A 57,671-nucleotide genomic window follows, 5' to 3' on the forward strand; every position below is an offset into this window, starting at 1 on the left:
GAGGGAGAACAACCATCAGACGGACAAACTCCAGAGGGAGAACAACCATCAGACGGACAAACTCCAGAGGGAGAACAACCATCAGATGGACAAACTCCAGAGGGAGAACAACCATCAGACGGACAAACTCCAGAGGGAGAACAGCCATCAGAAGGACAAACTCCAGAAGGAGAACAACCATCAGAAGGTCAAACTCCAGAAGGAGAACAGCCTTTAGAAGAACAAATTCCAGAAGAAAAACTAGTAGTAGAAGAAATGAACTTAAAGCATAATATTGAGAAAATTCTTGATATGACTTTATCTCAGATAAATAAAATTGTATATAATTTCTGGGAAGATGAAGACTCTGTAAAAAAAGATGAACAATCAGAAATTAGACAAGTACTTACTTCAAAAGATCAAAATATACATCTATGGTATGATAAAAAAGCAAAAGTAAAAAATACATGCTTACTAAAAGAAGATGGTTCAGATAGACCTTATTATGATATAAGATTTGATAATGTTACAAAGACGCTAACTTTTGATTACATAGTAAAGGGTCTTATAGGTGCAAGTACTAAAGATAACAAATATATTATAGATGGAGAAGATGGCGAACAAACTGCTTTTTGTTATAATAATCATTTAAAATCTCCAACTAGTGATGGTAAGAGTCCATATTTACCAGCAGAAGATTTTAATGGTCAAGAAAATCAAAATGAAGATGCAGTTAAATCTATAATCTATGCAGGTTCTGAATTTGATGGATTTGGATATAAACAACAATTTAACTTGGGTGGAGAAGAGAATGACTATATAGTTCATTCAGCTACTCAAAGTGCAATATGGATTATACTTGGACAAGTGGATGAACAAGCCAAACTTAAACAATATCAAGGAAGTATAAACCTTTATGATACACTTATAGAAAGTGCAAAGACTGAAGAAGAAAAAGCTAAATATCAAAAAGGTAAAGAACAAGCAATAAATACAAAAGCTTATTTAGAAGCATTGTTAGAAGCAGGTCATAAACAACTAAAGCCAGATGATACAGGAAAACCTAGCCTAAGCAATGGTTCAACTGATATTGAATTTGATAAAAATGAGGATGGAACTTATGAAACAAAAGCTATAGCTTTAGTGGGTTATAGTGGTGTAGTTAAATTAAGATTACCAAATGGAGTAACTGCTTATGACGAAGATGGTAATATAATAGGTACAGGTGAAGTAGAAGTTTCAACACAACATAAATTTATACTTAAAAGTGTTGAAAAGCCAGATGTAAAGGCTAATATCTCTGCGGTATCTTATGATTATATTTTCCCTAAAGCTATTCAATATTATAAGTCAGTTTTTGATTTTGGAAAGAAAGACCATTCATCTTTATTACCAATGAGTAAACAAAATTTATTGAGCTATACAATAGAACAAAAGAATGGTGAAGAAGTTAACTTTAATATAGGTTTACCAACAGATGGAGGCTCAGATGTAAATCCACCAGTGCCACCAACAGATGATACTGTAAATCCACCAGTACCACCATCAGGAGGAGGAGACTCAAATGGACATAATCCATCACCACCGACAGATGACACAGTGATAAACCCACCAGTGCCACCGACAGATGATACTGTGATAAATCCGCCAGTACCACCAACAGATGATACTGTGGTAAATCCACCAGTACCACCAACAGGTGATACTGTGGTAGATACATCAGTAAAACCAACAGATGATACTGTGATAAACCCACCAGTACCACCAACAGATGATACTGTGGTAAAATCGCCAAAAACAAGTGACGAAACTCAAATAATGTCATATGTATTTATTGGTATAATTGCAATTTGTGGATTAGGGTATCAATGTAAAAGAGCAAAAAATTAATCTAGATTATTATTTATTATTAAGTTTAAAAATACATTGTCTCAAATTGATTTAAAAATCGTTTTGAGACAATTTTTTTTGCGTAAGTATAACTTATTTTAAAGTATACACTGACTGTTTTATGAATAGAAAAATGGTTTGAAGGTGAAGATAGTATTGAAAAAGTAATGTACTAAGTATATAATTCATTTCATTTTATTTGTATGAATTAAATATCAATTTTAGGGATTATACAAATTTAGATATTAATCTCTTAAGAAATTTTAATATTAATTATTCAATAAATTATTATTATAATATGCTAGAATAAATATGTATAAATAAGTTTTGATGAGGTACTACTATAAAGGGGGGACTTTATGTTTTCGATACCAGAAGTAAAAAAAGTAGAAGAAGTAATGGATACAAAATTTACAACTATAGACGAAGACACAAAAATAGAAAGTGCAATAAAAGAAATGATAAGAAGCAATACAAAAACTCTAATGGTAATAGATTCATCTAGTGAATTAAAAGGCATTATATCTATGACTGATATACACAATCTTTATGAGATGCATAAGAAATATGAAGGCCAACCAGTAAAACTTATAATGAAAAAAGATGTTATATATGTCAGTGAAGGCTTAACCTTAGATGAGTGTAGAGATATAATGATATTAAAAAATATAGGGATTCTTCCTGTGCTTAGAGATAATAAAATTATTGGTGTCTTGAAACAAGAGCATATTAGAGATTATTTATACATGCACTTAGAAGATTATGGATTGACTTTAAAATACATTATAGGTCAGATTAAAGAAGGAATTTGTGCTATAAATAATGAAGGTGTTGTAATTTTATGGAATAATTTTATGGAAGAAAGGTATGATATAAAGTCTGAAGACATAGTGGGTCGACCGATGAACGAGTTTTTGGAAAATACTATTTCAGAAAAAGTATTGAATAGTAAAGTCGGTATGAGTGATTTATATTTTACTGACAAAAAAGAAAACATGTATGCATTAGTTCATGCAAATCCTATATTTTATAAAGAAGAATTTATTGGTGTTGTATGTACTGAAGTAGATGTTACAGAAGCTAAAATATTAGCTCTTGAACTTGAGAAAGTAAATGATACATTAAAATATTTAAAAGATGAAGTAAAAAATTTATCTAAAGGTAGCTTTGACAAGATTTTAGGTAAAAGTTATAAATTGGAAAAATCGAAAGCGATTGCAAAGCAAGTAGCTAGAACCAACAGTAGTATATTCATTTGGGGCGAAAGTGGTACAGGTAAAGAAGTATTTGCTAGAGCTATTCATGATTATAGTGAGAGAAAAGGTCAATTTATACCTGTTAACTGTAGTGCTATACCAAATGAATTATTTGAAAGCGAATTTTTTGGTTATGAATCGGGTGCATTCACTGGAGCAAGTAAAAAAGGTAGAATAGGTATATTTGAACTTGCGAAGGATGGGACAGTATTTTTAGATGAAATCGCAGATTTACCTCTTAGTATGCAAGCTAAATTGCTTAGAGTATTGCAAGAAAAAGAAATAAGACGAGTTGGTGGAGATACCACAATAAAAATAAATCCTAGAATAATATCAGCTACTAATAAAGATTTAGAAAAAATGGTAAAAGCAGAAAAATTTAGAGAAGATTTATATTATAGATTAAATGTTGTGGAAATAAAAATACCACCCCTTAGAGAGAGAAAAGAAGATGTAGGATTATTAGTGCATAGTTTCTTGGAAGAAATATGCAAACAAAATAATAAGCCTGTTCTTACAATAAGTAAAGATGTAATTGATATATTTCAAAATTATAGATGGAAAGGGAATATAAGGGAATTGAAAAACACAATTGAAAATATTGTTGTCTTATCCCAAAATCCTAGAATAGAAGTAGATGATGTACCAAGCTATATGATGGATTCTAGAAATAACAATACGGAGGAAGAAGAATATCCTCTAGATTTGACGAAAGCTACTCAAAAGATTGAAGTAAAAAATATAACAAAGGCACTTAAAATGTCTAATGGAAATAAAGCTAAGGCTGCTAAAATATTAAACATACCAAGAACAACGTTATATTATAAGATAGATCAGTATAAAATAGATGTGTCTAAAATATGACACGTGACTAAATTTTGACAAAATAATAATCTTTAATTTCAAACCAAGCAAAATCAATGCTTGGAGTAGTGTGATATATGTGGCTGTGTTAAAAAAAATAAAAAAGTGTTGATTAATTGACACTTTTTTTGTTTTGAGAAAATGTTTCCAAACATAAAAAACAGGGTATTGTAAATAAATATTTATATAATATTTGGCTAAAAATAGCGATAAAGGAAGGTTGTATTATAGAAAATATCTTTTTGTTAATAAGTTGGCATAGGAATTGCTTATATATAAAGTGACTTCAAATGAGAAAAAAATAGTATTAATTATGATGATTTATGTAGGTTAAAAGGTCTTGACACTTTGGGCTGTTAGTAGGGAACAGTAAATATGTTAATTATTGAGAGTGTTGAGGCATCAATATAAATTAAAATCAAATGAAGGAGGCATTTTATTATGTCAATAACTTTAGAAACAGCTCAAGCCCATGCAAATGACCCAGCAGTATGCTGCTGTAGATTTGAAGAAGGAACAATAATAGCACCAGAAAATTTAGAAGACCCAGCAATATTTGGAGATTTAGAAGATTCAGGATTATTAGTTATTCCAGAAAATCATTTAACAGTTGGTCAAGTATTAGGAGCTAAATTAACAAAAACTTTAGATGCATTATCTCCAATGACTACAGATAATGTAGAAGGATATAAAGTAGCAGAAACAGATACTGAAGAATCTGCTAAAGAAGTAGAAGCTCCAGTAGCTCAAGTAACACCAACTCAAGGTGCGACAGTTCAAGCTACAACAGGTCAAGTAATAAAAATACACATAAAAGAAGGTAAAGATATAAACTTAGAAATACCTTTGACAATAGCTGCTCAAATGGGAGTAGTATCACAAAAATAATAGTCAAAATATAACTATTAAAGCCGGTTTTAATTTACTTGATTCCTCAGTTAAGGGGTTACCTGTTGAGGAATCGAGATTTAAAATAATAAATAAGAAAATAATGTAAGGAGGTATTTTATACTATGTCAATAACTTTAGAAACAGCTCAAGCCCATGCAAATGACCCAGCAGTATGTTGTTGTAGATTTGAAGCGGGAACAATAATAGCACCAGAAAACTTAGAAGATCCAGCAATATTTGCAGACTTAGAGGATTCTGGATTATTAACAATACCAGAAAATGGATTAACTATAGGTCAAGTACTAGGAGCTAAGTTAAAAGAAACTTTAGATGCTCTATCTCCAATGACTACAGAAAATGTAGAAGGATACAAAGCAGGAGAAGCTAAAGAAGTAGTAGAAGAAGCAGTAGTAGAAGAAGCTCCAGCAACTTTAGAAGCAGTAGTGCCAGTAAGCACAGGAGTTTTAGGTGAAACAGTTAAAATACACATAGGTGAAGGTAAAGATATAAGCTTAGAAATACCTTTATCAGTAGCTGGTCAAGCAGGAGTTGTTGCTCCAGTAGCAAACGTTGCTGCTCCAGTAGCAGGTGCAGTAGCAGAAGTAGCTCCAAAAGCTGAAGAAAAGAAATTATTAAGAAGCTTAACTAAAAAACACTTTAAAATAGACAAAGTTGAATTTGCTGATGAAACTAAAATAGAAGGAACTACTTTATACATCAGAAATGCAGCAGAAATATGTAAAGAAGCTAATGACACTCAAGAATTAGTTGTTGATGTTAAATTAGAAATAATAACTCCTGATAAGTATGAAACTTACAGTGAGGCTGTATTAGATATACAACCAATCGCTACTAAAGAAGAAGGCGAATTAGGTTCAGGTATAACAAGAGTTATAGATGGAGCTATAATGGTATTAACTGGTACAGATGAAGATGGAGTTCAAATAGGTGAATTCGGTTCTTCAGAAGGTGAATTAAACACTACTATAATGTGGGGTAGACCAGGTGCTGCTGACAAAGGTGAAATATTCATCAAAGGTCAAGTAACAATAAAAGCTGGAACTAACATGGAAAGACCAGGACCTTTAGCTGCTCACCGTGCTTTTGATTATATAACTCAAGAGATAAGAGAAGCTTTAAAGAAAGTTGACAACTCTTTAGTAGTAGACGAAGAAGTAATCGAGCAATACAGAAGAGAAGGTAAAAAGAAAGTTGTTGTTATAAAAGAAATAATGGGACAAGGTGCAATGCATGATAACTTAATATTACCAGTTGAACCAGTTGGTACATTAGGAGCTCAACCAAACGTTGACTTAGGAAACATGCCAGTTGTATTATCTCCACTTGAAGTATTAGATGGTGGTATCCATGCATTAACTTGTATAGGACCTGCATCAAAAGAAATGTCAAGACATTACTGGAGAGAGCCATTAGTAATAAGAGCTATGCAAGATGAAGAAATAGATTTAGTAGGTGTTGTATTTGTTGGTTCTCCACAAGTAAATGCTGAGAAATTCTATGTATCTAAGAGATTAGGTATGTTAGTTGAAGCTATGGAAGTTGATGGAGCTGTAGTAACTACTGAAGGTTTCGGAAACAACCATATAGATTTCGCATCTCACATAGAGCAAATAGGTATGAGAGGTATACCAGTAGTTGGTGTAACTTATTCAGCAGTTCAAGGTGCTCTAGTTGTTGGTAATAAATACATGACTCACATGGTAGACAATAACAAGTCTAAGCAAGGTATAGAAAATGAAATATTATCAAACAATACATTAGCTCCAGAAGAAGCTGTAAGAATCATGGCTATGCTTAAAAATGCTATTGCAGGTGTAGAAGTTAAAGCTCCTGAAAGAAAATGGAATCCAAATGTTAAGTTAAATAACATAGAGGCTATAGAAAAAGCTACAGGAGAAAAAATAGTATTAGAAGATAATGAGCAATCTTTACCAATGAGTAAGAAGAGAAGAGAAATATACGAAAAAGACGAAAACTAAAATTTAGATAATAACTAAGATTTAGATAACAATATAAATTTAGATCCAAGTTTAAAATAAGTATAGAGAGGTAAAATTATAATGGATAGATTAAAATATATCTCATCAGAGACTTTTTATGAGGGTGTTATAGTCGAAATCATGGGTGGTGGAGTAACTATAGACCTAAAAGGTAGACTTGGACAATTTAAAATACCTAATAGAATGCTTATAACTGACTACGAACTTAAGATAGGTCAAGAGGTTGGATTCATGCTAAGCTATCCTGAGGTATTAAGTCCAGAACCTAATCATGAGTATGTAGAAAATATTAGGAGAGAAAAAGAAAAGCAAGCAGAAATGCAAGCTAAAAAGAAGCAAGAAGAAGAAAAATAATAATTAATCGTTTGAAAATAGAAGGGAGAGGAAATATATGAGCCTTACAACAGTACAAGGACTTCAATCTGAAATATTTGTTCCAATAACACCTCCTCCAGTTTGGACTCCTGTAACTAAAGAATTAAAAGATATGACTATAGCTTTAGCTACAGCAGCTGGTGTTCACTTAAAATCTGACAAGAGATTTAATCTAGCAGGAGATACTACTTTTAGAGCTGTACCTAACACAGCTACAGTTGATGAAATGATGGTATCACATGGTGGATACGATAATGGAGATGTAAATAAAGATATAAACTGTATGTTCCCTATAGATAGATTACATGAATTAGCTGCAGAAGGATTTATAAAAGCAGTAGCTCCTATGCACTATGCATTCATGGGTGGTGGAGGAAACCAACATGTCTTCACTGAAGAAACTGGTCCTGCTATCGCTGCTAAACTTAAAGAAGAGGGAGTAGACGGTGTAGTCATGACAGCTGGCTGAGGTACTTGCCATAGAACTGCCGTGATCGTGCAGAGAGCAATAGAGGAAGCTGGAATACCTACAATAATAATCGCAGCTCTTCCTCCAGTAGTTAGACAAAACGGAACTCCTAGAGCAGTTGCTCCATTAGTTCCAATGGGTGCTAATGCTGGTGAACCACATAACATAGAAATGCAAACACATATATTAAGAGATACATTAGAGCAATTAGTTGCAATACCATCTGCTGGTAAGATAGTTCCATTACCATACGAATATAAAGCTCACGTTTAAAATGTAATTTATATTTGAAAATATAGAACCCTTCTCCTACATAATTAGGAGAGGGGTTTTAAGAACAAAGGTGGATATTATGGAAGAAAAAATAATGAGAAGACTTGTTATAAAACCGTTTCATATGAATGAAGTTAATTTCGGTTCAAAAACTTCTATAAAGAAAGATGTACTTACAATTGATTTATCAAGTATAGATGAAATAAAAGCAAGAGAAGATTTAATAACAGATATAAAAGTAGATATTATAAAACCTGGAGATTATGATAGGGAAATTAATACTATTATGGACATTATACCAATATCAACCAAAGTTTTAGGCAGATTGGGAGAGGGAATTACACATACTTTAACTGGTGTATACGTAATGCTAACTGGTGCAGACGAAGATGGAAATCAAATGCATGAATTTGGTTCTTCAGAAGGAATTTTGAGTGAACAAATGGTGTTTGGTAGATATGGGACTCCATCAGTTGAAGATTATATAATCCATGTGGATGTAACTCTTAAGGGAGGTTTACCTTTTGAAAGAACACTTCCACTTGCGGCATTTAAAGCATGTGATGATTTTATACAAGAAATAAGAACGTCTTTGAAAATGGAAGACGGAAGAAATGCTACTCAAGTTCGTGAATATTTTGACAAAATTCGACCAAATGCAAAAAAGGTTGTCATAGTAAAACAAATAGCAGGTCAAGGGGCTATGTATGACAATCAGTTATTCTCAAAGGAACCTAGTGGTTTTGAAGGAGGAACATCAATTATAGATATGGGAAATGTACCTATGATTATATCTCCTAATGAATATAGAGATGGTGCCCTTAGAGCTATGACTTAAGAGAGGTGGATATTATGGGAATAGGACCTTCAACAAAAGAAACATCTCTTCATCACTTTAGAGACCCACTTTTGGATATAGTTGAAAGTGATAAGGATGTAGATTTACTTGGAGTAATAGTAGTAGGAACTCCAGATGGAAATGAAAACAAAACTTTTGTAGGACAGAGAACAGCCGCTTGGCTGGAGGCTATGAGAGTAGATGGAGCTATAGTATCTTCAGATGGTTGGGGAAACTCACATGTTGACTATGCTAATACATTTGAAGAAATAGGAAAAAGAGATATACCTGTAGTTGGAGTGACATTTAATGGTACTCAAGCTAAATTTGTTGTAAGTAATCAATATATGAATACCATAGTTGATATGAACAAATCAAAAGAAGGTATTGAGACAGAAGTTGTTGGAGAAAACAACACAAATGAGATTGATGCTAAAAAAGCTTTAGCGTTTTTAAAATTAAAAATGAGAAAACATGGATAAAAAATTTAAGTAAGGGGATGAGTTTTGTGGGAATTTCTACATCAATGAAAAACACATCACTTCAGATTTTTAGAGACCCATTACTTGATTTAATAGACAATGATCCTGACGTAGATTTGCTAGGAGTAGTTGTAGTTGGTACATCAGAGCACAATGAATGGAAATCATTTTTATCAGCCAGGCTTGGAAGATGGATTGAAGCATTGAGACCTGATGGAGTGATTATAACCTTAGACATGGCAGGAAACCAGCATATTGATTTTACAAATGCTATATCAGAGTTTGTAAAATTAGACATACCTACAGTAGGTCTTACTATTATGGGAGCAGATGGTTTAGTAGTTACTAATCAGTATTTAGATAAAGCTACCATAATTGATTATAAAAAGACAACAGGCTACATAGAAACAGAAGTAGTTGGAGACAATCACATGGATGAAGTTGATGTAAAAAAAGCATTAGCTTTTCTAAAACTAAAAATGCGTAAAAACGCAAAATAAACCTAAGGGGGAATTTGATATGAAATTTAGCAGAAGTATACAAGCTATAGACTCTCATACAGCAGGAGAAGCAACTAGAATAGTTGTGGGTGGAATACCTAACATAAAAGGAAATTCTATGCCTGAGAAAAAAGAATATTTAGAAAAAAATCTAGATTATTTAAGAACTGCTATAATGTTAGAGCCAAGAGGACATAATGATATGTTTGGTTCTGTAATGACTCAACCTTGTTGTCCAGATGCTGACTTTGGAATAATCTTCATGGACGGTGGCGGATACCTTAATATGTGTGGCCATGGTACAATAGGAGCTATGACAGCAGCTATAGAAACAGGTGTAGTTCCAGCAGTAGAGCCTGTAACTCATGTAGTTATGGAAGCTCCAGCAGGAATAATAAGAGGAGATGTTACAGTTGTAGATGGAAAAGCTAAAGAAGTATCATTCTTAAACGTACCAGCTTTCTTATATAAAGAAGGTGTTGAAGTTGACTTACCAGGTGTTGGAACAGTTAAATTTGATATATCATTTGGTGGAAGCTTCTTTGCTATAATACATGCAAGTCAATTAGGTTTAAAAATAGAACCTCAAAATGCTGGTAAATTAACTGAACTAGCTATGAAACTTAGAGATATAATAAATGAAAAAATAGAAATACAACATCCAACTTTAGCTCATATAAAAACTGTAGATTTAGTTGAAATATATGATGAGCCAACTCATCCAGAAGCTACTTACAAAAACGTAGTTATATTTGGTCAAGGTCAAGTTGACAGATCTCCATGTGGAACTGGAACAAGTGCTAAATTAGCTACTTTACATGCTAAAGGTGAATTAAAAGTAGGAGAAAAATTCGTATATGAAAGTATATTAGGAACTTTATTCAAAGGTGAAATAGTTGAAGAAACTAAAGTTGCAGATTTCAATGCTGTAGTACCTAAGATAAGTGGTTCTGCTTATATAACTGGATTTAATCATTTTGTAATAGATGAAGAAGATCCACTTAAACATGGATTTATTCTTAAATAGAAACAAATAAATTGGGAAATTAAAATAGAATAGTAACCTCTTGTTGGTTACTATTCTATAGATTTTAGGCTATAAGATTCAGAATATATAAAAAAATAAAAAAATAGGAGGATGGATTATGGTAGCAATCTTAAAGGCATTATACGTAGTATTCGCAGCAATCTTTGCAGTTGTATTTGGTAAAGACGTAGCTAAAGCAAACAAAGAGGGGAAACTAGAAGAACAAAGTACTCCAAAAGTTGCTGTAACAGGATTTATAACAGATTTCTTTGATACATTAGGAATAGGCTCATTTGCTCCAACAATAGCAATGTCAAAAGCTTTAAAATTAAACATACCAGATAAGAAAATGCCTGGTACGTTAAACGTAGCACATACTATCCCAGTTGTTACTGAAGCATTTATATTCACATCAATCATACCAGTTGATGGTGTAACTCTAGTATCTATGGTTGTAGCAGCAGCAGTTGGTTCATACATAGGTGCAGGAATAATAGCTAAAATGGACGAAAGAAAGATACAAATGGTTATGGGTGTGACTCTAGCATTAACAGCAATATTAATGTTATTAGGTCATCCTTGGGTTAATGTATTACCAGGTGGAGGAAATGAATTAGGTCTTACTGGTGTTAAATTAGTAATAGGTGTATTAGGTAACTTTATATTAGGTGCTTTAATGACAGCTGGTATAGGTCTATATGCTCCAGGTATGGCAATGGTTTACTTCTTAGGAATGTCTGCAAAAGTTGCGTTCCCAATAGTTATGGGTTCTTGTGCATTATTAATGCCAGTTGCAAGTATGAAGTTCATAAAAGAAGATGCATATACTAAAAAAGCATCAGTTATAATAGCTATCTGTGGTTTAATAGGAGTTTTCGTAGCGGCATATATAGTAAAAACTTTACCAATGGATATATTAAAAGCATTAGTAATAATAGTTATAGCTTACACTTCTGCTACAATGATAATGGCTGCAAATAAAAATAAAAAGACTGCTTAGTATTTATTAAATATTACAGCTAACAATAAAAATTATAAACTGCTTTGGAACGTTAATATTAATGTTCTAAGGCAGTTTTTTATTTATTAGATATAATTATATAAAGCAACTAGTGTGCCAATTATGCAATATATATATAAATTTAGTATAAATGTAGCTATATTTTCTAAAGTTAGGCTGTAAACTGAAATTAAATATTTAAATTTAATGCTAGATGAAATAAAAAAGTTAATATATTGATGTATATTAGCAAAAATATTAGTATAATAAGTCGAATATAACTTATAACTGAAGAAAATTGAGTTTATAATGACTTGATAATTATCTGAATCGTTTGAATTAATTTAAAATATTGATATTGCTTATGTGTATAAATTAGTGTTGAGTTATATATGACTTAAAAAGTGGATAAGAAGCAATTTAATAATCAATTTTGGTTAAAACAAATAATATATTATATAAATAATAGGACAATTTTATAGGCTTAAATCAAAAGATTAAATGAAATTTATAAATAAATAAAAAGTTTTAAACAGCAATCAAAGATTTGTAATAAAATACATCACTCACAAATATATTTATTATATAAGCTGATACCAGAAATATAAGAATTAACAATTGTGGAGGGATAAAATATGATAGCTGTTAAAGATGAGAATAACGTAGTAAACTTAAGAGGGGAGTTAGACAATAAGCTAGAATTTAGCCATGAGATATTTGGAGAGAAATTTTATAACGTGAAAATAAAGATAAACAGATTAAGTGATTCCTTTGATACACTTCCTATGACTGTGTCAGAAAGACTTCTTCAAGATATTGATATTAATAAACAAAATTTAGTCAATGTTGTAGGTCAATTGAGATCATATAATAAAACCTTAAATAATAAAAATAGATTAGTGCTTACAGTATTTGTTAGAGAAATAAAGGCTATAGAGGAGGAAAATAAGGACCCAAACAGCATATTTCTAGATGGGTATGTATGTAAAGAACCTGTGTATAGGAAAACTCCTTTAGGAAGGGAAATAACTGATTTATTAGTGGCTATAAACAGACCTTATAATAAATCTGATTATATACCATCAATAGTTTGGGGAAGAAATGCAAAGTTTGCAAAAAACTTAAAAGTTGGTGATAGAATACAGCTTTGGGGTAGAGTTCAAAGTAGAGAGTATGAGAAAAAAATAGATGAGGATAACGTAGTGAAAAAAATGGCATATGAAGTATCTATATCAAAAATAAAAAAATTAGATGAAAATAATAATGACTAAATATTAAAAATATATTGTTTTTTCATCAAAAAAACTAATAAATTTGCTATAATAATACATTAAAAATAAATAAAGATTGTTTAAAAAAATACTAATGAAATATCTCTTGAATAGTTGCTCGCCATTTATTATAATGTAATCTGTACATAATTTATAATTGAGAAAATGAAGAGGTGAAGCATTGTGAAAAGCATATTATATCAGATAAATAAACAGCCAGTTAAAGCTAAATATACATCTGATGAATTAGAATGTTTTTTAGATACAATTGAGTATAATGTAGGGGATAAAATATTGCTTGTTGGTCATATAGGAAACCTAGGCAAGAGACTGAGAGGTCTTGGTACTTCTGTAACGATATTAGAGAATAGTAACTATGAAGATGTATGTTATTCTTTAGTATATAATGAAAATTGCAATGTAGTTAAAGGTAAGTTAGAGTTTTTGCCATTTGATGATAATCAGTTCAACAAGATAATAATAGTAGACCAATTTAATGTTATTACAGATTGTGAAAAAGCTTCATCTGAAATACAAAGAGTTTTAAAAGGTAATGGAGAGGTTATATTAGAAGATTTAAACTTAAAAAATTTAAAAGTTAAACTAAACTATCTTAAGCATAAATTTTGTGGTTCTGTAGCAAAGATTCACTATCCACATGAAGTATTTAATATATTTTCAAGATTAAATTTTGATGGTATGATTAAAGAGTCAAATAAATTAAAATATATTTATGTGGGAAAAAGAAGATAAATGAGTTAAAATATAAATATGGATATAATATAAAAGACTAGGTTAAGCCTAGTCTTTTGTTATAAGGAGATGTAGATATGGAAATAAATTATGAGTTAATAATAATTGTTATGCTCTTTGTAATCCTAATGTCAATTCAATTTACTTTAAATAAGATATATTTAATCCTTAAGGAAATAAGACAAATACTCATGTTAAGAAAAAATAAGGAATGATAACTATGATAGATTTAGAATATATAAAATCTGATATTCAGAACATAGCTGAAGCTATAGTTTCAGTGCTCAATATAGATGTAACTATAGTAAATAGAAACTTATTTAGGATTGCAGGGACAGGTATATATGTGGACAAAATAGGTGAAAAAGTAGATAAATATACAGCTTTTAAAAAGTCACTTACAGAACAAATTACAATACTAATTGATGACCCAAAGAGCAGTGATATATGTAGAGAATGTTATAAAAATAATGTCTGTGTGGAGTTTGCAGAAGTATGTTGCCCAATTATATGTGATGGAGAGTCTTATGGTGTTATAGGTCTTATAGCCTTTACAAAAGAACAAGCACAGATTATAGAAAATAACAAAAGTGGACTTATAAACTTTTTATGTAAGATGGCAGACTTGATATCCAATAAACTAAAAGCTCAAATTAAAACGTACGAGTTAGAGTTAGAAAAGAAAAAATTAGAGACTTTATTAAACAATATGGATAAAGCTGTTGTGTCCATTGATGTAGATGGTAAGATTGATAAATATAATTCAAAGTTTAAAGAGCTTTTTAATCTAAAGGACAATATAACTGGGAAAGATATATTCACTGAGCTAGATTTTATAAAGAAACCTTCTATAAATAACTTTAAGAAGGACAAATCATGTAGCTTTTTTTATAGAAGATACGGATATGATTCAAAGGGGATATATAACATAAATAAAATAGTATTAAAAAATGAACTAAAAGGATATGTTATTGACTTTATAGATAAAAGAGATGCTATAAAAAACTACAATAAGATGAACAAAGATTATAAGATAAAACTGGAAAATATAATTGGAGAGAGTATAGCTATAAGAAATTCAAAAAAAGAAGCCCTAATGGCTTCTAAATCCACTTCAACAGTACTTATTACTGGTGAAAGTGGAACAGGTAAAGAGCTATTTGCAAGAGCTATACACAACCATAGTAATAGGGTAGATAATCCTTTTATAGCTGTAAACTGTGCAGCAATACCGGATAATTTATTAGAGAGTGAATTATTTGGATATGAAGAAGGTGCTTTTACAGGGGCTAAAAAAGGTGGAAAACTTGGTATGTTTGAAATAGCCCATAAAGGAAGCATATTTTTGGATGAAATAGGAGATATGAGCTTGCATTTACAGTCAAAGTTGTTGAGGGTATTACAAGAAAAAGAGCTCAATAAGATTGGAAGTAAATCAAATGTTCTGATAGATGTAAGAATTATTGCTGCGACAAATAAAGATTTAGAAAAAATGGTTCAAAATGAAACTTTTAGAGAAGATTTATATTATAGATTAAATGTTATACCAATAAAGCTCCCAAGTTTAAGAGAAAGAAAAGATGATATACCACTTATAATAAAGCATATGATTAAGGAATACTCAAAAAAACTAGATAAAAATGTTATTGATATAGACACTAGGGTTGTTGATGCTATGATTGAATATAAGTGGCCAGGCAATATAAGAGAATTGCAGAATATTATTGAATACAGTGTAAATATGTCTTCATCTCCAATAATTACGATGAATGTAATTCCTCAAAAGATTAAAAATACATCTATAGAAGAATTAGAAGTTAGAAGTGATAAGATAATTCCACTAGATGAACTTGAGAAAATTGAGATAATAAAAGCTTTAAATAAATACAAAGATTATAAAAGAGATAAAGAATTAACAGCTAAGGCACTTGGAATATCAAGAGCTACATTATATAGAAAAATTGAAAAATACAATATAATTTCTTAGTGATATAAAGTGATATAAGAATATAATAAAAAGTGATATAAAATTTAAATATAAACAAAAAGTAGTAGTATATAAAAGGTAGTAGTATATAAAAAGTAGTGGTTGTTTAAGCCTTCAGAATCTAAAAAATAGTAATTATTAAAATAGTAATCGTCTCAAAATGATATAGAATCTCATTTTGAGATTTTTTTTTGTCTTTTTGCGAAATTGTCATCCATTTACCAAGTGAAAAAAATATAAAACCTTCATATAAATAAAAAAAATATATAATTAAAGCTAGTTATTTCAATGTATACACAATATTGAAATGAAAAAATGGACTAAAATAAAAAATATGGCATGTATTTTGCTATAAATATAGATAAGAAATTATTTAAGTACTAAAATTAAACTTAATTGGGAGGTTTATATATAATGAGAGATATAAGAAAAGAATTAGTGGAAATGTTAAAAGCAGAGGTTAAACCAGCAGTAGGATGTACTGAACCAGTAGCTTTAGCTCTAGCATGTGCAAAGGCAAAAGAATTACTAGGAGAAGAAATAGTAGAAAATCATATGTTAGTTAGCCCTAGTATCTATAAAAATGGTATGTGTGTAGGTATACCAGGAACTGAAAGATTAGGATTAAAAATAGCAGCAGCTCTAGGGATAATAGGAGGACATTCTGAAAACGGATTAAGTGTATTAGAAACTTTAACAAAGGAAGAAGTTAAAATAGCAGAAGATTATATGGATAATACTCCTTTATCAATAACACCTGCTGATACGAAAGAGAAAGTTTTTATAGAAGTTGCATTAAAAGGAGCAAATCATAATGCTAAAGTTAGAATAAGAACTAAACATGATAACTTTACATTCTTAGAAAAAGATGGAGAAGTATTATTGGATAATGAACCAAAAGTATCAGTTTCAAATGCTTCAGCAGAAAAAGTTGAGAGCTTGATGGATACTGTAACTATACAAGAATTAATAAAGAATGTAGAAGGTATTGATTTTAAAGATATAGAGTTTTTACTAGATGGAGTAAAAATGAATGAAGAAATGGCTGAATATGGATTGAAACAAAAGACTGGAATTGGTGTTGGATACGGAATTAAAAAGTCTATGGAAGAAGGTCTTTTAGGTAATGATGTTATAAACTATGCAATGATGTTAACTGCTGGAGCTTCAGATGCAAGAATGGCAGGAGTAAAAATGCCTGTTATGAGTTCAAATGGTAGTGGAAATCATGGATTAACAGCAATTCTTCCAATAGTTGCTTACAATAAAAAATTCCCACAATCTGATGAAAGACTAGCAAAAGCTTTGGCTATATCTCATTTAGTAACTGGTTATATTAAGAATTATACAGGTAGATTATCTGCTGTATGTGGATGTGGAGTTGCAGCATCTACTGGAGCAACTGCTGGTATATCTTGGCTTATGGATGGAAGCGAAAAACAAATAGAAGGTGCAATAGAAAATATGATAGCTGACTTAAGTGGAATGATATGTGATGGAGCAAAAGCTGGCTGTGCATTAAAATTATCATCTGCTGCATCTGCTGCAATACAAAGTGCTATAATAGCTAAGCAAGACTGTTTTGTACCACCATTAAATGGTATAGTTGGTTCAAGTGTTGAGCAAAGTATACAAAACTTAGGAAGAGTAAGTGATAAAGGGATGTCTATAACAGATGAGATAATATTAAATGTAATGAATGATATGAATAAAGTTGATTAATATATTACAATATTTCTTATATTGCAATATATAGTGAAGGTGATATAAATAAATTTAATTAGTACCCTCTAATAAATTATGATTATATATAAATGGGAAAAACTTGCTAGTGCAAGTTTTTTCTTTTTTGTCTAAAATATATAGTATATGATTTAGTAGGGATATATGATTTACTTAAAATAGATAATATCTTGTTAATAATTGTTGAATATGCTTAAAAACTCAATAATATTGGCTAATATTGAATAAGAGTATTGAAAAAGTGAGCAATCTCTTATAAAATTAAGAAGGATTATTACAATTGGAGGTCTTTTTATGGATATAGAAACAAAAAAATGGGAAGTATTGTATTCAGAAGAAAAAATTAATGATAAATTAAAAGAATTAGGAGCGATTATAGAGAAGGACTACAAAGATAAAAATCTTATGATTGTGTCTCTATTAAAAGGAAGTTTTATATTCTGTGCAGATTTAGTTAGAAATATAAATTTACCTCTTAGAGTTAACTTTATGACTACTTCTAGTTATGGAAACAGTGAAGAGAGTACTGGAACGGTTAAAGTTGTTTCAGATGTAAGTACTGATATAAAAGGATATGATGTATTGGTTGTAGATGATATTACTGACTCTGCATTGACTATGGATTTTGTTTTAAAGCATCTAAAAGCTAAGAATCCTGCTAGTTTAAAATGTTGTGTACTTTTAGACAAGCCAAGCAGAAGAAAGGTTGATTTAGTACCAGATTATTGTGGGTTTGAGATAGAAGACAAATTCGTAGTAGGATATGGATTTGACTTTGAAGATTACTATAGAAATGTTCCTTATATATTTAATGTAACTGATGAAGATAGATAAGCAATTTTTTAATTTTATAGATACCTCAATATAATTTTGATAAATTATATTGAGGTATCTTTTTATTTTGGGGTTTGATTTGGAGTTATCTTGTATTCGTATCAAGCTATAAGTTCAACATAGTAAAATTGTTTTGATAGTTTTATCCAAGCTTTGATTCTGTGTTTAGAAATATAAAAAAAATTTTAAAAATTTGATAGGAAATACGATTTTTAATTGTATTAGTAGTTGTAGAAGCTTTTACAAAGGAGGAATTAACTTGGAGGATAAATTGATAATTAAAAACATAATAAAGAAAAAAGAAAAGGGTGTGGAAATGCTTATAGATGAGTATGGGAATTTTATAGCATCTATAGTTAGAAGGACTCTTATGGATGCTAGAATTTATGAGGAAGAATGTGTTGATGATGTGCTTTTGTCAATCTGGAATAACATAGAAAAATTTGATAATGAAAAAAACTCTTTTAAAAACTGGATAGGTTCTATTTCTAAATACAGAGCAATTAATTATAGGAAAAAGTATATAAATAGTAATACTTATTTAAATATAGAACATGAAGAAATACCATATATAGATAAAGAGTTGGATATGAGAGAAATTGAAGAGGAAATAAATGACCTTATAAGCACATTAAATGATAAAGATGCAGAAATTTTTAGAAGGTATTATTTAGAAGATATATCACTAAAGTATATAGCTATACAAAATGAAACCACTGTTGAAAACTTACATAATAGATTATCAAGAGGAAGAAAGAAGTTGAGACTGCATTTAAATAAAAAGAAAGCTTAGAGATAATAGATAAGATAATTAAGGATTTAAATATAGAAAATATAGAATAAAAGGAGAGTTTTTATGAAAGATAAATTTGATTTATTTAATGAAACAAATATAGATATAGAAAAATACGATGATATTGTATTAAGTAATGAAGAAAAGGATGAAATGAAGAAGAGAATGAAATCTAAGATTCAATATAGTAAAAAGAATAATTTTAAGAGATATGCTTTAGTAGGAGGATTATCAGTAGTTATTTTAGGTTCAACTGCATTTACTAATGAAACTACCTTGGCATATATGCAACATCTTGGAAAGCAGATAGAATATTTCTTTAATAAGGATACTGAAGAACTTAAACCTTATAAAAATATTGTAGATGATGTTGCTACAGATAAAGGAATAGATATAAAGTTAAATGAGATTATGCTTGGTGATGGAGAATTATTTTTAAATATAAGTGTTGATGATAGCAAACTTGATAAAGATGCTTTGGGATTAAAGAAACAAGGAGGATTCTTAGGAATTGATGATATCAAAATAAAGGTTGGAGATATGAGCTTTGTTTCAATAACAGGGCCTTCTACATCAGAAAAAAATAAAGATGGTACTACTAATATGGTTATGACTTGTAAGCTTGATAATCTAGATAAAGATGGAGATGGAAAAGGGGATGTCGAAAATTTTGATTTACTAAAAAATGTGGATTTAAATAAAGACTATGATATAAATATAAGTATAAATAAAGTTGAATATGAGTTAAATAAGGATATAAAAACATCAAAAGAGATAGAGGTAGGAAATATGGGAGGAGTAGAGGGTGAACACCTAAATGGATATCTTAGTGGACAATGGGAATTTAATACAAGTATAAATGGTTCAAATATAGTTAAAGATACAAAAATTTATAATGTAGATAAAAATGTAAAATTAAAAAATAAAAATATTGATGTTGATTTAGTATTAAAAGAAGTAAGGGTTTCTCCTACCAAAATCAGAGTGATTTACGGATTTAAAACTAACAAATATAATTTCAATAAAGGTGATGATATACCAAAGATACTTGAGTTTGCACTTAAAGATGGAAGAGGAAAAGATTTAGAATTACTTAGTGGTGCAGGAGGTTATGACTTAAGTTACTCTAAAGGTAATTATATTGAATCTTCTTTAGAGTATGAAATTAAGAAAGATGTTAAAAAACTAAAAATAACTCCAATAATAGAAGATTGGAGTAAAGAAATTAATAATATAACAGAATTTAAAAAACAAGGTATAGATGTTGATATAAGTAAATAGATGTATTATCACATAATAAATTGTCTATTCATATAATTATATAGAGCAATATTAGATACTTGTCTAATATTGCTCTAATTTTAAAATAGGGAGAATTTATTATATGGATGATTACAAAGATAATTCAGGTCCAAGTTTATATCAAGATGTAGGACCAACGGGACCAATAGGTCCGACAGGTCCTAAAGGAGCAACAGGGGCAACAGGAGCCAATGGAATAACAGGTCCAACAGGAAACACAGGAGCAACAGGAGCAAACGGAATAACAGGTCCAACAGGAAATACAGGAGCAACAGGAGCAAATGGAGCAACCGGAGAAACAGGGCCTAGAGGGGCAACAGGGGCAACAGGAGCCAATGGAATAACAGGTCCAACAGGAAATACAGGAGCAACAGGAGCAAATGGAATAACAGGTCCAACAGGGAACAAAGGAGCAACCGGAGCAAATGGAGTAACAGGAGCAACTGGTCCAGCAGGAGCAACCGGAGCGACAGGGACAACAGGAATAACAGGAGCAACAGGAGCAACAGGGGCAAATGGAATAACGGGCCCAACAGGGGTAACAGGAGCAACAGGAGCAACAGGGGCAAATGGAATAACAGGACCAACAGGAAATACAGGAGCAACAGGAGCCAATGGAGTAACAGGAGCAACAGGAGCAGATGGAGCAACAGGAGTAACAGGCCCAACAGGAAATACAGGAGCAACAGGAGCAGATGGAGTAACAGGAGCAACAGGGGCAATAGGGGCAACAGGTCCAACAGGAGCAGATGGAGAGGCAGGTCCAACAGGAGCAGTAGGAGCAACAGGTCCAGATGGAGAGGTAGGCCCAACAGGAGCAGATGGAGTAACAGGCCCAACAGGAGCAGATGGAGCAGTAGGTCCAACAGGAAATACAGGAGCAACAGGAGCAGATGGAGCAGTAGGTCCAACAGGAGCAGTAGGAGCAACAGGTCCAACAGGAGCAGATGGAGAGGTAGGTCCAACAGGAAATACAGGAGCAACAGGAGCAGATGGAGCAGTAGGCCCAACAGGAGCGACAGGAGCGACAGGACAGACAGGAGCAACAGGAGCAGTGGGAGCAACAGGCCCAACAGGAGCAGATGGAGTAGCTGGAGCAACAGGGGCAACAGGGGCAACTGGAGTAGGTGGAGCAGTAGGTCCAACAGGGGCAGTAGGAGCGACAGGTCCAACAGGAGCAGCAGGTTCAATAGGTCCAACAGGAGCAACTGGAGCCAATGGAGCAACAGGTCCAACAGGGAATACAGGAGCAACTGGAGCCAATGGAGCAACAGGTCCAACAGGAAATACAGGAGCAACTGGAGTATTGGCATCGAACAATGCACAATTTATAGTTTCATCTCCAAGTTTAACAAATAACTCACTAGTTACGTTTAACTCATCATTTATAAATGGAACAAATATAACTTTACCAACAAGTAGCACTATAAACCTTGCAGTTGGAGGTATATATAATGTATCCTTTGGTATACGTGCTACACTTTCACTTGCAGGATTTATGGCAATTACTACTAATTTTAATGGCGCAGCTCAAAATAATTTTATTGCAAAAGCAGTAAATACTCTTACTTCATCAGATGTAAGTGTAGGATTGGATTTTTTAGTTGATGCTAGAGCAGCAGCTGTTACTTTAAGTTTTACATTTAATTCAGGCACAACAGGAACTTCACCATTTGGATTTGTTTCAGTCTATAGAATACAATAATTAGTTTTATAGGTGAAGAAAAAAGATAAATAAAATCTCAATCTATTAGATATTCAAATTGATAAATCTGAATATCTAAGTAGATTGAGATTCATTATGTATAAAAACTATCCTAATATATCTGACATTTTATAAAGCCCAGACTTTCTACCAACTAAAAATTTAGCTGCAACAATAGAACCATCTGCAAAGACTTCATCAGATTGAGAATGGTGACTTAATGTAAGAACTTCATTATCTCCTGCAAATATAACATCATGGTCACTGATTATATTTCCACCTCTTATAGAATGGATTCCAATTTCATTTGCTTTTCTTTTGCAATCTCTACCATATCTTCCATATTTATTTTCACTTTCAGGTAAGACCTCTTTAATTGCATTGGCTATCATAGTAGCAGTACCACTAGGAGCATCTTCTTTTCTATTATGATGCTTTTCTATGATTTCTATATCAAAACCTTCTAACATTTTTGATGCATCTTTAACTAATTTTATTAAAATATTTACACCTAGAGATGTATTTGAGGATAATAATATAGGAATATTTTTTGATGCTTTTTCTATTTTATTTAATTCATCCTCATCATATCCAGTAGTAGCTAATACTACAGGTGTATTGTTTTTTAGTGCATATGACAAGATTGGGTCTAAAGTTTCATGATGTGAGAAATCTATTATAACATCAGCTTTTTCAGTTACATCAGTCATTGTTTTATAAAGCTTCGTATCTCCATGATAAGCATTTTCATCAGCAGACCTAGCTACACCACAAACTAACTCTAATTCACTATCTTTTTTTACACATTCTGCTAACACTCTTCCCATTGTTCCATTATAACCACTAATTATAACTTTTAACATAAAATCCTCCTATGAAATTAATAAAAATTTGTTATATTTCTATAGGTTTATTTTATCACTAATATAATTTATATAAAATAATATTAGTGATAATAAACTTATAATTTACTGGATATTAAAAAAATTGTATTTAGATTTAATATGTATTAAATATAATTTCATATATCATAAAATTTACTTAAAAATCAATACTAATATATTAAAATTACTAAAGATGTGTCTTTAAAAATATATAAATCTAGAGTATTAATTTTAAACTCAACAATTTGAGCATTAAAAGTGATATTATTAAATTAGAAGTATCTTAACTTAATATAATAAGATGGGAGAGATGGCTATGTTAAAGGAAGAAAAAACTTATCAAGAAAAGGATGCTAAAGCATTTAATGGAGTAGTAGCTTTGATAATGATTATCTTATTTTTAGTAGTTTCGATAGGTGTTATGGTTTTTGGAATAATAAAACTTGACAATGGATTCACTGGAATAGGTTCATTTATGTTAGTTTTAAGTATTTTATTTATTGTGATAGATTTTATACTGTGTTTTGGACTAAAAATGATTAATCCAAAAGAGGCTATTGTTCTAGTTTTATTTGGGAACTACTATGGAACTATAAAAAAAGAAGGATACTATTGGGTAAATCCATTTTGTTCAGCAGTAAATCCAACATCATCAGGAATTAATGTATCAAAATCTTCATCTACTGAAAAAGTAGATATATCCTCTAATCCAAGAGGAAAGAAAGTATCTTTAAAAACAATGACTCTTAATAATGAAAAACAAAAAGTTAATGATTTATTAGGAAATCCTATTATAATAGGTGTTGTTGTAATTTGGAAAGTTATAGATGCAACTAAAGCTGTATTTAATGTTGATAATTATAATACTTTTTTATCAATTCAATGTGATTCAACTATTCGTAATGTTTCAAGACTTTACCCATATGATGTGTCTGAAGATGGTGATGAAAAATCTCTTCGTGGTAGTAGTCAAGAAATAGCAGATAAATTACAAAAAGAGTTACAATCTAGAGTAGATATTGCAGGAATTGAAGTATGTGAAGTAAGAATTACTCACCTTTCTTATGCACCAGAGATTGCAGCAGCTATGTTACAACGTCAACAAGCAGAAGCTATAATAGCAGCACGTAAAAAGATTGTTGAAGGGGCTGTAAGTATGGTAGAGATGGCATTAACTAATTTAAGTGAGAATAATGTTGTGACTTTAGATGAGGAACATAAAGCTGCTATGGTAAGCAATTTATTGGTTGTTCTTTGTGGTAATAAAGATGCACAACCAGTAGTAAACAGTGGTTCAATTTATTAGTATAGAAGTAAATACCAATTAAGAGCATTTAACTATTGTGTAAGTAAATCAAGAGTGTTTAACTTGTATATATGTAAATCAGTAAATTAAGGATATTATAATTAGTTTGTAAGGAAACCAATAAATTAAGAATGTTTAAATTGCATGCAAGTAAACTAGCAAATTAAGGGTATTTAATAAAGATAAATTAAAAGGCTATAAAAAGAGGAGGGTGTCTCAAAATGAACTTTTTAGTTCATGAGGCACTCTTTTTTGTATGAAATCAAATATATTTTCATCATTTCAACAATGAAAAAGAGGCTTATCTCTATTTTGAGACAGCCCCTTTTAATTAATAATATTATTTCTAATTAGTCTAAATTTCTAAGGTCTTCCATAAGTTTAGTTTTGTCAGCCGTTTTTTCGTCTTTCATTTTTATAACTTTAGCAGGAGAACCAGCAACAACAGCACCAGCTTCTACGTCAGTAGTTACAACAGCACCAGCTGCAACAACAGCACCTTTACCGATTCTAACACCTTCAAGAACAACTGCATTAGCTCCTATTAAAACATCATCTTCAACTATAACAGGAGTAGCAGAAGGTGGCTCTAAAACACCAGCAACAACAGCACCAGCACCTAAATGAACATTTTTACCAAGAGTACCTCTAGCACCAATAACAGCGTTCATATCTACCATAGAACCTTCACCAACAACAGCTCCTATATTTATAACAGCTCCCATCATTACAACAGCATTTTTTTCTATAGTAACCATGTCTCTTATTATTGCACCTGGTTCGATTCTTGCATGTTCACTTAAAGTATTTTTTAGAGGGATAGCAGAATTTCTTCTATCATATTCTACATGAGTATCTATTATATCATTACCATGTTTATCTAATACTTCCATTATATCTTCATAGTCACCTACAAATACATAAGAACCATTGTTTCCAAATACTTTAAATTTATCAGTTGATTGGAAATGTAAAGAGTTAGTATTTACATATACTTTAACAGGTGTTTTCTTTTTAACTTCTTTTATATATCTTGCTATTTCATAAGCATCGTTTAAATTTACCATTTGTTAATTCTCCTTGTATCTCATTATATTTCTTTTATTATATACTCATATATACTAATTTATCAACTTTAGTATATACTTACTATTATTTATTTTTTAATAGCATTATTATTTTAGCATAATATTGAGTAAATTTATTTATTATATCATATATCTTTTACTTGTGTATATTTTTTATTTGTGATATAGATTTTTACTATCCTAACATACTATCCATGTTATAAAATCCTGGTTTTTGTTTAACTAAGTATTTAGCAGCAGCTATAGAACCACTTGCAAAAATACCACGAGATTGAGCTTGATGACTTATTGTAAGGACTTCGTTATCTCCAGCAAATAGAGCATCATGTTCACCAACAATATTTCCACCTCTTATAGCATGGATACCAACCTCATTTGGTTGTCTTTTTGCACTACGCCCATATCTACCATAATTATTTTCAACGTTTGGTAAAACCTCTTTTATAGCGTTAGCAATCATAACAGCTGTGCCACTTGGGGCATCTACTTTTCTGTTGTGATGTTTTTCTATTATTTCTATATCGAATCCTTCTAATAATTTAGCTGCATCTTTAACCAATTTCACTAATACATTTACACCAAGAGACATATTATATGATTGGAATACAGGAATAACTTTAGCCGCTTCATGTATTCTATTAATTTCTTCATCATTATATCCAGTAGTAGCAATTACTAAAGGAGTTTTAGTTTTTAAAACATAAGATAAAATATTATCTAGATTAGAGTGATGAGAAAAATCTATAACTACATCAGCTTCTTCAACTATAGTATTCATATCTTCATAAATTTTAAGATTGCCTTCACAGCTATCCATACCTCTAGCTGCAACACAAACTAATTCTAGTTCACTATCATCTCTTATAGTATCGGCTAAAATCTTGCCCATTTTTCCATCATAACCAGTTGCTATAACTTTTAACATAATTTCCTCCTATGATTAAGGGCTAACTTTTGACCAAACTTAGTTTTTTATCATGCATTAATTTGTACTATGCATTAACTTTTAGTCCAAAGTTAACTAATTCTTTCTTTAATACCTCTAAGTTTACTGGGTCCATTTCTGCTAGAGGAAGTCTTAAATCTCCAACATTGAATCCTAATAAATTCATTGCAGTCTTAACTGGTATAGGATTTACCTCTATAAATAAAGCTGCGATTAGAGCATCCATACCAAGTTGTAATTTTCTAGAACCTTCTATATCGCCTTCAAAGAATTTAGCCACTAAATCGTGTGTTTCTTGAGGGCAAACATTAGCAAGTACTGATATAACTCCTTGACCTCCTAAAGACAATAAAGGAAGTATAGTATCATCATTACCAGAGTAGATAGCAAAGTCATCTGGAACTAAGCTAGCTATCTCTGCAACTTGTCCTAAGTCCCCACTAGCTTCTTTCACAGCAACTATATTATCTATCTTAGCAAGTTCAACTATAAGACTAGGGCTTATATTAACACAAGTTCTTCCAGGTACATTGTAAAGTATAATTGGAAGTTTAACACTATTAGCGATTGTTTCAAAATGACGTTTAAGTCCAGCTTTATTGGCTTTATTGTAATAAGGAGTTATTATTAATAGAGCATCTACTCCTAGTTTTTCAGCTTCTTGACTTAAATTAACTGAGTGCATAGTATCATTAGAACCACTTCCTGCTATAACAGGAACTCTTTTATTAACTTTTTCAACAACATACTTAATAGTAGCAAGTTGTTCTTCATCAGTCATAGTATTAGCTTCACCAGTAGTACCACAAGCCACTATAGCATCAGTACCGTTAGCGATTTGGTACTCAACTAATTCACCTAATTTGTCGAAATCAACTTTGCTATCCTTTGTAAATGGAGTAACTAGAGCAACAGCAGAACCTTTAAATATCATAAAAAATCAATCCCCTCTTTTTTAGTTTTGTGTTTTATATTACAGTTACTTCTAATGCTTATTTTTACTTATTATTAATATTTTACAAAATCATATATTTATACAAATTTGTATACTATACTAAATCATATGATATAGCCATTTCAGCTATTTGGATTGCATTAGTTGCAGCACCTTTTCTTATATTGTCAGCAACAACCCAAAGGTTTACACCATTATCAACACTAAAGTCTCTTCTAATTCTTCCAACAAACACTTCATCTCTATCATCAAATTCTACAGCAGTTGGATATTCATTTTTAGCAGGATTATCAACTACTACAACTCCTGGAGCTTCTTCAAGTGTTTTTACTAAATCTTCTAATTCAAATGGATTATTAAACTCAATGTTTATAGATTCGCTATGACCATTTTTTACTGGAACTCTTACAGTAGTTGCAGTTATTTTTAAGTCGTAGTTATCAAGTATTTTCATAGTTTCGTTTACCATTTTCATTTCTTCCTTAGTATATCCATTTTCAGTAAATGAATCTATATGAGGAAGACAGTTATAAGAAATTTGATGTGGATAGAATCCAGTAGGATTACCAGTCATTCCTTTTTCTAAATCTTCAACCCCTTTAACACCAGAACCAGATACAGCTTGGTAAGTAGAGTAAACAACTCTCTTAATTTTGTATTTGTCATCTAGAGGTTTAAGAGGAACCATAGCTTGTATAGTAGAGCAGTTTGGATTAGCTATTATACCTTTATGTTTTTTTATAGCTTCTGGATTTACCTCAGGAACAACCAAAGGAACATCTGGATTCATTCTCCATTGACTAGAGTTATCTACTACTAAGATTCCATTTGATGCAGCTATTGGAGCATATTTTTCACTAATGCTTCCTCCAGCAGAGAATAATGCTATTTGTATCCCTCTATCAGTAAATGAAGTTTCTTTTAACTCTTCTACTATATATTCTTTACCACAAAACATTACTTTAGAACCAGCAGATTTAGAAGAAGAGAATAAAAATAGATTTTCTATTGGAAAATTTCTTTCTTCTAATACTTTTAAAAATGTTCTACCTACCATTCCAGTAGCACCAACTATTGCCACATTTACTTTTTTCATATTAAATTCACCCCAATTTTTAATTATTAAAACATTATTTGATTTTAGTTATACAAGTAAGATATGTTAATATTTTTATATATCTAAATACTTTAATATTATATTAACAACTTTAATTATATACAAAAAACGTACAAAGGTATACTTTGTACGTCTAGTTTATCACTCAAAGTAAACCTTGTAGCTCACCACCTACACAAATAAGTGACAGTATTACACATCTTATGTGTAATCCCAGAAAATATTATTGCGAGAAATATTTTCTTCGGCTATAAATCCTTTTTCCAATCATTAACGCTTGCCAGCTCCTATTGGATACTCTTATTTACAGCTACCTCTACCCTAGGTTAATAGGATATTAAAATTTGATTATTCTAATAATAATACATATTTTAGAAAAAATCAACTTATTTATAGAAATATTGCTAAAATTTAAATCCAAAATTTGTCAATTCTTGTTTTAAGATATTAAGATTAGCTTCTTCCATTTCAGCTAAAGGAAGTCTTAAATCTCCAACATTAAAACCTAAAATATTCATAGCAGTTTTAACTGGAACTGGATTTACTTCTATAAATAAGGCAGCAATTAAAGCATCCATATCAAGTTGTAATTTTTTAGAGCCTTCAATGTCACCTTCAAAGAATTTAGTTACTAAATCATGAGTTTCTTTAGGACAGATGTTAGCAAGTACAGAGATAACACCACTTCCACCTAATGATAATAGAGGTAATATAGTATCATCATTACCGGAGTATATAGCGAAGTCTTTAGGCACTAATTTAGCTATTTCTGCAACTTGAGCTAAATCTCCACTAGCTTCTTTCACAGCAACTATATTATCTATTTTAGCAAGCTCAGCTACAACAGATGGCTTTATATTTACCTTAGTTCTTCCTGGTACATTATATAAAATAATTGGTAATTTAACGCTTTTTGCTATTGTTTCAAAGTGAAGTTTAAGACCTTTTTCATTAGTCTTATTATAGTAAGGAGTTATGATTAAAAGACCATCCACTCCCAATTTTTCAGCTTCTTGGCTCATATGAACAGACAACATAGTATTGTTTGAACCAGTACCTGCTATAACTGGTATTCTCTTATTGACTTTTTCAACTGTATATTTTATTACAGCAAAAATCTCAGATTCACTCATAGTAGTAGCTTCACCTGTTGTTCCACAAACAACTAATGCATCTGTGTCATTTTCAATATGGTATTCGATTAATTCACCTAACTTTTCAAAGTTGACATTGTTATCCTCCGTAAATGGAGTAACTAAAGCAACAGCAGAACCTTTAAATAACATATAATCAAATCTCCTTTTTTATTTAAATTTAATTTTTTAAGTACAATAATAATTATAGTACAAATTAATTAATTTTAATAGGCATAGTTAATATCTTAACTGTATAAAGTAAGATATTTATATTATATTAATATTAAAAAAATTTTAAATAAATGTTTTATTCTCAAAATATGCATATTAATTTAATAAAATATACCAAAATGGAAATAAAAAATAAATTTTATGCGAATTTAATAACTAATAATTAATATATTTAGGTTATAATAAATATGTGCGTAAAAATAAATAATAAGCATTAACATAGAAAATTTAGGAGGAATAATATGGATACTTTAAAGGAACTTTTTAAAATAGGAAGTGGACCTTCAAGTTCTCATACTATGGGGCCGCAAAGAGCAGCGGAAAGATTTAAAAATGAAAATCCAGATGCAGAAAGTTTTAGAGCAATATTATATGGTAGTTTAGCTGCTACAGGAAAAGGTCACTTAACAGATTATATAATTGAAAAAACTATAGCACCAAAGAAAGTTGAAATCGTTTGGGAAGAAGACATAATAAAAGATTTTCATCCAAATGGAATGAAGTTTGAAGCTTTAGATAAAGATGGAAATGTGACAGCTGAATGGACTGTATATTCTGTTGGTGGAGGAACTATAGCAGAAGAAGGTCAAAGAAACAGTAAAAGCAATAGTATATATCATCTAGACACTATGGATGAAATAGTGAAGTGGTGTAAGGAAAATAATAAAACTTTAGTTGATTTTGTATTAGAATGTGAACCATCTGATATAAAAGACTATATAAAAACTATAAAAGATGCTATGAGAAAATCTATTGATGATGGACTAAGCACAGATGAAGTAATACCAGGTAAATTATTATTAAAAAGAAGAGCAAATAATTTTTATAAAGCGTATCAAGAAGATAAAAGTTTTTCGACACTTGTATATGCATATGCACTGGCAGCTTCAGAGCAAAATGCTTCTGGTAATATAATAGTTACAGCACCAACTTGTGGTTCTGCTGGAGTAATACCAGGAATATTCTTTGCAATGCAAGATTTCTATAAATACGATGATGAAAAAATAATTGAAGCATTACTTGTGGCTGGAATAATCGGAAATATAATAAAAACTAATGCATCAATATCTGGTGCGGAAGTAGGATGTCAAGGTGAGGTTGGAGCAGCTTGTTCGATGGCAGCAGCGGCAGTAGCGTATTTAAAGGGTGGTACTATAGACCATATTGAATATGCAGCAGAAATAGCGCTTGAACATCATCTAGGGATGACTTGTGACCCTGTATATGGATATGTTCAAATTCCATGTATAGAAAGAAATGCAATGGCAGCTCAAAGAGCTTATGATGCAGCTAAGTATGCATTATTAACTGATGGCTCACATTCTGTCTCCTTGGACCAAGTCGTTGAAACAATGAAAGAAACGGGTATTGATATGATGGATAAATACAAAGAAACTGCAAAAGGTGGACTTGCTAAACACTTCTTCTCTTGCTAAAATTAAAAATTTTTTAATAATAATTCCCCTGTTTTGATTTATGAAACAGGGGAATTATTATTAATGGTGAATTATTTAATAATGCAAAATATTTTTATATTCAATTTAGCTTTTTATTTTTAAATATGAAAGTATGTTATATAATATTTTAATTATAAGAGATATAGAAATATTTTTATAATAAATTATAATTTGGAGGAGATTACATGAGAGAGGCATCGTATTTACAAGAACAACTTTATAAGCATAGGAATGCATTAAATCCTATTGCAGAAATTGGAAGAAAAGAGTATAAGACTTCAAAATATATAAGGGATTATCTTGATAAAATAGGAGTTGAATATGAAGTTTACTTAGAAACAGGAATAGTAGGTGTGATAGAAGGTAAAAGACCAAGAAAAGATATAGCTTTCAGAGCTGATATAGACGGTCTTCGTAGTGAAGAAGGTGTAAAACACTTATGTGGTCATGATGGACATGCTACTATATTGCTTGGATTAATTGAGTATTTAAATGATAATAAAGAAGATTTAAATGATAATGTTGTATTTATATTCCAACCAGCAGAAGAAGGGCCAGGTGGAGCAAAAGCATTGATAGATGCAGGTGTGCTTAGAAAATACAATGTTGATGAGATATATGGGCTTCATATATACCCAGAATTACCAGAAGGTTATGTAGGTACAAGAGAAGGATACTTCATGGCTCAAATAGGAGATATTGATATAGAAATAGTGTCTAAAAGTGGACATGGAGCTATGCCACAAAATGGAATTGATGGTATAGTCATAGCTTCAAACTTTATAAGTTCACTTCAAACTATAGTATCAAGAAATATAAGCCCAATAGACAATGCAGTGTTGACTATAGGTAGAATTGAAGGAGGGGCTAGAAGAAATATAATAGCTGAAAATATAAAGATGGAAGGGACTATTAGATGCTTTAGTCCAGAAGTGTATGAGAGAATGAAACTTAGAGTTAAAGAACTTGCTAGAGGCTTTGAATTGTCTTATAACTGTAAGGTAAATATAAATATTATGGATGATTATATAGCTGTTAAAAACGATAAAGACTTGTATAAAGAGTTTGTAGAAGCTGTTGGAAAGGATACGGCTATAGAATTAGACCCACTTATGATATCAGAAGATTTTTCTTACTATCAAAAAGAAGTTCCAGGGCTGTTCTTTATGTTGGGCTCAAGAAATGAGAAAAAAGGATTTGTAAATGGACTTCATAATATAAACTTCAACTTTGATGAAAAGATATGTGTGGATGCACTAAATGTCTATGCAAAATTATTAAAATATAAAAAAGCAATAGATTAAAATATATTAAGCTTTGTAATGAATAAGTTGTAGATAGCTTGAATAAAAAGGCCAATTTTTTTGATAAGATTGTAAATAACATATTATGATAAGGCTATAAATAACATATATTAAAATTATAAATAACACATACTTAGAAAGAATAATTTTAAAAAGTCATAAATTTAAAATACTTAAATTTGAAAACATATGAATTGATAAATACCCCTTACTTATTTGTATAAATTTCTTTTAATTGACAAAAATACAAATAAGAAGGGGTGATTTTTTTGAAAGAAAATATGAAAAGAGAAAAGAAGATAACTAATGGCAAGAATACTAAAATATTGACAAATGATGATATAATGAAATATGAGATAGCCTCAGAACTAGGTCTTATGGACAAAGTTGGAGAACGTGGATGGGCAGGGCTTACAGCTAAAGAAGCTGGAAGAATCGGAGGCATGCTTACATCACGTAAAAAGAGGCTAAGAAAGATTGTGGAGGGGCAGAATAAAAAGGATGAGTCAATATAGTGATTTTGCGTTTGTATATGATGAACTTATGAATGAAGTTGATTATGATGGATGGGTTAAATATATAGAAGATATAATAGATAATGAAGGTGTAAAAGTAAAAAATATATTGGAATTAGCATGTGGTACAGGTAATCTCACAATTCCATTAACTAAAAAGAGCTATGATATAGCTGGGATTGATATATCTGATGAAATGCTTAGTGTAGCAAGAGAAAAGGCAGAAAAAGAAGGCGTAGAGTTAGTTTTACTTCAACAAGATATATCAGAGCTTGACTTTGATATATCCGATTTGGATTGTGTGCTTTGTGCCTGTGATGGATTTAATTATATAACTTATGATGATGATTTAGAAAATGTATTTTCAAAAACGTATGAATTATTAAAGAAAGATGGAATCTTTATATTTGATATAAGTTCATTTTATAAATTAGCCAATATATTAGGAAATAATATGTATGGAGAAAATAGAGAAGATATAGCTTATATGTGGCAAAATTACTTTGATGATGAAGAAAATTTGATTGAAATGGAACTGACATTTTTTATTAAAGATGAAGATGGAAAGTTTGAAAGATTTGAAGAAGTACATCAACAAAGGGCATATACTGAGGATGAAATAGTTGATATGCTTAAAGAATCTGGATTTAGTGATATAAAATCTTATGGAGATTTTACATTTGAAAAACCTAATGAAGAAAGTCAAAGGATATTCTTTGTATGTAAAAAATAAAGATTTTCTTGTTATGTACAAAAAGAAGTGTTATTAATATAAAATATTATTGATAGAGATATAAAATATTATTGGTAAAAATAAAAGAGGCAAAGTTTTCTGTATTAAAAATTAAAGTAATTTAAAGTAGTAATATAGAAAAAAGTAATAATATAGAAAAATAGTATGATTAACAAAGTGTGGAGGAATACAAATGAAAGATTATGTACTAAGAGCGACATCAGGAAATGGTCAAGTTAGAGCATTTGTTGCAACTACTAGAAATACAGTAGAAGAAGCTAGAAGATTACATGAAACTACAAAAGTAGCAACAGCAGCACTTGGCAGGACATTAACAGCAACATCTATAATGGGATTGATGATGAAAAATGACAGTGATAAATTGACTGTAATAATAAAAGGTGGTGGACCAATTGGAACTATCATCGCAACAGCAAATTCTAAGGGAATAGTAAAAGGCTATGTAGGAAATCCTCATGTAGAAGTTGAAGATTATCCAAATGGAAAGTTGAATGTTGCAGCAGCTGTGGGGACAGAAGGTGTTGTAAAAGTTATTAAAGACTTAGGTCTTAGAGAGCCATACAATGGAACTTATCCATTAGTAAGTGGAGAAATTGCAGAAGACTTTACTTACTACTTTGCAGTGTCAGAACAAACTCCATCAGTGGTAGCTTTAGGTGTTCTTACAAAAGAGGATGAAGTTGAGTTTGCTGGAGGATTTATAGTTCAATTAATGCCAGATGCAGAAGAAGAAACTATCGCAAAATTAGAAGAAAATGTAGCTAAATTACCTTCAATAACTAATATGTTAAAGGAAGGAAACTTACCAGAAGATATATTAAATAGAGTTTTAGATGGTTTGGAGCCTAAAGTACTTGATACTTGTGAAGTTGGATTTGAGTGTGAATGTTCAAAGGAAAGAGTAAAAACTGCGTTAGTGGCAATAGGGAAAAAATCTTTGGCTCAAATAATAGAAGAAGATAAACAGGCAGAAGTTGGATGTCAGTTCTGTAATGAGAAATATATGTATAGTGAAGAAGAATTGATTGAAATTTTAAAGGAAATGTAGACTATGAAAATAGTCGTATTTATATAGCAATTAAAGTATAATTTATCAAAAATAGATATATTTATATTAAAAATAAGCTTAATAAATTTTAAGAATTAAGAAGCTTTCTGGCTGTAATGTTTGCAACATTGCAGTTAGAAAGCTTTTTTATTTTATTATAGTTCGTATCAAAGATTGTATGAAACAATAAAATATTGTAAAATAATTTGTATATTTCAACCTATTTGCCACAAAGGTTTATAAGATATTTGAATTGATAAGAAGGAGAAAATTTTAAATATGGAAAATAAAACGAAGCACATAGGAATAAGTATATTAATATTATTAATGATATTTTTAATTGCAAAGAATTTTAATGGAAAACTTGAAATGCCTATTCCTGAAAGTAATAGTAGAAAATTTAAATCGGCAGCAGTATTTTATCCTCAACACCAAGATGATGAGGTCCTATGGGGAGGAAGTGCCATTATTGATGCTATAAAACAGTGTGGCGTTGATAATGTATATGTGGTACTAGTATCAGATGGTTCTGGGGTTAACGTTTTTAGGGCTAATACAAAGTTTAGAAATCTGACCAGAAAGCAAAAAGAAGAGCTTAGGAACAATGAATTTAAGTCAGCATTAAAAGAGCTTGGAGTAAAACCACAAAATATAATTATACTTGCTGATATAGACAAAAAAGAGGGGACACATTATAAGTTAATGGAAAAGACAATATTAGATTTTGAAAATAAATTTAAGGGTGATGTAACTCATATAGCTCATCATTATAAGTACGATGACCATATAATGCATAGAAAAAATGGGGAAGTTTTAAAGAAGCTTAAACGTGAACGTAAGATAAAAGATGACTTGTATTTTATAAAACCAAAATATGTAAAGTACATACCAAGAAATGAAAGAGCCATCTATAAAGCAACTAATTTTAATGACTATAGTAAGGTCAAAAGTGCGTGTTATGAATATAAGGTTGTAAATTCAAAACGAAAAATGTATGGTATAGGGTATATCTCAGCACATAGCTATTTTGAACATCTTTTGGATGACCCTGAACTTACATCTGTGTTAAGTGAAGATTAATTTTTAGTGATTATGAACTTTGTTTAGTTTTTTGTATTAATTCATATTAAATATAAGAATTGCTTGTAAAATAATTAAATATTAGAGTAATTAAATATTAAAACAATTAAACATAAAGTAATCAAACATAAAATAACTAAACATTAAAGCAATTTAATATTAAAGTAATTTAATATTAAATTAATTGAACATAAAGCTATCTTAAAAATATTATTTACTAATGATAAAAAAGTATTTGAGAATAATAAAAATATATTATTATTAAACAAGGTTTAGTATCTCAGTTGTGATTTTAAAAATCATTTTGAGGTACTTTTTTTATCCTCTTAATAAATTTATATGGACTTTTTATATGAAATTTTAAACCCTACAGTATACAAACATGGGATAAGTTACGTGCTATAATTTGCTATAAAAACAATTTAGGAGGATACAGTATGAGTAATGAATTTATAGTTTTAAAAGGATGTAAGGAAAATAATCTAGATAATATTTCATTAAAAATACCAAAAAGAAAAATAACCATATTCACAGGTGTATCTGGTTCTGGAAAATCATCTATTGTTTTTGAAACAATTGCAAAAGAATCACAACGTCAATTAAACGAGAGATTTAGTACTTTTGTAAGAAGTTTTTTACCTAAATATGGAGAAGTTAAAGCTGATTGTATAGAAAATTTATCAACACCAATTATTATAGACCAAAGTAGACTTGGAGGTAATTCAAGGTCAACTTTAGGTACTATCAGGTTATTAAAGATATAAATGAGCCAGAAGCACAACCTCTAATTAAAGGGATACTAGAAAAACTAAATAACATCATAGATATAGGTCTAGGGTATTTAACTTTAGATAGGGAGACATCATCACTATCAGGTGGAGAATCTCAGCGTATAAAGATGGTAAAATATTTAAATAGTAACCTTGTAGATTTGATGTATATTTTTGATGAACCAAGTATAGGTCTTCATCCAAGAGATGTTTATAAATTAAATAATCTTCTAAGAAAATTACGTGATAAAGGAAATACAATTATAGTTGTTGAGCATGACCCAGACGTGATTAAAATTGCAGACCACATTGTAGATGTAGGTCCAAAAGCTGGGAGGTATGGTGGTAAAGTTGTATATGAAGGAAGTTATGAAAAGTTGCTTTCAAGTGGGACATTAACAGGAAATGCCTTAAATAAAGCTCTTTCTATTAAGGAAAATGTAAGAGAACATAGAGGATATTTAGAGGTTAAAAATTGTAATCAAAACAATTTAAAAAATATATCTATAAAGATACCTAAAGGTGTATTAACTTTAGTGACAGGAGTAGCAGGAGCTGGTAAGAGTACATTAATTAAACATGAATTTTTAAAGCAAAATACAAATGCTGTATTAATAGACCAAAGCTCTGTATCAGCTAATTCTAGGTCAAGCTTAGCAACATATAGTGGAATTATGAACGATATAAGAAACATTTTTGCAAAAGCAAATGGTGTTAAAGCGTCTTTGTTTAGTTCAAACTCAGAAGGAGCTTGTGATAATTGTAAAGGGTCTGGAATAGTACAAACAAATCTTGCATTTATGGAAAGTATAAAAAGTACTTGCAATATTTGTGAAGGGAAAAAATTTAAAAAAGAAGTTTTAGAATATAGATTTCAAGGGCAAAATATAATAGAACTTCTTGAAATGTCGGTTTCAGATGCGATTGAATTTTTTAGTTTAAAACAGATTAAAAAGAAATTACAGTGCATTGAAAAAATGGGAATCGGATACCTTACTTTAGGGCAAACTCTAGATACATTATCTGGAGGAGAGTGTCAAAGATTAAAACTTGCTAATGAATTAAATAAGGAAAGTTCAGTGTATATATTAGATGAGCCGACAACTGGGCTTCATATGGCTGACATTGAAAATTTTATAAATATAATTGAAGAGATTGTAGATAATGGAAATACAGTTATCATAATTGAACATAATATAGATGTAATTAAAAGAGCGGATTGGATTATCGATATGGGTCTTGAAGGAGGGACAAAAGGTGGCAAAGTAATCTTTGAAGGAACCCCAAAAGAATTGTCTAACGATAAAATATCACTAACAGCAAAATATATAGTATAATAAATAAAATACAATAAATATAGATGATATATGAGTAAATATAATGGGTATATAATATGATAGTTAAGTTTAACAATAATAAATAATATGATAAATATTCAAATTTAATTAAATATAGTGTCAGAAATCCGTTTAAATAGTAAGTTTTTAACGGTTCTGACATTTTTTATTATTTTTATGAAGATTGACAAAGTAGGATTTTCTATTAGTTACTTTTTAGTGCCTACTTGAAAGTTTGATATTATGACCTTAATATGTAATTTATGGAATAATTTATTTAGTGTGGTACGATGAGAGCTATCACTAAACTATAATTTTATAATTTGAATCTTATTAAGTAAAACTCATAAAAAGGAGTGGAAGTAATGCTAAACGATATGCTAACACTATTATCTGAAAGAAGTGATTTTTTTATAAAACTATCCATCGAACATTTGACAATTTCTATTATTTCTATAGTAATTGCAATTGTTTTAGGTGGTATAATTGGTATCGTTGTAAGTGAATTTCATAAGTCTTCTAAGCCAATATTGGGGACTATTAATTTTCTATACACCATACCATCTATTTCTATGTTGGGTTTTTTGATACCATTCTCTGGAATTGGAAATACTACAGCTGTTATTGCTCTTACTATATATGCATTATTACCTATGGTTAGAAATACATATACTGGAATTACTAATGTAGATAAAAATATTCTTGAAGCAGCGAAAGGTATGGGAAGTACAGACTTTCAGATACTATATAAAATAAAACTTCCGCTAGCCTTACCTGTTATTATGTCTGGTATTAGAAATATGGTTATTATGACAATTGCATTGACTGGTATTGCTTCATTTATAGGTGCTGGTGGTCTGGGTGTAGCTATATATAGAGGAATCACAACAAACAACACAGTAATGACAGTCACTGGAAGTATTCTTATTGCTCTATTGGCTTTGTTATTTGATTTCATTCTAGGATTAGTAGAAAGATTTTTACAAAGAAAAAGAAAAAAGAAAAATAGGAAAAAAGTATTTGCCATTCTAGGAAGTCTTATCCTTATAATAACTATCTTTACATCTTACTTCTTTAATTCTGCAAAGGCTCAAACTATTCATATCGCTACAAAACCAATGACTGAACAATATATTCTTGGTGAAATATTGGATATTTTAATTGAAAAAAATACAGATTTGAAAGTAGAAATTACACAAGGTGTAGGCGGAGGAACATCCAATATTCAGCCAGCTATGGGCAATGGAGAATTTGATATTTATCCAGAGTATACAGGTACAGGCTGGAATATGGTACTGAAGAAAAATGAACTATATACTGAAAATATGTTTGAGAAGTTACAATCTGAATATAAAACTAAACTTAAAATGCAGTGGACTGGTATGTATGGTTTTTCTAATAGTTATGCGTTGGCAGTTAGAAAAGAAATTGCAGATAAATATAAACTAAAGAATATTTCAGATTTAAGAGATATATCTTCTAAATTGACATTTGGTGCAGAGTATGATTTTTATGAAAGAGAAGATGGCTATACTCCACTATGTAATACCTATGACTTACACTTTAAAAACACAGTTGATTTAGATATTGGACTTAAATATCAGGCAATCAATGAGGGGAAAATTGATGTAATGCCTATATTTACAACTGATGGACAGTATAGTGTTTCAGATGTTGTAGTCTTAAATGATGATAAAAGCTTTTATCCATCTTATCAATGTGGAAATGTTATTCGTTCAGAGGTGTTAGAGGAACATCCAGAACTTTCAGCAGTATTCCAGATGGTTAAAAATATTTTAACTGATAAAGAAATGGCTAAATTGAATTATGATGTAGAAAATAATAATTTAGAGCCTAGAGAAGTTGCACGCGAGTTTTTGAATAAAAAGGGACTTTTATAATTGGAGGAAATATAATGACACCTATTATACAATTTAAAAATATTGAAAAACGATATAATGATAAAACAATCATAAATAATCTCAATTTAGATATAGAAAAAGGAGAATTTTTAACTGTTATTGGGTCATCTGGAAGTGGAAAAACAACACTTCTAAAAATGATTAATGGTCTGATTTTGCCAGATGGAGGAGATATTTTAATTAACAAAACAGACATTAAAAATGAGGACTTAATTAAATTAAGAAGAAAAATAGGCTATTGTGTTCAGGGAAGTGTTCTTTTTCCTCATATGACTGTTGAAGAAAACATTTCATATGTGCCAAATCTCCTTAATCGAAAAAATAAGTCAGAAATAAAAAATGCTGTAGATAAATGGATGCAAATCGTGGGATTAGCAAATGATATGAAAACAAGATACCCATCTGAATTATCAGGTGGTCAGCAACAGCGTGTAGGGATTGCACGTGCTTTAGCCTCTTCACCAGAAATCTTATTGATGGATGAACCTTTTGGTGCTGTTGATGAAATTACACGAAAACAGCTACAAAAAGAGATAAAAGAAATTCATAAAAAAACAGGAATTACAATTATCTTTATTACACATGATATTTATGAAGCCTTGATTTTAGGTACAAAAACTTTGGTATTGAATCATGGAGTCATTCAACAATATGATACTCCTGAAAATATCTCAAATGCCCCTGCTAATCAATTTGTAGACCAATTACTGAATGTAAAAAAATCTATAACAAGTTATGATGATTTAAAAGAATAAAGTTAATCTAAAAATTAAATTATGATAATACTAAAAAGCTATTGACCTTGAGTTAACTTTAAGTCGTATACTAAAAATGTAAGAATAGTTAAGCAAGGCATAGGAGGTATTAAATATGGATAGAGAAAAAGATTTAGGTACAGGAGCAGTTTTCCCTATTGGGGAAGAAAACAAAGCATTTGCACAGTATTTTACAGGAGAATGTTATTTAAATATGCTTACTACTACTGGTGTGGGAATCGGGAACGTGACTTTTGCTCCTTCTACAATTAATTCATGGCACATACATCATAAGGGTGGACAGATTTTACTTGTAACTGGAGGTAGAGGATATTATCAAGAGTTTGGCAAACCAGCACAGGAATTGCATGCAGGTGATGTAGTTAATATACCACCAGATGTAAAGCACTGGCATGGAGCTGCACCAGATAGTTGGTTTCAGCATCTAGCTGTAGAAGTCCCAGCAGAGGGAGCTTTTAATGAATGGTTGGAGCCTGTATCTGATGAAGACTATGGCAAACTAAAATAAAACATTTATAAACTTATAAACAATAATGAGTGTATATTAGTTAAAATTACTAAATATACACTTTTTTTATTTTGAATTAATAAAAACTTAAGATAATAATAGTTTTTTAGAAAATAAAATTAGTATAATAAAATGGGGAACCCAATGATTTAATGTGTATAAAAAATATGGAGGAAATAAAATGGAAACTATAATGGTTGTAGAAGATGATATTATGCTTAATAATGGTATATGTTTTAACTTACAAAGTGATGGATTTCGAGTTGTACCAGCATATAGTCTAAAAGAAGCTAAAGAAAAATTTGAGAAAGAAAAAATAGATTTAATGATATTAGATGTAAATCTTCCTGATGGAAATGGATTTGACCTGTGCAAAGAAATAAGAACTAGTTCAAAAGTAGGTATTCTATTTTTGACAGCCTGTGATATGGAATCTGATATTGTAAATGGATTTAAGATAGGAGCAGATGATTACATAACAAAGCCATTTAGTATAAATATATTACTACAAAGAATAAAAGCATTGCTTAGAAGATGTAATATTGAAATGCAAGAAGAGGTCTTATTTGAGGGCGAATTTGAATTTAATTTTGCTAATCTGACTGTAAGTAGGAATGGGGAAAATATAATTCTTTCACCCATAGAATATAGAATCGTAAAGAAATTGGTACAACATAAAAATGAAATAGTCACAAGACAAGCATTAATAGATGCCATATGGGACAATGATAGTGAATATATGGAAGAACATGCATTGACTGTAAATATAAATAGATTGAGAAAGAGAATAGACCAGAAGACATCTAAACATAAGTACATAAGGACTATTTATGGAATCGGGTATATGTGGGTTGGTGAACAAGATGGAAAATAATAAAAATTTAAGTAAGAACTATTACAAAAACATTTCTATTATATATTTCATAGTATCATGCCTATCCTTAATAATAATAAGAATGCAAACTAACAAAATTTTATATATGCATCCTGATTTAGCTGAATTTATTGTAAATATTAATTGTATAATTTTAATTTTTATATTTACTATGTTTTTCTTATCACTATTTTTTGTATATAAAATAAGAAAAGACATAGTTGAATTTAGTAGCAATATTATATATAACATAGATGAATTTATATTGGGTAATAAAAATATGCTCTTTGATTTAAATAAAGATACTTTAACTGCCAAAGTTCAAAATAAAATTAAATATATGATAGAGGTTATGGAAGTTAAAAATAGTAAGTATTCAGCGGAAAAAGAAAATATAAAAACTTTGATATCAGATATATCGCATCAAATAAAAATACCAATAGCTAATATATCTATGTATAATGAAACTCTAATGCATAAAGAATTAGATAGAAAGAATCAAGTATTGTTTTTAGAAAACATGCAAAGTCAGGTAAATAAATTGGACTGGTTAGGAAAAGCCCTTATAAAAATTTCTAGATTAGAAACTGGTATTATATCTTTGAATACGACTAAAAGTAGAATAAGTGATACTATTGCAAGCGCATTAAGTGGAGTGTTTTTAAAATTAGAAGAAAAAAATATAGTACTAGAAATTGATTTAGATGATAAAATTGAAGTTTGCCATGATAAAAAATGGACTAGTGAAGCTTTATTTAATATTATAGAAAATGCAGTAAAATATACCCATGAGGGAGGAAAAATAAGTATAAAGGTTGATAAAATGGATATATTCACTAAAATTATCATAAGTGATAATGGAATGGGTGTAGATGAAAGTGAAATAAACAATATATTTAAAAGGTTCTATAGGAGTATAGAAGTTGGAAATATAGAAGGTATTGGAGTGGGATTGTACTTAGCAAGAGAAATTATAAATAAACAGAATGGATATATAAAAGTAGATTCTCAAAAGAATATTGGAACTACGTTTAATGTTTATATGAAAAATTAGACTCAGCATTTATTTAAAATTGAGGATTATAATATATAACTTGAAAATAAAATCAAAAATTCTTAGAAGTAGTGTATATAGTGTTTGTTAGATAACATCATATGCACTATTTTTAGTTTCACTTCAATAAATATCACAAAATATCTCAAAATTGTTATAATTCATATCTAAAATATAACAGTACTGTGAGGATTAGAGAGGTACTTACATGATAATATCTAAGTAAGGAATCAATAAGCATGAAATTTTAATATACAATTAGAAAATATATAAAATAAAGTAAGAGGGAGATATGATTATGAAAATACTGGAGACTAATAATTTAAAAAAATATTATGGTAAGGGTGAAAATATAGTAAAAGCTTTAGATGGAATAAATATAAGTATAAATAGAGGAGAGTTTGTAGCTATAGTAGGGACATCAGGAAGTGGAAAGAGTACCTTGTTACATATGATAGGGGGACTTGATAGAGCAAGTGATGGAAAAGTAATTGTTGATAATAATGATATATTTGTTATGGATGATGAAGAACTTACAATATTTAGAAGACGTAATGTAGGATTTATATTTCAAAATTATAACTTAGTTCCAATACTAAATGTTTATGAAAATATAGTATTACCTATAGAACTTGATGGGTGCAAAATAGATACTAAATATATAGATGAAATAATAGACGTTTTAGGACTAAGTCAAAAAGTGGATGACCTTCCAAATAATCTATCAGGAGGACAGCAACAGAGAGTAGCTATTGCAAGAGCTTTAGCAACAAAACCATCAATAATACTAGCTGATGAACCAACAGGGAACCTAGATAGCAAAACAGAACAAGATGTGTTAGGGCTTCTAAAAGTTACTAGTAGTAAATTTAGCCAAACTATAATTATGATAACTCATAATGAACAAATTGCTCAAATGGCTGACAGAATTATAAGGATTGAGGATGGAAAAGTTGTAAATAGAGGTGAGAACAATGTTACAAAATAACAATAAGGAAATTATAAAAAAATTAAGTGATAGAAGTTTTAAAACGAATAAAATGAGAAATATAGTTTCAGTTCTTGCAATAGTGTTAACTACAGTTTTGTTTACCTCATTGTTTACAGTAGGATATAGTATGTTGGAAGCTTTTAATAATTATCAAACTATGGAATATGGGACAAAGAGCCATGTTCAATTTCAAGATTTAAGTAATAGACAGATTGACATTATAAGAAAAGATAGTTCAGTAGATAAAAACAGTATTGGAATAGTAAAAAACATAGCAAGTTTAAAAAATCCAGAGTTTTCAACGCAGGCAGTGAATTTAACTGTTTATGATAAAAAAAGCCTTGAAAGTGCTGTAAATGTAGAGATGATTGAAGGGAGTTTACCAAAAAATAATGATGAAATAGTCATGCCTACAAAGATATTAGATATGATAGATGTACCTCATAAAATAGGTGCTGAAGTAAGATTAATAATTCCAAAAACTGAAGATGGAGTACTAACTAATGAAAAAGAAACATTCAAATTTAAACTAGTTGGATATTTTGAATACAAAACAGCTATAGCAATACCTCTTCATGATGTATTTACAAGTGAAGCCTTCTATGATAATTACAAGAAAACACATGAGGTAGCTCCTACAAGTGTATCCTTCAATTTTTTTAATGATAAAGATTTGCAGTCTAAATTTGATAAATTAATTGAGAAAATCCAACCTTATTCAGGAAAAGCAACTATAAATCCCATATACTTAAGTAAACAAGCAACTACTTTCAAAGAAGTTGTTAAAAATGTATTGCCAATAATCTTAATTGTAATACTTATACTTTTAAGTGGATATTTATTAATATATAATATTTTTTATATTTCAGTTGTTAAAGATATAAAATATTATGGCTTATTAAAAACAATAGGGACATCACCGTATCAATTAAAAAAATTGATTATTAAACAAGCTAATAGATTATGTATAGTAGCTATACCAATAGGTTTAGTATTGGGATTTTTACTAGGGATGGTATTTGTTCCTCTGGTTGGTAAGTTTATGGAGGGATTAAATAAAACTGCATTTGAATATTTCAATCCGTTAATATTTGTATTTGCTGTTATATTTTCATATGTAACTGTTAGATTGTCATGCAGAAAACCTGCTAAGATTGTAAGTTCTGTATCTCCTATAGACGCTGTAAGATATAGTGATAAAAGTAATAGGATTAAACGTAAGTCTAAAAGTGGGAAACATGGTTCTAAAATTCATAAGATGGCATTTTCAAATATATTTAGAAATAGACGCAAAGCTATTCTAGTTTTAGTTTCTATGTCACTAAGTTGTATAATATTTTTGACTGTATCTGCAATTATAAGTAGTTCTAACCCAGAAAGAGCAGCTGAAGGTATGATGTTAGGGGATATAGAAATACGTCATGGGCTTGCAGATACTGCGAAATTTGAAGATAACGAAGTTGCTCCAATTGATGAAAATCTTATAAAATATATTAAGAATCTTGATGGAGTGAGTAATGTAAGTAAGGTGTACAAGGATTTAAGTTATATAGTTTATGAAGGGGATTTAAAAGATGAAGTATTGACTCAAAAAGTAGATGAAGAATATAAAAAGCAATTTCTTCAAGGCAGAGACCCAGAAGAAATTGCAGAAAATAATGGTTTTTTAGCTTCAGATACAGTTGGATTATCTTCAGGTAGATTATTAAGTAAACTATCAAAAAACAATAATATATATTCTCAAAAGAATTCTAAAATACTGTCAGGTTCTATAGATGAGAAAAAATTTGATGAAGGCGGATATGTAGTAATTAATGGACATGAAGGAAGTAAAATAAAAGCAGGAGATAAAATTAAGTTTAGATATTTAAAAGGAGATACTATAGGGGAAGGATATATAGATAAAGAGTTTAAAGTCATGGCAGTTTTTGATGGTGCACAAAATTTTAATATGGGAATGTACATTAATGAAAATGACTTTAAAAATATGGTTATAAAGCCATATGTAGAAAGTCTGGTAATTGATACAAATGGTGATGTGAAGTCTGTTGAAAATAAAATAAATAATTTGAATAAGAAATACAATAATCCATATACAAAAGTTTATTCAAAAAATATCTATATAGAAGAGGCAAGAGAGAGTCAAAAGGTTATAAAGATTGTAGGTATGAGTGCAGTCTTTATAATAGGATTGATTGGAGTACTAAACTTTATAAATACTATGATAACAAATATAATGTCTCGTAAACAAGAGTTTGCAATGATTGAGGCAGTAGGAATGACAAGAAAACAGCTTCAAAAAATGATAATGCTTGAAGGTTTTTATTATGGGGTGATAATAACTATTGTAAATCTTACTTTTGGAAGTATGGCAACATTTTTAGGATTTAATATTATGAAATTAAGATATTCTGTGTATGCTTATCCAGTAGGAGCACTTATAATAAGTATATTAATAGTATTTTTGATAACATCTATAGTACCTTTAATAGTTTATCATAATGTTTCTAAGGATAGTATTGTTGAAAGAATTAGAGAAGCTGAATAAGTTTATATGTATAGAAAAAAGGGTTCTTATAGGTAAGAGCCCTTTTTAAATGTCAGTTTTGTTATAATGTTTTAATGTTTTATTTTTTTAGTATATCACTTTTGCTTAATCCATTTGATTTACCTAGAGGAGTCCATTGGTGGTTAGCCATAAATTTATATGCAAATCTAGGAAAGTTAGGTGAGATAAAAATAGTATCTTTACTAGAAGTGTTACTATCTATGTTGTTACTAAGTATATTCTTTGATAGTTCTCCTAATAAAGTTTCTAAGCTTTTTTTTGGACCTTTACCTAAAGGAACAGATTTTAATGAACCTATCATTTCTCCAGCACCAATTCCGATTCCTTGAACCCATGTAAAGTTAGCCTTTTTACACCAATTTTCTATCATTTGAATTGCTAAGTGAGTTTGTTGTCCCTCATAGAATCCACAGTTAACTATTGCATATACTGGAATAGATTTTTTATTTTGTTTCTTTGCAAGTTCTTCACATTCCTCTAAAAAACTAATTAAATGAGAAGGAATACCATCTACATAAAGAGGAAATGCAATTATTAACCTATCACAATTAAGTATGGAATCAATAGCTTTAGGATACTTAGATACATTGTCTATTTTAAATGTGAAAATCTCATTATCTTTTTGTATAAGTTTTTCTACCTCAGATAAAAAGTATTGTGAATTATTTTCTTTTACTTTTGGGCTTCCATTTATCATTACTATATTCATAAAGATTCACCTCTTACATCTTGTGGATTTTTAAAAAATGAAACAGAATGTTCCTTCATATTAAGATTTACAGCATTTGCACGTATTAGATTAGTAGCAGTATCTTTTTCAGCATCTGTAATATAATCTCCATAGAATAGAACCTTTAAATTTATCTGTTTTTCATATCTATTCTTATGATGCATTTCATTATTCTTCATTACAAAGTATGGAAGTACATAGCTTATACTTCTATCAAGTATATTTTTAATAAATGGGCTAAAGCCACCATAACAACATCTACTTAGTATAATAAGTTCATCAGAATCAGCTATCAATTTACTCATGTTCCTGTAATAGTCTTTTATGACGCATGTAGTAGGTGTTTTAATCCAACAACCAAAGCAACCAATACACTTATGGATTTCTTCATTGTTTGAAAGTACTTTTATATTGTTATCAAGTTTAGGTAATAAATTATCTAAATCTTTTTCAGTTAAATCATGTATTAAAAGTCTCATAAATTTTACCCCCTTTATATTATGTAGGTTGACTTTTATAATTCTATCCTACAATTTTTTTAATAAATCATTACACCAATTAATTACAAAACTATAATAGTCAACTCCATAAATCATTGTGAAATACATACATGTGTATTGGTCAATACAACAATTTTGTTCCACCTCAGTTTTCTGTGTATCTAATTTATTTAAAAGTAATTCAACTTCAGCTATTAACATTTTTAAGTTTGTTTCAATTATTTCTTTAGGTAAGTACTCATAAAAAAATATGTTAACAAGGTGGTCATGCTTTGTTTTAGAAAATTTAATTGGTTTTTCTAACCACTCGAGAAAGTATGATTTTCCTATATCAGTTATAGAGTATAGTTTTTTTAATTTACCACCATCTATAACTTCGCGATAGCAGATATAACCTTTTTCTTCTAATCTTTTGAGTGCAGGATAAATACTACCAAAACTAGCATCAAAAAAGTATGAAGTACTTTGTGACATTTTTTGTTTTAAATCGTATCCACTTAATTCTTTTTCCATAAGAAATCCTAAAATAATGTATTCTAACATAGTGCCTCCTAGTATCGTTTATGTATATATTGTTTAGTTATATATCGGATTGATATATTAATTATTACAAATAATAGGTAGACTGTCAATATGTTTTTAAATTAAATTTTAAACAGAAATACAGATTATCTCTTAAACACTAGGTTTATTATCAATATCTTAAGTTTTAAGAGTTGAATTTACTATTAATCTACAGCTTACGTAAGAGCTTTGATACGACAATATGATTAAAAGCATATAAATTATTTGAGTAATGCACAAAACCGCAGATTATATATAATTCACTAATTAGTGATATATAACCTGCGGTTTTTCTTCGTTGAATTTATAGCTAACACCCCAGACAGTCAATATATATTGCGAATTATCTGGCTCCAGCTCTATTTTTTTCTTAGATTCGTACGAATGACGATGTTAGATTGCTTTCAAATTTTCTAGTCAGTTAATCATAAAGATAAACTGAAATTTGTGAACTCCATGTTATGCCAATAATAAATTTACTCATTTGATAGCAAAAATAATTTTTTTGTAGTGCTGGCATTTCTAATTGTTACTTTGTTATTAACTGAAGAACTCGCAATTTTATACCACCTTGTTTTTGATAATGTAGCTCTTGGTGCAGACCAAAAAATCACATTCTTATAATAATCAACCTGTTCATATTCTGGTTTGGCTTCTCCAACAGCCTTATATACTTCTTCAATAGTGACAGGTGGAATAGGGAAGATAGCTTGATGTATCACTTCTTCATCAGAATTTATATCCCACCATTTGGGAGTGTTATCCAAAGCTTCCGATAATTCTTTTAGTGAAATGATTACTATAGGGACATCTAACATAAATCTTTCTTCTATCATGGCTTTACATTGGCTACTTATTTCACTTTTATCGTTGTTTTCACTGGAAAAAAGAACATTTCCACTATTGATATAGGTGCTAACATTCAAAAATCCCATATCTTCAAATGCCTCCTTTAATAATGGCATTGACACTTTGTTTTTACCGCTAATGTTTATACCACGTAAAAGAGCAATATATTTTTCCAACCTAAAGAACCTCCATATATTATAAATAATCTTCGCTTCAACTTCTAATCTTCGCTTACCTCCAATGCTTAAATACTACAATCTCAGCATCAGAACCATAACCGCTATACTCAGATACCATGAGATATTTTTCGTCAGCAATAATTCCATAATATCTGTCACTGTCTTTTTTGCAAAGCTGATTTCCAAAATAAATTTGTAAATTTTATTTTATCGAGTACGCCTTATCCACTTAGTGAGTATTTTACAGTGGATAGGCTTACATCTTTTTCACAGGTCTAATGTACTTAAAATACTGTTCTGGGTCATAATAAAAGTACATGATTCTTCCAGGGGTAATATCAGGACAGTAACCCTTACCAGTGTAATCAAAAGTTGCCATAGCCGTTTCAATCTTTTCTTCCACACTGCAATTTTCCTGTTCATAGTTAAACGGGCCATGTTCAAAGATAATATACTCGGCTTCGGGAATATCAATCATAAGCATTTGTGGTGGCAGCTCCCCTTTATAATCAAAAGGAAGTCGTACGCCCCAACACTCTGTACGAAGAATACCCCAATCGCAGAGCCTGCCGTCCGAATCATTCATGTAAGCCATAATCTGACCGCTTCCGCAGTTAGCTTCACTTCCACCATCATCGTCCAATTTACCCTTGATACTGTCGAGCAAACCGCAAATTGTTTCGTGGTCCTGTCCTGGAATAAGGCTTTGCTTTCGCCAAAAATCCCAATACCCGTTACTCTCATTGTTTTTAATGTACAAAAATTTGTGAGCAGGTATGGTTGCGAAATAAATCTTGACACCATCTGTTGATTTAATCATACCTATTTCTCCCAATCCTAAAAAGTAGCGGTCAAAAGGGGTTATTTTTGTACGAAGAACGACTGGCTTAGGATTTTTTCGATATTCACTCGGAGTTACACCATAAGTTCCTTTGAAAGCTCTGGTAAAAGCTTCATGCGATGAAAACCCATAATCAAAAGCAATATCCAATAGACTTTTATCACTGTCCCGAACCTCTTTTAATGCAAAGGCTAATTTTCTATTCCGCAAGTAATCTCTAAACTGTATACCCGATATTTCTTTGAATTTTTTCGTTGTATAAAACTCAGAATATCCCAATTTGCGAGAAAGAAAGCGTAGCGTTAAGACTTCGCCATTGTAATTTTTAATACATTTGTCAATCTCGTCAATGATTATCTGAATTTGTTGTTGCCACTCATACATTTAACTATTCACCTCGTTTCAATCACTCTATATTCATTATAACGAAATAAAGAAGTTATAGCTTGATTTTACTTGCTGTCACTTGATTTTAATTCTATTCATTTATGTATTGTCTAATTTACGATATTATGTTACATCGATATGACAGCTTAAAAGCAGGCTTTAATTTGCCTTGGTGTTAATTTCAACTTTTAATAGTGAAAATGACCGAATAGCTGATAAAATGAAGCTATTTAGATATATAAGAAGATTTAAAGAAATAATCAAAAATTTAGATAAAGTTTACAAAAACTCAACAGGAATTAGGAATTATGGACTATTGACAAAGTATAAATTTAGCAGTAAAATAATTGCATGAGCAAATAGATTATTGCGCTCGCAATTAAAATATAAATAACAATATAAGGAGAAAAGATGAGAGAGCTATTAAAATGGGTTTCCATTATAAATAGATATAACACAAACTATATTGACAGAAAATTGGCTGATATTGGAATTAACAATAGCCAATATTTTTATGTATTACACATATGTAGTAATCCAGGTATTACACAGGATACTATATTTAAAAGAATTCTTGTAAATCCTAGTAACATAACAAGAGCTTTGGCAAACCTAGAAAAAGAAGGATTTATCACTAGAGAGCCAAGTGTTAAAGATAAAAGAACGTGGCATTTGTATCCTACAGAAAAATCTTTGGCATGTTACGATGAAATAATAAAAATAACGAATGGGTATGTAGAAGAATTGTTAAGTTCATTTGAAAAAGAAGAGCAAGAGTTGTTCATGTCAATGTTAAAAAAGACTGCTTTTATAGCCATTGATATGAATGAAGAAGCAAAATTGGAGGCGAAGGAAGATGGAAGAAAAATATAAAGAACCATTGGAGTATGAGAAAGTTTCAAAATTATTGACTAAGTATGCAATACCCAGTATTATAGCGATGTTAGTAAGTGCCTTATATAACATTGTTGACCAAATCTTTATCGGGCAAGGTGTTGGGGTATTAGGTAATGCTGCTACAAATGTTACCTTTCCACTAACAACAATATGTACTGCAATTGCTTTATTGTTAGGTATTGGAGGAGCATCTAAGTGTTCATTAGAATTAGGAGCTAAAAATTCAGAAAAAGCTACAAAAGCAGCAGGAAATTCTATTTGCTTGATGGCTATATTTGGAATAAGTTTATTTATAATAGTATCAATATTTTTAACACCACTGTTAAAATTCTTTGGTTCCACATCAGAAATATTACCTTATGCACACACATATACAAAGATTACATCAATTGGATTGCCATTTCTTATAATGTCTACTGGAATGAGTAAGTTGATACTTGCTGATGGAAAACCAAAAGCTTCTATGTTTTGTATGTTGGTAGGAGCAGTTATCAACACCATTTTAAATCCACTATTCATATTTGTGCTTGATATGGGAATTGCTGGGTCTGCTTTAGCTACTGTTATTGGGCAACTTATATCTTTTGGAATTAGTGTTTATTATGTAATGAATTTTCAACATATTAAATTACATAAGAAGAGTTTTAAATTAGAGAGTATGATTTATAAACATATATTTGCACTAGGTTCAAGTTCATGTTTTAACCAATTAGCAATGACTGTAACACAAATAGTTATGAATAATACACTAGCATATTATGGAGCAATGTCAGTTTATGGAAGTGAGATTCCACTTGCTTGTGTTGGTATCATTATTAAAGTAAATATGATTTTTATATCTATAATTATTGGTATATCACAAGGAATGCAACCAATCATAGGATACAATTATGGGGCTGAAAAATATACTCGTGTAAAAGAAGCTTATAAGATGGCAGTAGGAAGTGCAACTGTTATATCTGTTATTGCATTCTTATGTTTCCAATTATTTCCACGACAAATTACATCTATATTTGGTAATGGGAACGAAACTTACTTTATATTTGCAGAACATTACTTTAGAACTTTCTTGTTATTAACATTTATAAATGGTGTTCAAATAGTATCATCAACTTTCTTTACATCAATTGGGAAATCAGTACTGGGACTTTTTACTTCTTTGACTCGTCAGATTCTGTTTTTAATTCCATTAATAGTGATTTTACCGATGTTTATGGGTATTGATGGAGTAATGTATGCAGGGCCAATAGCTGACGCCGCTGCTGCAATGGTATGTATATATTTTGCAGTTCATGAAATGAAAGCATTGACTATAAAGCAAAATAAAGTGGTGAGTAATCATAAGGAGATTGTAGAGGTATAAGATAATCTTCAATAGTTCTAGTAGTATAGTAAGCAAATTATTTTTTATGGTAAGTAAATTGTTTTTATTGAATTTACTTACCATATTTTGGTTATAAATAGTTATTTATCTCCATTCAGTTACATCATTTAATTTTAATCTAGGTCTTTTTGATGGTTGTTCATCAGGATAACCTAAGGATATTGCTGCAACCAATTGACTATCTGTATCTAACCACTCACATAATTCATGATATGCAAAGTACACATCACAAATCCAAAGACTACCTAGGCCTAACTCTACAGCTGTAAGAGACATATTTTGAATTGCAGCTCCAATTGATTGTATATTTGCCATTTCATAAAAACGTTCTTCAGCAGATAAGTTTTCTAAAGGTGACTTTCCTAACTTGTTTAAAATAAAAATTGTTATGGGAGCTTGTTTCATAATTTCAACAGTATAATTTGCTCCTGCAATATGTTGGCGACTTTCTGGAAGAAGTCCATTGTTATCAATTTCATTTTGAATACCTTTGCTCATAGCTCTAAGCATAGATTCTTTTTCTTTTTCAGTGACAACAATAAATTTCCATGGTTGTCTATTTTTAGATGAAGGTGCATTTATTCCAGCTTCAATTATTTTCTCTATAGTTTCATGTGAAATACTTTGATTTTTATATTTTCTAATGCTACGTCTTTTCGATATAGAATCGCTTATCATTATGGTAACCTCCATTTAGTTTTGTTAATTTTTTCAAGTATGGTTTTTTATTTTAAAGATTATATTAGTTTTAAACATATATTTACATAAAATATGTTTATATAAAATATATTTACGTTATGTTTACATAAAACATATTTGCATATAGAAGAATTGTTTTAATTATTTTATCATTAATTTAGAAAAAAGTCATTGTCTTTAGAAGTAGAGCATAAGAATTCTGGTAAAAATGACACTAAAAATTTAATATAGTTTTATCAAGGTATTAGTACTTATATATTTACATTAAGTGATTAATATACTATAATTATCTAAACATAAACATAAATACTGATGAGGTGATGTAATGAGATTGGATATGGATAATTTGTTGTATATACTAATTTATATGACATTATTAGTATCTATCCTTGGATGCATAATTTACTTTTGTAAAGACCTCTTATATCATAGAGTTAAATATGTTTTGATAAGAAATATATTTATAAATAGATTTACATATTCTGAAAAAAGATTGCCTAAGCATTATATTGTTTTTCAAAAATATGATATTTGGAGGTATTATAGTATATTTTAATTTGAAATGATTCTATTACAGTTCAAGAATTTAAAATAAAAGGAGAGAATAGAATGGATTTCATTTCAAATATACTACAAGAGGTATTAAATATATTATTTAGTTTTACAGGAGATTTTGGGATTGCAATAGTACTTATAACTTTAATAGTAAAGTTGGTACTAATGCCATTGTCATTAAAACAAAGATTTTCTATGAAAAAACAACAAGAATTGGCAGAAAAAATGGAACATATAAAAGAAAAATATAAGGATAATGCTAAAGAACTTGAAAAGCAACTACAGATACACTCTGTAGAAAGTATGAAGAGTATGATTGGGTGTTCCACGATTTTACTACAAATGCCAGTAATATATGCACTGTATCATGTATGTTTAAACATGCCAAAGGGATTTACAACAGTTATAATTCCTTGGATTGCTAATTTAAATACAGCTGATAATTTATTTATACTACCTTGTATATACACATTAACTATGCTAGCTCCAAATTTGATAAATTATATACCATATTTTAAGGTGAATTCTCAAAGAACATTTAATAAACAAACGGTTATAATGACTACTGTAATGAGTCTTATATTAACTGTTAGAACTCCAGTAGCCTTAGGTCTATATTTTATAACAAGTGCAATTTATACATTAATTGAAGAAATTTGTTTTAGAATATATTTTAATCAAAAAAATAAACTAGCATTAAAATAATATAATAAGTATTTTTAAAATTTTTAGCCTGCCAACATGAAGCAAAGTTGGCAGGCTATTTTTATAAATTGGTAGATTATTTTTATAAACATGTTATTTTCTAAAAAACAGTTACAAAATAAATAAATTAATATAAACTAAAATAAAGTTAAAAAGCTGAGGTGATAAAATAATAATGGCTAAAATACTAGTTGTAGAAGATGAAAAAAGAATGCAAGATATTATTGTAGAATATATGCAAAAAGGAGGGTATACTTGCATAACTGCTGATGATGGAGTAGAAGCACTTACAATACTAAAGAATACTGATATAGATTTAATGATATTAGATATTATGATGCCGTATTTAGATGGATTCTCAGTATGTAGAGTTTCACGTGAAATTACTAATATACCTATTATTATGTTGACAGCTAAAGGTGAAGAAGAAGATAAATTAAAAGGCTATGAGTATGGAGCTGATGATTATATAACAAAGCCATTTAGTCCAAAGGTACTATTAGCAAAGGTGACAGCCTTACTTCGTAGGTATACTGTCGATATTCCAAAAAGTTCATTAAGTGTAGGGAAGATATTTATTATACTGAAGTCAAGGCAAGTATATGTAGAAGATAAACTTATTGATTTAACATATAAGGAATTTGAATTATTACGTTTATTTGTGGAAAATCCTAATCAAGTTTTTTCTAGAGATAAACTATTGAATTGTATATGGGGATATGATTTTGAAGGAAATACGCGAACTGTAGATACACACATAAAAACTCTGCGTAAAAAACTTGGTAATGAAGGTCATCATATAGTTACATTAATTCGTTCAGGATATAAGTTTGAGGTTAAATAATGGATAATTTAAGAAAGTTTATAAATAAATTAAAGAATGTAAATATGTCAAATTGGCTTAAGACAAATTTTGGATTATACTCAGTGAGAAAGAAAGTATTTTTTCTTTCTAAATTAGCAGGAGCAACTATTATATTGTTTTATCTTATTGTTGAGGAATTTCCAATAAATAGTAAGTTTGGATTTTGGATTTGGTTTATAGTAATGATTATATTTATTTTAGGTATTGATTTTTTATTGGGAAGGTTTATTTCAGAGCCAATTACCTCTATAAATAAATCTGCAAAGAGTATGTCACAACTAGATTTTTCTAATCCGTGTACTGTTAATACGAATGATGAATTTGGAGAGCTTTCTAGGAGTCTAAATACAATGTCTACAAATTTACAACAGGCTTTGTTAGAACTGGAAGATGCAAATATCCAACTTGAAAAAGATGTAAATAAGGAAAGAATGTTATTAGAGCAAAGAAAGGAATTAGTGGACACAATTTCACATGAAATGAAAACACCACTTGGTATTATTCGTGCCTATACAGAGGGTCTTATGGATGAAGTTGATGAAGAGAAGAAGAAGCTTTATATGAACATCATTATAGAAGAAACTGATAGAATGAACAATATGATTGTATCTTTATTGGATTTATCTGCTTTAGAAGCAGGAGTCTCTAAACTCAATCCAGAGCGTTTTGATTTTATAGAATTTGTTGAAACTGTAGCAGGGCGTCTATTAATTGATGTTCCAGATATTGATTTTTATTTTACTTATGATTTGCCAGAAAATAAAGTTTTTGTTGTTGTAGATAAAATGAGAATGGAGCAAGTAGTAGAAAATTTAATTATCAATGCAAAAAAGCATGTTAAATATAATGGCAATTTAGACTTATCTGTTATATGCTGTAATGATTTACTTGTTTTTAAGATTTATAATGATGGTAAGACTATAGATTTAGATGAGATTCCAAAGATTTGGTCTAAATTTTATCGTAGTACTGAATCTCAAAGAAAAGGTGGTTCTGGTCTAGGGCTTGCTATTGTTTCACAAATACTTACAATGCAAGGTTTAAAATATGGAGTTAAAAATCGTGATAAAGGAGTAGAGTTTTATTTTATGATTCCAGTTGATGATGAGTGAAGAATAGCTTATAAATCATAAAAGATAAAAAATAAAAATACCTAATAAAAAAAATTAATAAAAAGTCTTGATGAAAAGTATTTAATAAAAAGTCCTGTTTTCTTGGTGAAAACAGGACTTTTTATTATTTCACTTCGATTTCACAAGAGAGACACTTTGATTTCACTTAATGGCAATAAAATAAGTTAAAGAAATAAATAAAACATAATCACTAAGTAAAACAGGAGGGTGAGGTATTTGTGAAATGGTATACGTGGTTAATTATTGTATTAATAGTTTTAATTTCTATTCCATTTAAAGTTAAATTTATAAAATGGTGGGATAGACGACAAAAATAAAAAAAGAACAAGGAGGATTATGATATATGATAAAAGTCAAAGAACTGACATTCTCTTATGGAAAAGATAAACAGATATTACATGGACTTGATTTTGATGTAAAAGAAGGTGAGATATTTGGATTTCTTGGACCTAATGGTTCAGGAAAATCCACAACACAAAAAATTTTAAATGGAGTTTTAAAAGGGTAT

50 protein-coding genes, 2 pseudogenes and 1 riboswitch (1 of these 53 running past the window's edge) are annotated in these 57,671 nt (G+C 29.8%); of the genes and pseudogenes, 40 read left to right on the forward strand and 12 right to left on the reverse strand.

Annotated features, from left to right (window positions below; all coding sequences use genetic code 11):
• The 19 genes and pseudogenes from KGF46_RS15390 to KGF46_RS15475 form a co-directional block, all read left to right on the forward strand.
• A partial coding sequence (locus KGF46_RS15390) for a Cys-Gln thioester bond-forming surface protein (RefSeq protein ID WP_227862150.1) occupies positions 1-1,869 on the forward strand: 1,869 nt, incomplete at its 5' end.
• Between the two features lie 359 nt (positions 1,870-2,228).
• A complete protein-coding gene (prdR, locus tag KGF46_RS15395; protein WP_227828321.1) occupies positions 2,229-3,989 on the forward strand; it encodes a sigma-54 dependent transcriptional regulator PrdR in 1,761 nt (586 codons plus the stop codon).
• A gap of 441 nt (positions 3,990-4,430) precedes the next feature.
• Positions 4,431-4,692, forward strand: a pseudogene (locus tag KGF46_RS20400) (D-proline reductase (dithiol) proprotein PrdA); the annotation flags it as partial.
• A 310-nt stretch (positions 4,693-5,002) separates the two neighbouring features.
• Positions 5,003-6,880, forward strand: coding sequence for a D-proline reductase (dithiol) proprotein PrdA (prdA, locus tag KGF46_RS15405; protein ID WP_227828323.1), 1,878 nt, complete (start codon positions 5,003-5,005; stop codon positions 6,878-6,880).
• Positions 6,881-6,961: 81 nt separating this feature from the next.
• Positions 6,962-7,255 carry a CBO2463/CBO2479 domain-containing protein gene (locus KGF46_RS15410; RefSeq protein WP_227433709.1) on the forward strand — a complete coding sequence of 98 codons (294 nt, stop codon included), beginning with the start codon at positions 6,962-6,964 and terminating at the stop codon, positions 7,253-7,255.
• Between the two features lie 37 nt (positions 7,256-7,292).
• Complete coding sequence (gene prdB / locus KGF46_RS15415) at positions 7,293-8,018, forward strand: D-proline reductase (dithiol) protein PrdB (RefSeq protein ID WP_079739805.1); 726 nt, start codon at positions 7,293-7,295, stop codon at positions 8,016-8,018.
• A 79-nt stretch (positions 8,019-8,097) separates the two neighbouring features.
• Entirely contained in the window at positions 8,098-8,856 is a 759-nt protein-coding gene (gene prdD / locus KGF46_RS20115) for a proline reductase cluster protein PrdD (protein ID WP_255287823.1), read from the forward strand.
• Between the two features lie 14 nt (positions 8,857-8,870).
• Entirely contained in the window at positions 8,871-9,338 is a 468-nt protein-coding gene (locus KGF46_RS20120; RefSeq protein ID WP_054271688.1) for a glycine/sarcosine/betaine reductase component B subunit, read from the forward strand.
• A 17-nt stretch (positions 9,339-9,355) separates the two neighbouring features.
• On the forward strand, positions 9,356-9,838 hold the full coding sequence (locus tag KGF46_RS15425) for a glycine/sarcosine/betaine reductase component B subunit (RefSeq protein ID WP_227828324.1): 483 nt from the start codon (positions 9,356-9,358) through the stop codon (positions 9,836-9,838).
• A 19-nt stretch (positions 9,839-9,857) separates the two neighbouring features.
• Positions 9,858-10,865 carry a proline racemase gene (locus tag KGF46_RS15430; RefSeq protein ID WP_227828325.1) on the forward strand — a complete coding sequence of 336 codons (1,008 nt, stop codon included), beginning with the start codon at positions 9,858-9,860 and terminating at the stop codon, positions 10,863-10,865.
• A 118-nt stretch (positions 10,866-10,983) separates the two neighbouring features.
• Positions 10,984-11,865: a TSUP family transporter gene (locus KGF46_RS15435; protein ID WP_227828326.1), complete on the forward strand. Its 882-nt coding sequence runs from the start codon at positions 10,984-10,986 to the stop codon at positions 11,863-11,865.
• Positions 11,866-12,500: 635 nt separating this feature from the next.
• Entirely contained in the window at positions 12,501-13,136 is a 636-nt protein-coding gene (locus KGF46_RS15440; protein ID WP_227433712.1) for a single-stranded DNA-binding protein, read from the forward strand.
• A 183-nt stretch (positions 13,137-13,319) separates the two neighbouring features.
• Positions 13,320-13,889, forward strand: a complete 570-nt coding sequence (locus KGF46_RS15445; RefSeq protein ID WP_227828327.1) for a class I SAM-dependent methyltransferase — start codon at positions 13,320-13,322, stop codon at positions 13,887-13,889.
• A 211-nt stretch (positions 13,890-14,100) separates the two neighbouring features.
• Complete coding sequence (locus KGF46_RS15450; protein ID WP_227828328.1) at positions 14,101-15,876, forward strand: sigma 54-interacting transcriptional regulator; 1,776 nt, start codon at positions 14,101-14,103, stop codon at positions 15,874-15,876.
• 414 nt (positions 15,877-16,290) lie between these two features.
• Positions 16,291-17,598 carry a serine dehydratase subunit alpha family protein gene (locus KGF46_RS15455; RefSeq protein WP_227828329.1) on the forward strand — a complete coding sequence of 436 codons (1,308 nt, stop codon included), beginning with the start codon at positions 16,291-16,293 and terminating at the stop codon, positions 17,596-17,598.
• A 315-nt stretch (positions 17,599-17,913) separates the two neighbouring features.
• On the forward strand, positions 17,914-18,453 hold the full coding sequence (hpt, locus tag KGF46_RS15460; protein ID WP_227850512.1) for a hypoxanthine phosphoribosyltransferase: 540 nt from the start codon (positions 17,914-17,916) through the stop codon (positions 18,451-18,453).
• A gap of 259 nt (positions 18,454-18,712) precedes the next feature.
• Complete coding sequence (locus KGF46_RS15465; protein ID WP_227862151.1) at positions 18,713-19,246, forward strand: sigma-70 family RNA polymerase sigma factor; 534 nt, start codon at positions 18,713-18,715, stop codon at positions 19,244-19,246.
• A gap of 63 nt (positions 19,247-19,309) precedes the next feature.
• Positions 19,310-20,527, forward strand: coding sequence for a DUF4179 domain-containing protein (locus tag KGF46_RS15470; RefSeq protein WP_227842418.1), 1,218 nt, complete (start codon positions 19,310-19,312; stop codon positions 20,525-20,527).
• Between the two features lie 103 nt (positions 20,528-20,630).
• A complete protein-coding gene (locus tag KGF46_RS15475) occupies positions 20,631-22,253 on the forward strand; it encodes an exosporium protein (protein ID WP_227862152.1) in 1,623 nt (540 codons plus the stop codon).
• Positions 22,254-22,360: 107 nt separating this feature from the next.
• On the opposite strand, the gene dapB (KGF46_RS15480) is transcribed toward KGF46_RS15475, so the two are convergent.
• Complete coding sequence (dapB, locus tag KGF46_RS15480; protein ID WP_227839741.1) at positions 22,361-23,116, reverse strand: 4-hydroxy-tetrahydrodipicolinate reductase; 756 nt, start codon at positions 23,114-23,116, stop codon at positions 22,361-22,363.
• A gap of 337 nt (positions 23,117-23,453) precedes the next feature.
• Here dapB (KGF46_RS15480) and KGF46_RS15485 point away from each other — a divergent pair, with 337 nt between their 5' ends.
• Positions 23,454-24,443 (forward strand): SPFH domain-containing protein, encoded by a 990-nt coding sequence (locus KGF46_RS15485; RefSeq protein WP_227824473.1) that lies wholly within the window; start codon positions 23,454-23,456, stop codon positions 24,441-24,443.
• A gap of 350 nt (positions 24,444-24,793) precedes the next feature.
• On the opposite strand, the gene dapD is transcribed toward KGF46_RS15485, so the two are convergent.
• From dapD to dapA (KGF46_RS15510), 5 genes are all read right to left on the reverse strand, one after another.
• Positions 24,794-25,510, reverse strand: a complete 717-nt coding sequence (gene dapD / locus KGF46_RS15490; RefSeq protein ID WP_227828335.1) for a 2,3,4,5-tetrahydropyridine-2,6-dicarboxylate N-acetyltransferase — start codon at positions 25,508-25,510, stop codon at positions 24,794-24,796.
• Between the two features lie 196 nt (positions 25,511-25,706).
• Complete coding sequence (dapB, locus tag KGF46_RS15495; protein WP_227433723.1) at positions 25,707-26,456, reverse strand: 4-hydroxy-tetrahydrodipicolinate reductase; 750 nt, start codon at positions 26,454-26,456, stop codon at positions 25,707-25,709.
• Between the two features lie 67 nt (positions 26,457-26,523).
• Positions 26,524-27,411: a 4-hydroxy-tetrahydrodipicolinate synthase gene (gene dapA / locus KGF46_RS15500; RefSeq protein ID WP_227828336.1), complete on the reverse strand. Its 888-nt coding sequence runs from the start codon at positions 27,409-27,411 to the stop codon at positions 26,524-26,526.
• 115 nt (positions 27,412-27,526) lie between these two features.
• Positions 27,527-28,528, reverse strand: a complete 1,002-nt coding sequence (locus KGF46_RS15505; RefSeq protein WP_227433725.1) for an aspartate-semialdehyde dehydrogenase — start codon at positions 28,526-28,528, stop codon at positions 27,527-27,529.
• A gap of 173 nt (positions 28,529-28,701) precedes the next feature.
• A riboswitch (Lysine riboswitch) is annotated at positions 28,702-28,876 on the reverse strand.
• Between the two features lie 77 nt (positions 28,877-28,953).
• The gene (dapA, locus tag KGF46_RS15510; protein ID WP_227828337.1) at positions 28,954-29,835 is read right to left on the reverse strand and encodes a 4-hydroxy-tetrahydrodipicolinate synthase; all 882 of its coding nucleotides are present in this window, start codon (positions 29,833-29,835) and stop codon (positions 28,954-28,956) included.
• Positions 29,836-30,158: 323 nt separating this feature from the next.
• On the opposite strand from dapA (KGF46_RS15510), the gene KGF46_RS15515 reads away from it, so the two are divergent.
• From KGF46_RS15515 to KGF46_RS15580, 14 genes and pseudogenes are all read left to right on the forward strand, one after another.
• The gene (locus tag KGF46_RS15515; RefSeq protein WP_227433727.1) at positions 30,159-31,352 is read left to right on the forward strand and encodes an L-serine ammonia-lyase; all 1,194 of its coding nucleotides are present in this window, start codon (positions 30,159-30,161) and stop codon (positions 31,350-31,352) included.
• Between the two features lie 206 nt (positions 31,353-31,558).
• Positions 31,559-32,677 (forward strand): N-acetyldiaminopimelate deacetylase, encoded by a 1,119-nt coding sequence (locus KGF46_RS15520; RefSeq protein ID WP_227828338.1) that lies wholly within the window; start codon positions 31,559-31,561, stop codon positions 32,675-32,677.
• A gap of 281 nt (positions 32,678-32,958) precedes the next feature.
• Positions 32,959-33,192, forward strand: a complete 234-nt coding sequence (locus tag KGF46_RS15525; RefSeq protein WP_227433989.1) for a small, acid-soluble spore protein, alpha/beta type — start codon at positions 32,959-32,961, stop codon at positions 33,190-33,192.
• Positions 33,179-33,925 carry a class I SAM-dependent methyltransferase gene (locus KGF46_RS15530; protein ID WP_227828339.1) on the forward strand — a complete coding sequence of 249 codons (747 nt, stop codon included), beginning with the start codon at positions 33,179-33,181 and terminating at the stop codon, positions 33,923-33,925. Before KGF46_RS15525 ends, KGF46_RS15530 begins: the two co-directional genes overlap by 14 nt.
• Before the next feature lie 193 nt (positions 33,926-34,118).
• Positions 34,119-34,994 carry an Hsp33 family molecular chaperone HslO gene (gene hslO / locus KGF46_RS15535; RefSeq protein ID WP_227433730.1) on the forward strand — a complete coding sequence of 292 codons (876 nt, stop codon included), beginning with the start codon at positions 34,119-34,121 and terminating at the stop codon, positions 34,992-34,994.
• A gap of 279 nt (positions 34,995-35,273) precedes the next feature.
• Complete coding sequence (locus KGF46_RS15540) at positions 35,274-36,074, forward strand: PIG-L family deacetylase (protein ID WP_227828340.1); 801 nt, start codon at positions 35,274-35,276, stop codon at positions 36,072-36,074.
• A gap of 437 nt (positions 36,075-36,511) precedes the next feature.
• Positions 36,512-38,181: pseudogene (locus tag KGF46_RS15545) on the forward strand (ATP-binding cassette domain-containing protein).
• A gap of 365 nt (positions 38,182-38,546) precedes the next feature.
• On the forward strand, positions 38,547-40,082 hold the full coding sequence (locus KGF46_RS15550) for a glycine betaine ABC transporter substrate-binding protein (protein ID WP_227828341.1): 1,536 nt from the start codon (positions 38,547-38,549) through the stop codon (positions 40,080-40,082).
• A 14-nt stretch (positions 40,083-40,096) separates the two neighbouring features.
• Complete coding sequence (locus tag KGF46_RS15555) at positions 40,097-40,858, forward strand: ABC transporter ATP-binding protein (RefSeq protein WP_227828342.1); 762 nt, start codon at positions 40,097-40,099, stop codon at positions 40,856-40,858.
• Between the two features lie 115 nt (positions 40,859-40,973).
• On the forward strand, positions 40,974-41,387 hold the full coding sequence (locus tag KGF46_RS15560) for a cupin domain-containing protein (RefSeq protein ID WP_227828343.1): 414 nt from the start codon (positions 40,974-40,976) through the stop codon (positions 41,385-41,387).
• A gap of 181 nt (positions 41,388-41,568) precedes the next feature.
• On the forward strand, positions 41,569-42,261 hold the full coding sequence (locus tag KGF46_RS15565) for a response regulator transcription factor (RefSeq protein WP_227828344.1): 693 nt from the start codon (positions 41,569-41,571) through the stop codon (positions 42,259-42,261).
• The gene (locus KGF46_RS15570) at positions 42,251-43,315 is read left to right on the forward strand and encodes a sensor histidine kinase (protein WP_227854838.1); all 1,065 of its coding nucleotides are present in this window, start codon (positions 42,251-42,253) and stop codon (positions 43,313-43,315) included. The genes KGF46_RS15565 and KGF46_RS15570 overlap by 11 nt, the downstream gene beginning before the upstream one ends.
• A gap of 298 nt (positions 43,316-43,613) precedes the next feature.
• Positions 43,614-44,303: an ABC transporter ATP-binding protein gene (locus tag KGF46_RS15575; RefSeq protein ID WP_227828346.1), complete on the forward strand. Its 690-nt coding sequence runs from the start codon at positions 43,614-43,616 to the stop codon at positions 44,301-44,303.
• Positions 44,290-46,854 carry an ABC transporter permease gene (locus KGF46_RS15580; protein WP_227862153.1) on the forward strand — a complete coding sequence of 855 codons (2,565 nt, stop codon included), beginning with the start codon at positions 44,290-44,292 and terminating at the stop codon, positions 46,852-46,854. The genes KGF46_RS15575 and KGF46_RS15580 overlap by 14 nt, the downstream gene beginning before the upstream one ends.
• Before the next feature lie 79 nt (positions 46,855-46,933).
• Here KGF46_RS15580 and KGF46_RS15585 read toward each other — a convergent pair whose 3' ends face one another.
• The 5 genes from KGF46_RS15585 to KGF46_RS15605 all read right to left on the reverse strand — a co-directional run bounded on the left by KGF46_RS15585 (position 46,934) and on the right by KGF46_RS15605 (position 50,922).
• Positions 46,934-47,584, reverse strand: coding sequence for a hypothetical protein (locus KGF46_RS15585; protein ID WP_227828348.1), 651 nt, complete (start codon positions 47,582-47,584; stop codon positions 46,934-46,936).
• The gene (locus KGF46_RS15590) at positions 47,581-48,084 is read right to left on the reverse strand and encodes a flavodoxin family protein (protein WP_227861318.1); all 504 of its coding nucleotides are present in this window, start codon (positions 48,082-48,084) and stop codon (positions 47,581-47,583) included. The genes KGF46_RS15585 and KGF46_RS15590 overlap by 4 nt, the downstream gene beginning before the upstream one ends.
• A 48-nt stretch (positions 48,085-48,132) precedes the next feature.
• A complete protein-coding gene (locus KGF46_RS15595) occupies positions 48,133-48,648 on the reverse strand; it encodes a PadR family transcriptional regulator (protein ID WP_227861319.1) in 516 nt (171 codons plus the stop codon).
• Between the two features lie 497 nt (positions 48,649-49,145).
• Positions 49,146-49,694 (reverse strand): DUF1697 domain-containing protein, encoded by a 549-nt coding sequence (locus tag KGF46_RS15600; protein ID WP_227861320.1) that lies wholly within the window; start codon positions 49,692-49,694, stop codon positions 49,146-49,148.
• Between the two features lie 259 nt (positions 49,695-49,953).
• Positions 49,954-50,922: a helix-turn-helix transcriptional regulator gene (locus tag KGF46_RS15605; protein WP_227828352.1), complete on the reverse strand. Its 969-nt coding sequence runs from the start codon at positions 50,920-50,922 to the stop codon at positions 49,954-49,956.
• Positions 50,923-51,336: 414 nt separating this feature from the next.
• Here KGF46_RS15605 and KGF46_RS15610 point away from each other — a divergent pair, with 414 nt between their 5' ends.
• Together KGF46_RS15610 and KGF46_RS15615 are read left to right on the forward strand one after the other, a co-directional pair.
• Positions 51,337-51,798, forward strand: coding sequence for a MarR family winged helix-turn-helix transcriptional regulator (locus KGF46_RS15610; RefSeq protein WP_227828354.1), 462 nt, complete (start codon positions 51,337-51,339; stop codon positions 51,796-51,798).
• Positions 51,782-53,185 (forward strand): MATE family efflux transporter, encoded by a 1,404-nt coding sequence (locus KGF46_RS15615; RefSeq protein WP_227828355.1) that lies wholly within the window; start codon positions 51,782-51,784, stop codon positions 53,183-53,185. The genes KGF46_RS15610 and KGF46_RS15615 overlap by 17 nt, the downstream gene beginning before the upstream one ends.
• Positions 53,186-53,290: 105 nt before the next feature.
• Here KGF46_RS15615 and KGF46_RS15620 read toward each other — a convergent pair whose 3' ends face one another.
• Positions 53,291-53,884 (reverse strand): nitroreductase family protein, encoded by a 594-nt coding sequence (locus KGF46_RS15620; protein ID WP_227856927.1) that lies wholly within the window; start codon positions 53,882-53,884, stop codon positions 53,291-53,293.
• 630 nt (positions 53,885-54,514) lie between these two features.
• Between KGF46_RS15620 and KGF46_RS15625 the strand changes: the two genes are divergently transcribed.
• The 4 genes from KGF46_RS15625 to KGF46_RS15640 all read left to right on the forward strand — a co-directional run.
• Positions 54,515-55,165 carry a YidC/Oxa1 family membrane protein insertase gene (locus tag KGF46_RS15625; RefSeq protein ID WP_227828357.1) on the forward strand — a complete coding sequence of 217 codons (651 nt, stop codon included), beginning with the start codon at positions 54,515-54,517 and terminating at the stop codon, positions 55,163-55,165.
• A gap of 175 nt (positions 55,166-55,340) precedes the next feature.
• A complete protein-coding gene (locus KGF46_RS15630) occupies positions 55,341-56,009 on the forward strand; it encodes a response regulator transcription factor (RefSeq protein ID WP_227828358.1) in 669 nt (222 codons plus the stop codon).
• The gene (locus KGF46_RS15635) at positions 56,009-57,142 is read left to right on the forward strand and encodes a sensor histidine kinase (RefSeq protein WP_227828359.1); all 1,134 of its coding nucleotides are present in this window, start codon (positions 56,009-56,011) and stop codon (positions 57,140-57,142) included. Before KGF46_RS15630 ends, KGF46_RS15635 begins: the two co-directional genes overlap by 1 nt.
• A 364-nt stretch (positions 57,143-57,506) precedes the next feature.
• Positions 57,507-57,671, forward strand: partial view of an ABC transporter ATP-binding protein gene (locus tag KGF46_RS15640; RefSeq protein WP_227839723.1) — the 5' end (the start) only. Its footprint extends 681 nt past the window's final position; the window shows 165 of its 846 coding nt (coding positions 1-165); its start codon is at positions 57,507-57,509; its stop codon lies off the right edge, out of view.

The organism is Clostridioides sp. ZZV14-6153, assembly GCF_020657855.1.
Lineage (GTDB): Bacteria > Bacillota > Clostridia > Peptostreptococcales > Peptostreptococcaceae > Clostridioides.

Coding starts and splice junctions, on each gene's coding strand:
- prdR (WP_227828321.1), top strand. CDS start 2,229: ATGTTTTCGATACCAGAAGTAAAAAAAGTAGAAGAAGTAATGGATACA.
- prdA (WP_227828323.1), top strand. CDS start 5,003: ATGTCAATAACTTTAGAAACAGCTCAAGCCCATGCAAATGACCCAGCA.
- KGF46_RS15410 (WP_227433709.1), top strand. CDS start 6,962: ATGGATAGATTAAAATATATCTCATCAGAGACTTTTTATGAGGGTGTT.
- prdD (WP_255287823.1), top strand. CDS start 8,098: ATGGAAGAAAAAATAATGAGAAGACTTGTTATAAAACCGTTTCATATG.
- KGF46_RS20120 (WP_054271688.1), top strand. CDS start 8,871: ATGGGAATAGGACCTTCAACAAAAGAAACATCTCTTCATCACTTTAGA.
- KGF46_RS15425 (WP_227828324.1), top strand. CDS start 9,356: ATGAGTTTTGTGGGAATTTCTACATCAATGAAAAACACATCACTTCAG.
- KGF46_RS15430 (WP_227828325.1), top strand. CDS start 9,858: ATGAAATTTAGCAGAAGTATACAAGCTATAGACTCTCATACAGCAGGA.
- KGF46_RS15435 (WP_227828326.1), top strand. CDS start 10,984: ATGGTAGCAATCTTAAAGGCATTATACGTAGTATTCGCAGCAATCTTT.
- KGF46_RS15440 (WP_227433712.1), top strand. CDS start 12,501: ATGATAGCTGTTAAAGATGAGAATAACGTAGTAAACTTAAGAGGGGAG.
- KGF46_RS15450 (WP_227828328.1), top strand. CDS start 14,101: ATGATAACTATGATAGATTTAGAATATATAAAATCTGATATTCAGAAC.
- KGF46_RS15455 (WP_227828329.1), top strand. CDS start 16,291: ATGAGAGATATAAGAAAAGAATTAGTGGAAATGTTAAAAGCAGAGGTT.
- hpt (WP_227850512.1), top strand. CDS start 17,914: ATGGATATAGAAACAAAAAAATGGGAAGTATTGTATTCAGAAGAAAAA.
- KGF46_RS15470 (WP_227842418.1), top strand. CDS start 19,310: ATGAAAGATAAATTTGATTTATTTAATGAAACAAATATAGATATAGAA.
- KGF46_RS15475 (WP_227862152.1), top strand. CDS start 20,631: ATGGATGATTACAAAGATAATTCAGGTCCAAGTTTATATCAAGATGTA.
- dapB (WP_227839741.1), bottom strand. CDS start 23,116: ATGTTAAAAGTTATAATTAGTGGTTATAATGGAACAATGGGAAGAGTG.
- KGF46_RS15485 (WP_227824473.1), top strand. CDS start 23,454: ATGTTAAAGGAAGAAAAAACTTATCAAGAAAAGGATGCTAAAGCATTT.
- dapD (WP_227828335.1), bottom strand. CDS start 25,510: ATGGTAAATTTAAACGATGCTTATGAAATAGCAAGATATATAAAAGAA.
- dapB (WP_227433723.1), bottom strand. CDS start 26,456: ATGTTAAAAGTTATAGCAACTGGTTATGATGGAAAAATGGGCAAGATT.
- dapA (WP_227828336.1), bottom strand. CDS start 27,411: ATGATATTTAAAGGTTCTGCTGTTGCTCTAGTTACTCCATTTACAAAG.
- KGF46_RS15505 (WP_227433725.1), bottom strand. CDS start 28,528: ATGAAAAAAGTAAATGTGGCAATAGTTGGTGCTACTGGAATGGTAGGT.
- dapA (WP_227828337.1), bottom strand. CDS start 29,835: ATGTTATTTAAAGGTTCTGCTGTTGCTTTAGTTACTCCATTTACGGAG.
- KGF46_RS15515 (WP_227433727.1), top strand. CDS start 30,159: ATGGATACTTTAAAGGAACTTTTTAAAATAGGAAGTGGACCTTCAAGT.
- KGF46_RS15520 (WP_227828338.1), top strand. CDS start 31,559: ATGAGAGAGGCATCGTATTTACAAGAACAACTTTATAAGCATAGGAAT.
- KGF46_RS15525 (WP_227433989.1), top strand. CDS start 32,959: ATGAAAAGAGAAAAGAAGATAACTAATGGCAAGAATACTAAAATATTG.
- KGF46_RS15530 (WP_227828339.1), top strand. CDS start 33,179: ATGAGTCAATATAGTGATTTTGCGTTTGTATATGATGAACTTATGAAT.
- hslO (WP_227433730.1), top strand. CDS start 34,119: ATGAAAGATTATGTACTAAGAGCGACATCAGGAAATGGTCAAGTTAGA.
- KGF46_RS15540 (WP_227828340.1), top strand. CDS start 35,274: ATGGAAAATAAAACGAAGCACATAGGAATAAGTATATTAATATTATTA.
- KGF46_RS15550 (WP_227828341.1), top strand. CDS start 38,547: ATGCTAAACGATATGCTAACACTATTATCTGAAAGAAGTGATTTTTTT.
- KGF46_RS15555 (WP_227828342.1), top strand. CDS start 40,097: ATGACACCTATTATACAATTTAAAAATATTGAAAAACGATATAATGAT.
- KGF46_RS15560 (WP_227828343.1), top strand. CDS start 40,974: ATGGATAGAGAAAAAGATTTAGGTACAGGAGCAGTTTTCCCTATTGGG.
- KGF46_RS15565 (WP_227828344.1), top strand. CDS start 41,569: ATGGAAACTATAATGGTTGTAGAAGATGATATTATGCTTAATAATGGT.
- KGF46_RS15570 (WP_227854838.1), top strand. CDS start 42,251: ATGGAAAATAATAAAAATTTAAGTAAGAACTATTACAAAAACATTTCT.
- KGF46_RS15575 (WP_227828346.1), top strand. CDS start 43,614: ATGAAAATACTGGAGACTAATAATTTAAAAAAATATTATGGTAAGGGT.
- KGF46_RS15580 (WP_227862153.1), top strand. CDS start 44,290: ATGTTACAAAATAACAATAAGGAAATTATAAAAAAATTAAGTGATAGA.
- KGF46_RS15585 (WP_227828348.1), bottom strand. CDS start 47,584: ATGAATATAGTAATGATAAATGGAAGCCCAAAAGTAAAAGAAAATAAT.
- KGF46_RS15590 (WP_227861318.1), bottom strand. CDS start 48,084: ATGAGACTTTTAATACATGATTTAACTGAAAAAGATTTAGATAATTTA.
- KGF46_RS15595 (WP_227861319.1), bottom strand. CDS start 48,648: ATGTTAGAATACATTATTTTAGGATTTCTTATGGAAAAAGAATTAAGT.
- KGF46_RS15605 (WP_227828352.1), bottom strand. CDS start 50,922: ATGTATGAGTGGCAACAACAAATTCAGATAATCATTGACGAGATTGAC.
- KGF46_RS15610 (WP_227828354.1), top strand. CDS start 51,337: ATGAGAGAGCTATTAAAATGGGTTTCCATTATAAATAGATATAACACA.
- KGF46_RS15615 (WP_227828355.1), top strand. CDS start 51,782: ATGGAAGAAAAATATAAAGAACCATTGGAGTATGAGAAAGTTTCAAAA.
- KGF46_RS15620 (WP_227856927.1), bottom strand. CDS start 53,884: ATGATAAGCGATTCTATATCGAAAAGACGTAGCATTAGAAAATATAAA.
- KGF46_RS15625 (WP_227828357.1), top strand. CDS start 54,515: ATGGATTTCATTTCAAATATACTACAAGAGGTATTAAATATATTATTT.
- KGF46_RS15630 (WP_227828358.1), top strand. CDS start 55,341: ATGGCTAAAATACTAGTTGTAGAAGATGAAAAAAGAATGCAAGATATT.
- KGF46_RS15635 (WP_227828359.1), top strand. CDS start 56,009: ATGGATAATTTAAGAAAGTTTATAAATAAATTAAAGAATGTAAATATG.